62 protein-coding genes and 3 pseudogenes are annotated in these 54,556 nt (G+C 43.8%); 43 read left to right on the plus strand and 22 right to left on the minus strand.

Going from position 1 to position 54,556, the window contains the following annotated elements:
• Nucleotides 1-128 precede the first annotated feature (128 nt).
• The 3 genes and pseudogenes from CRENPOLYSF2_RS04840 to CRENPOLYSF2_RS04850 all read right to left on the minus strand — a co-directional run.
• Entirely contained in the window at nucleotides 129-746 is a 618-nt protein-coding gene (locus CRENPOLYSF2_RS04840; RefSeq protein WP_087142819.1) for a Uma2 family endonuclease, read from the minus strand.
• Between the two features lie 39 nt (nucleotides 747-785).
• Nucleotides 786-2,036, minus strand: a complete 1,251-nt coding sequence (gene moeA / locus CRENPOLYSF2_RS04845) for a molybdopterin molybdotransferase MoeA (RefSeq protein ID WP_087142820.1) — start codon at nucleotides 2,034-2,036, stop codon at nucleotides 786-788.
• Nucleotides 2,037-2,124: 88 nt separating this feature from the next.
• Nucleotides 2,125-2,385 (minus strand): annotated as a pseudogene (locus CRENPOLYSF2_RS04850) (SPFH domain-containing protein); the annotation flags it as partial.
• Nucleotides 2,386-2,548: 163 nt separating this feature from the next.
• Between CRENPOLYSF2_RS04850 and CRENPOLYSF2_RS18775 the strand changes: the two are divergent.
• Complete coding sequence (locus CRENPOLYSF2_RS18775; protein WP_176371041.1) at nucleotides 2,549-2,950, plus strand: hypothetical protein; 402 nt, start codon at nucleotides 2,549-2,551, stop codon at nucleotides 2,948-2,950.
• Nucleotides 2,951-3,234: 284 nt separating this feature from the next.
• On the opposite strand, the gene CRENPOLYSF2_RS04860 is transcribed toward CRENPOLYSF2_RS18775, so the two are convergent.
• Genes CRENPOLYSF2_RS04860 through gshB form a run of 7 tightly spaced genes read right to left on the minus strand, consistent with a single transcriptional unit; the run spans nucleotide 3,235 to nucleotide 8,891 of the window.
• Nucleotides 3,235-4,518: a dihydroorotase gene (locus tag CRENPOLYSF2_RS04860; RefSeq protein WP_087142821.1), complete on the minus strand. Its 1,284-nt coding sequence runs from the start codon at nucleotides 4,516-4,518 to the stop codon at nucleotides 3,235-3,237.
• A complete protein-coding gene (locus tag CRENPOLYSF2_RS04865; protein ID WP_087142822.1) occupies nucleotides 4,515-5,480 on the minus strand; it encodes an aspartate carbamoyltransferase catalytic subunit in 966 nt (321 codons plus the stop codon). The genes CRENPOLYSF2_RS04860 and CRENPOLYSF2_RS04865 overlap by 4 nt, the downstream gene beginning before the upstream one ends.
• Nucleotides 5,477-5,998, minus strand: a complete 522-nt coding sequence (gene pyrR / locus CRENPOLYSF2_RS04870; protein ID WP_087142823.1) for a bifunctional pyr operon transcriptional regulator/uracil phosphoribosyltransferase PyrR — start codon at nucleotides 5,996-5,998, stop codon at nucleotides 5,477-5,479. The genes CRENPOLYSF2_RS04865 and pyrR overlap by 4 nt, the downstream gene beginning before the upstream one ends.
• On the minus strand, nucleotides 5,973-6,449 hold the full coding sequence (ruvX, locus tag CRENPOLYSF2_RS04875) for a Holliday junction resolvase RuvX (RefSeq protein ID WP_087142824.1): 477 nt from the start codon (nucleotides 6,447-6,449) through the stop codon (nucleotides 5,973-5,975). Before ruvX ends, pyrR begins: the two co-directional genes overlap by 26 nt.
• The gene (locus CRENPOLYSF2_RS04880; protein ID WP_087142874.1) at nucleotides 6,442-7,011 is read right to left on the minus strand and encodes a YqgE/AlgH family protein; all 570 of its coding nucleotides are present in this window, start codon (nucleotides 7,009-7,011) and stop codon (nucleotides 6,442-6,444) included. The genes ruvX and CRENPOLYSF2_RS04880 overlap by 8 nt, the downstream gene beginning before the upstream one ends.
• A 33-nt stretch (nucleotides 7,012-7,044) precedes the next feature.
• Nucleotides 7,045-7,941 (minus strand): TonB family protein, encoded by an 897-nt coding sequence (locus CRENPOLYSF2_RS04885; RefSeq protein WP_087142825.1) that lies wholly within the window; start codon nucleotides 7,939-7,941, stop codon nucleotides 7,045-7,047.
• A gap of 2 nt (nucleotides 7,942-7,943) precedes the next feature.
• Nucleotides 7,944-8,891 (minus strand): glutathione synthase, encoded by a 948-nt coding sequence (gshB, locus tag CRENPOLYSF2_RS04890; RefSeq protein ID WP_087142826.1) that lies wholly within the window; start codon nucleotides 8,889-8,891, stop codon nucleotides 7,944-7,946.
• A gap of 125 nt (nucleotides 8,892-9,016) precedes the next feature.
• Here gshB and rpmB point away from each other — a divergent pair, with 125 nt between their 5' ends.
• Complete coding sequence (rpmB, locus tag CRENPOLYSF2_RS04895; RefSeq protein ID WP_087142827.1) at nucleotides 9,017-9,253, plus strand: 50S ribosomal protein L28; 237 nt, start codon at nucleotides 9,017-9,019, stop codon at nucleotides 9,251-9,253.
• 18 nt (nucleotides 9,254-9,271) lie between these two features.
• A complete protein-coding gene (gene rpmG, locus CRENPOLYSF2_RS04900) occupies nucleotides 9,272-9,427 on the plus strand; it encodes a 50S ribosomal protein L33 (protein WP_087142828.1) in 156 nt (51 codons plus the stop codon).
• Between the two features lie 57 nt (nucleotides 9,428-9,484).
• On the opposite strand, the gene CRENPOLYSF2_RS04905 is transcribed toward rpmG, so the two are convergent.
• Nucleotides 9,485-10,849, minus strand: coding sequence for a cyclic nucleotide-binding domain-containing protein (locus CRENPOLYSF2_RS04905; RefSeq protein ID WP_087142829.1), 1,365 nt, complete (start codon nucleotides 10,847-10,849; stop codon nucleotides 9,485-9,487).
• Between the two features lie 146 nt (nucleotides 10,850-10,995).
• Between CRENPOLYSF2_RS04905 and CRENPOLYSF2_RS04910 the strand changes: the two genes are divergently transcribed.
• From CRENPOLYSF2_RS04910 to pepN, 7 genes are all read left to right on the plus strand, one after another.
• Nucleotides 10,996-12,354 (plus strand): Do family serine endopeptidase, encoded by a 1,359-nt coding sequence (locus CRENPOLYSF2_RS04910; RefSeq protein WP_087142830.1) that lies wholly within the window; start codon nucleotides 10,996-10,998, stop codon nucleotides 12,352-12,354.
• Nucleotides 12,355-12,416: 62 nt separating this feature from the next.
• Nucleotides 12,417-14,036, plus strand: a complete 1,620-nt coding sequence (locus tag CRENPOLYSF2_RS04915; RefSeq protein ID WP_087142831.1) for a CotH kinase family protein — start codon at nucleotides 12,417-12,419, stop codon at nucleotides 14,034-14,036.
• Nucleotides 14,037-14,284: 248 nt separating this feature from the next.
• Entirely contained in the window at nucleotides 14,285-14,857 is a 573-nt protein-coding gene (locus CRENPOLYSF2_RS04920; RefSeq protein WP_087142875.1) for a 3'-5' exonuclease, read from the plus strand.
• 169 nt (nucleotides 14,858-15,026) lie between these two features.
• Entirely contained in the window at nucleotides 15,027-15,764 is a 738-nt protein-coding gene (locus CRENPOLYSF2_RS04925) for a hypothetical protein (protein ID WP_087142832.1), read from the plus strand.
• A 67-nt stretch (nucleotides 15,765-15,831) separates the two neighbouring features.
• Complete coding sequence (gene moaB, locus CRENPOLYSF2_RS04930; RefSeq protein ID WP_087142833.1) at nucleotides 15,832-16,350, plus strand: molybdenum cofactor biosynthesis protein B; 519 nt, start codon at nucleotides 15,832-15,834, stop codon at nucleotides 16,348-16,350.
• Nucleotide 16,351: 1 nt separating this feature from the next.
• Nucleotides 16,352-16,759, plus strand: coding sequence for a DUF423 domain-containing protein (locus CRENPOLYSF2_RS04935; protein WP_087142834.1), 408 nt, complete (start codon nucleotides 16,352-16,354; stop codon nucleotides 16,757-16,759).
• On the plus strand, nucleotides 16,746-19,406 hold the full coding sequence (gene pepN, locus CRENPOLYSF2_RS04940) for an aminopeptidase N (RefSeq protein ID WP_087142835.1): 2,661 nt from the start codon (nucleotides 16,746-16,748) through the stop codon (nucleotides 19,404-19,406). The genes CRENPOLYSF2_RS04935 and pepN overlap by 14 nt, the downstream gene beginning before the upstream one ends.
• A gap of 64 nt (nucleotides 19,407-19,470) precedes the next feature.
• Here pepN and CRENPOLYSF2_RS04945 read toward each other — a convergent pair whose 3' ends face one another.
• On the minus strand, nucleotides 19,471-22,944 hold the full coding sequence (locus CRENPOLYSF2_RS04945; protein ID WP_245807903.1) for a mechanosensitive ion channel domain-containing protein: 3,474 nt from the start codon (nucleotides 22,942-22,944) through the stop codon (nucleotides 19,471-19,473).
• A gap of 501 nt (nucleotides 22,945-23,445) precedes the next feature.
• Here CRENPOLYSF2_RS04945 and CRENPOLYSF2_RS04950 point away from each other — a divergent pair.
• Both CRENPOLYSF2_RS04950 and CRENPOLYSF2_RS04955 read left to right on the plus strand, forming a co-directional pair.
• Nucleotides 23,446-24,624: a BaiN/RdsA family NAD(P)/FAD-dependent oxidoreductase gene (locus CRENPOLYSF2_RS04950; RefSeq protein WP_087142836.1), complete on the plus strand. Its 1,179-nt coding sequence runs from the start codon at nucleotides 23,446-23,448 to the stop codon at nucleotides 24,622-24,624.
• Between the two features lie 112 nt (nucleotides 24,625-24,736).
• A complete protein-coding gene (locus CRENPOLYSF2_RS04955) occupies nucleotides 24,737-24,958 on the plus strand; it encodes a DUF2442 domain-containing protein (RefSeq protein ID WP_087142837.1) in 222 nt (73 codons plus the stop codon).
• A gap of 255 nt (nucleotides 24,959-25,213) precedes the next feature.
• Here the strand turns inward: CRENPOLYSF2_RS04955 and CRENPOLYSF2_RS04960 are convergent, their stop codons facing one another.
• Nucleotides 25,214-26,386, minus strand: a complete 1,173-nt coding sequence (locus tag CRENPOLYSF2_RS04960) for a hypothetical protein (protein ID WP_087142838.1) — start codon at nucleotides 26,384-26,386, stop codon at nucleotides 25,214-25,216.
• 465 nt (nucleotides 26,387-26,851) lie between these two features.
• Nucleotides 26,852-27,526, minus strand: a complete 675-nt coding sequence (locus tag CRENPOLYSF2_RS04965; RefSeq protein WP_087142839.1) for a glycine-rich domain-containing protein — start codon at nucleotides 27,524-27,526, stop codon at nucleotides 26,852-26,854.
• Nucleotides 27,527-27,776: 250 nt separating this feature from the next.
• Here CRENPOLYSF2_RS04965 and CRENPOLYSF2_RS04970 point away from each other — a divergent pair, with 250 nt between their 5' ends.
• The 5 genes from CRENPOLYSF2_RS04970 (at nucleotide 27,777) to CRENPOLYSF2_RS04990 (ending at nucleotide 31,119) form a co-directional block, all read left to right on the plus strand.
• Complete coding sequence (locus CRENPOLYSF2_RS04970; RefSeq protein ID WP_087142840.1) at nucleotides 27,777-29,096, plus strand: sensor histidine kinase; 1,320 nt, start codon at nucleotides 27,777-27,779, stop codon at nucleotides 29,094-29,096.
• 33 nt (nucleotides 29,097-29,129) lie between these two features.
• Nucleotides 29,130-30,068 carry a LytS/YhcK type 5TM receptor domain-containing protein gene (locus CRENPOLYSF2_RS04975; RefSeq protein ID WP_087142841.1) on the plus strand — a complete coding sequence of 313 codons (939 nt, stop codon included), beginning with the start codon at nucleotides 29,130-29,132 and terminating at the stop codon, nucleotides 30,066-30,068.
• The gene (locus tag CRENPOLYSF2_RS04980) at nucleotides 30,065-30,319 is read left to right on the plus strand and encodes an ATP-binding protein (RefSeq protein WP_245807904.1); all 255 of its coding nucleotides are present in this window, start codon (nucleotides 30,065-30,067) and stop codon (nucleotides 30,317-30,319) included. Before CRENPOLYSF2_RS04975 ends, CRENPOLYSF2_RS04980 begins: the two co-directional genes overlap by 4 nt.
• Nucleotides 30,313-30,657: a LytR/AlgR family response regulator transcription factor gene (locus CRENPOLYSF2_RS04985; RefSeq protein ID WP_087142843.1), complete on the plus strand. Its 345-nt coding sequence runs from the start codon at nucleotides 30,313-30,315 to the stop codon at nucleotides 30,655-30,657. The genes CRENPOLYSF2_RS04980 and CRENPOLYSF2_RS04985 overlap by 7 nt, the downstream gene beginning before the upstream one ends.
• Nucleotides 30,658-30,732: 75 nt before the next feature.
• A complete protein-coding gene (locus tag CRENPOLYSF2_RS04990; protein ID WP_087142844.1) occupies nucleotides 30,733-31,119 on the plus strand; it encodes a LytTR family DNA-binding domain-containing protein in 387 nt (128 codons plus the stop codon).
• Here CRENPOLYSF2_RS04990 and CRENPOLYSF2_RS04995 read toward each other — a convergent pair.
• Nucleotides 31,116-31,838: a glutathione S-transferase gene (locus CRENPOLYSF2_RS04995; protein WP_245807905.1), complete on the minus strand. Its 723-nt coding sequence runs from the start codon at nucleotides 31,836-31,838 to the stop codon at nucleotides 31,116-31,118. The two genes, CRENPOLYSF2_RS04990 and CRENPOLYSF2_RS04995, sit on opposite strands and share 4 nt — an antisense overlap.
• Nucleotides 31,839-31,883: 45 nt before the next feature.
• On the opposite strand from CRENPOLYSF2_RS04995, the gene CRENPOLYSF2_RS05000 reads away from it, so the two are divergent.
• Nucleotides 31,884-32,267, plus strand: a complete 384-nt coding sequence (locus CRENPOLYSF2_RS05000) for a YajD family HNH nuclease (RefSeq protein WP_087142845.1) — start codon at nucleotides 31,884-31,886, stop codon at nucleotides 32,265-32,267.
• A gap of 13 nt (nucleotides 32,268-32,280) precedes the next feature.
• Here CRENPOLYSF2_RS05000 and rnhA read toward each other — a convergent pair whose 3' ends face one another.
• Together rnhA and CRENPOLYSF2_RS05010 are read right to left on the minus strand one after the other, a co-directional pair.
• The gene (gene rnhA, locus CRENPOLYSF2_RS05005; protein WP_087142846.1) at nucleotides 32,281-32,727 is read right to left on the minus strand and encodes a ribonuclease HI; all 447 of its coding nucleotides are present in this window, start codon (nucleotides 32,725-32,727) and stop codon (nucleotides 32,281-32,283) included.
• Nucleotides 32,720-33,433, minus strand: a complete 714-nt coding sequence (locus CRENPOLYSF2_RS05010; RefSeq protein WP_087142847.1) for a class I SAM-dependent methyltransferase — start codon at nucleotides 33,431-33,433, stop codon at nucleotides 32,720-32,722. Before CRENPOLYSF2_RS05010 ends, rnhA begins: the two co-directional genes overlap by 8 nt.
• 101 nt (nucleotides 33,434-33,534) lie before the next feature.
• On the opposite strand from CRENPOLYSF2_RS05010, the gene CRENPOLYSF2_RS05015 reads away from it, so the two are divergent.
• Nucleotides 33,535-35,442 carry a LysM peptidoglycan-binding domain-containing protein gene (locus CRENPOLYSF2_RS05015; protein ID WP_087142848.1) on the plus strand — a complete coding sequence of 636 codons (1,908 nt, stop codon included), beginning with the start codon at nucleotides 33,535-33,537 and terminating at the stop codon, nucleotides 35,440-35,442.
• Nucleotides 35,443-35,719: 277 nt separating this feature from the next.
• Here the strand turns inward: CRENPOLYSF2_RS05015 and soxZ are convergent, their stop codons facing one another.
• From soxZ to hemJ, 5 genes are all read right to left on the minus strand, one after another.
• Nucleotides 35,720-36,031 carry a thiosulfate oxidation carrier complex protein SoxZ gene (soxZ, locus tag CRENPOLYSF2_RS05020; RefSeq protein WP_087142849.1) on the minus strand — a complete coding sequence of 104 codons (312 nt, stop codon included), beginning with the start codon at nucleotides 36,029-36,031 and terminating at the stop codon, nucleotides 35,720-35,722.
• A gap of 1 nt (nucleotide 36,032) precedes the next feature.
• Entirely contained in the window at nucleotides 36,033-36,500 is a 468-nt protein-coding gene (locus CRENPOLYSF2_RS05025; protein WP_087142850.1) for a thiosulfate oxidation carrier protein SoxY, read from the minus strand.
• Nucleotides 36,501-36,605: 105 nt separating this feature from the next.
• Complete coding sequence (gene thiE / locus CRENPOLYSF2_RS05030) at nucleotides 36,606-37,226, minus strand: thiamine phosphate synthase (protein ID WP_087142851.1); 621 nt, start codon at nucleotides 37,224-37,226, stop codon at nucleotides 36,606-36,608.
• Nucleotides 37,223-38,020, minus strand: a complete 798-nt coding sequence (gene thiD, locus CRENPOLYSF2_RS05035) for a bifunctional hydroxymethylpyrimidine kinase/phosphomethylpyrimidine kinase (RefSeq protein ID WP_087142852.1) — start codon at nucleotides 38,018-38,020, stop codon at nucleotides 37,223-37,225. The genes thiE and thiD overlap by 4 nt, the downstream gene beginning before the upstream one ends.
• Before the next feature lie 30 nt (nucleotides 38,021-38,050).
• Nucleotides 38,051-38,476, minus strand: coding sequence for a protoporphyrinogen oxidase HemJ (gene hemJ / locus CRENPOLYSF2_RS05040; protein ID WP_087142853.1), 426 nt, complete (start codon nucleotides 38,474-38,476; stop codon nucleotides 38,051-38,053).
• A gap of 144 nt (nucleotides 38,477-38,620) precedes the next feature.
• Between hemJ and serA the strand changes: the two genes are divergently transcribed.
• From serA to CRENPOLYSF2_RS05160, 24 genes and pseudogenes are all read left to right on the plus strand, one after another.
• Nucleotides 38,621-40,204, plus strand: coding sequence for a phosphoglycerate dehydrogenase (gene serA, locus CRENPOLYSF2_RS05045; protein ID WP_087142854.1), 1,584 nt, complete (start codon nucleotides 38,621-38,623; stop codon nucleotides 40,202-40,204).
• Nucleotides 40,201-40,839, plus strand: a complete 639-nt coding sequence (locus tag CRENPOLYSF2_RS05050) for an HAD-IB family phosphatase (protein ID WP_087142855.1) — start codon at nucleotides 40,201-40,203, stop codon at nucleotides 40,837-40,839. The genes serA and CRENPOLYSF2_RS05050 overlap by 4 nt, the downstream gene beginning before the upstream one ends.
• A gap of 128 nt (nucleotides 40,840-40,967) precedes the next feature.
• Nucleotides 40,968-41,207 carry a hypothetical protein gene (locus CRENPOLYSF2_RS05055; RefSeq protein ID WP_087142856.1) on the plus strand — a complete coding sequence of 80 codons (240 nt, stop codon included), beginning with the start codon at nucleotides 40,968-40,970 and terminating at the stop codon, nucleotides 41,205-41,207.
• A gap of 93 nt (nucleotides 41,208-41,300) precedes the next feature.
• Nucleotides 41,301-42,050, plus strand: coding sequence for a YebC/PmpR family DNA-binding transcriptional regulator (locus CRENPOLYSF2_RS05060; RefSeq protein WP_087142857.1), 750 nt, complete (start codon nucleotides 41,301-41,303; stop codon nucleotides 42,048-42,050).
• 29 nt (nucleotides 42,051-42,079) lie between these two features.
• Complete coding sequence (locus tag CRENPOLYSF2_RS05065) at nucleotides 42,080-42,289, plus strand: type II toxin-antitoxin system HicB family antitoxin (protein ID WP_087142858.1); 210 nt, start codon at nucleotides 42,080-42,082, stop codon at nucleotides 42,287-42,289.
• A gap of 91 nt (nucleotides 42,290-42,380) precedes the next feature.
• Nucleotides 42,381-42,518 (plus strand): annotated as a pseudogene (locus CRENPOLYSF2_RS19480) (type II toxin-antitoxin system HicA family toxin); the annotation flags it as partial.
• Between the two features lie 36 nt (nucleotides 42,519-42,554).
• Entirely contained in the window at nucleotides 42,555-42,845 is a 291-nt protein-coding gene (locus CRENPOLYSF2_RS05075; protein WP_087142859.1) for a DUF2442 domain-containing protein, read from the plus strand.
• 104 nt (nucleotides 42,846-42,949) lie between these two features.
• Nucleotides 42,950-43,639, plus strand: a complete 690-nt coding sequence (locus CRENPOLYSF2_RS05080; protein WP_087142860.1) for a phospholipase D family protein — start codon at nucleotides 42,950-42,952, stop codon at nucleotides 43,637-43,639.
• Nucleotides 43,640-43,656: 17 nt separating this feature from the next.
• Nucleotides 43,657-43,902: a DUF433 domain-containing protein gene (locus CRENPOLYSF2_RS05085; protein ID WP_419185543.1), complete on the plus strand. Its 246-nt coding sequence runs from the start codon at nucleotides 43,657-43,659 to the stop codon at nucleotides 43,900-43,902.
• A 52-nt stretch (nucleotides 43,903-43,954) separates the two neighbouring features.
• A complete protein-coding gene (locus CRENPOLYSF2_RS05090) occupies nucleotides 43,955-44,593 on the plus strand; it encodes a calcium-binding protein (protein WP_087142861.1) in 639 nt (212 codons plus the stop codon).
• Between the two features lie 10 nt (nucleotides 44,594-44,603).
• A complete protein-coding gene (locus CRENPOLYSF2_RS05095) occupies nucleotides 44,604-45,209 on the plus strand; it encodes a Uma2 family endonuclease (protein WP_245807906.1) in 606 nt (201 codons plus the stop codon).
• A 16-nt stretch (nucleotides 45,210-45,225) separates the two neighbouring features.
• The gene (locus CRENPOLYSF2_RS05100; RefSeq protein ID WP_087142863.1) at nucleotides 45,226-45,915 is read left to right on the plus strand and encodes a hypothetical protein; all 690 of its coding nucleotides are present in this window, start codon (nucleotides 45,226-45,228) and stop codon (nucleotides 45,913-45,915) included.
• Nucleotides 45,916-45,959: 44 nt separating this feature from the next.
• A complete protein-coding gene (gene ruvC, locus CRENPOLYSF2_RS05105) occupies nucleotides 45,960-46,457 on the plus strand; it encodes a crossover junction endodeoxyribonuclease RuvC (protein WP_087142864.1) in 498 nt (165 codons plus the stop codon).
• Complete coding sequence (gene ruvA / locus CRENPOLYSF2_RS05110; RefSeq protein ID WP_087142865.1) at nucleotides 46,454-47,041, plus strand: Holliday junction branch migration protein RuvA; 588 nt, start codon at nucleotides 46,454-46,456, stop codon at nucleotides 47,039-47,041. Before ruvC ends, ruvA begins: the two co-directional genes overlap by 4 nt.
• The gene (ruvB, locus tag CRENPOLYSF2_RS05115; RefSeq protein WP_217884071.1) at nucleotides 47,041-48,075 is read left to right on the plus strand and encodes a Holliday junction branch migration DNA helicase RuvB; all 1,035 of its coding nucleotides are present in this window, start codon (nucleotides 47,041-47,043) and stop codon (nucleotides 48,073-48,075) included. Before ruvA ends, ruvB begins: the two co-directional genes overlap by 1 nt.
• 32 nt (nucleotides 48,076-48,107) lie before the next feature.
• Entirely contained in the window at nucleotides 48,108-48,356 is a 249-nt protein-coding gene (locus CRENPOLYSF2_RS05120; RefSeq protein ID WP_087142867.1) for a DUF4160 domain-containing protein, read from the plus strand.
• Nucleotides 48,357-48,358: 2 nt separating this feature from the next.
• Nucleotides 48,359-48,607, plus strand: coding sequence for a DUF2442 domain-containing protein (locus CRENPOLYSF2_RS05125; protein WP_087142868.1), 249 nt, complete (start codon nucleotides 48,359-48,361; stop codon nucleotides 48,605-48,607).
• 252 nt (nucleotides 48,608-48,859) lie between these two features.
• Nucleotides 48,860-50,905, plus strand: a complete 2,046-nt coding sequence (locus CRENPOLYSF2_RS05130; RefSeq protein ID WP_087142869.1) for a hypothetical protein — start codon at nucleotides 48,860-48,862, stop codon at nucleotides 50,903-50,905.
• Between the two features lie 215 nt (nucleotides 50,906-51,120).
• Nucleotides 51,121-51,705, plus strand: coding sequence for a Uma2 family endonuclease (locus tag CRENPOLYSF2_RS05135; RefSeq protein WP_087142870.1), 585 nt, complete (start codon nucleotides 51,121-51,123; stop codon nucleotides 51,703-51,705).
• A 2-nt stretch (nucleotides 51,706-51,707) separates the two neighbouring features.
• Nucleotides 51,708-52,376 carry an MliC family protein gene (locus tag CRENPOLYSF2_RS05140; protein ID WP_217884069.1) on the plus strand — a complete coding sequence of 223 codons (669 nt, stop codon included), beginning with the start codon at nucleotides 51,708-51,710 and terminating at the stop codon, nucleotides 52,374-52,376.
• On the plus strand, nucleotides 52,377-52,781 hold the full coding sequence (ybgC, locus tag CRENPOLYSF2_RS05145) for a tol-pal system-associated acyl-CoA thioesterase (protein WP_176371043.1): 405 nt from the start codon (nucleotides 52,377-52,379) through the stop codon (nucleotides 52,779-52,781).
• Complete coding sequence (tolQ, locus tag CRENPOLYSF2_RS05150; protein WP_087142872.1) at nucleotides 52,771-53,448, plus strand: protein TolQ; 678 nt, start codon at nucleotides 52,771-52,773, stop codon at nucleotides 53,446-53,448. Before ybgC ends, tolQ begins: the two co-directional genes overlap by 11 nt.
• A gap of 26 nt (nucleotides 53,449-53,474) precedes the next feature.
• Nucleotides 53,475-53,873 (plus strand): protein TolR, encoded by a 399-nt coding sequence (gene tolR / locus CRENPOLYSF2_RS05155; protein WP_245807907.1) that lies wholly within the window; start codon nucleotides 53,475-53,477, stop codon nucleotides 53,871-53,873.
• A gap of 65 nt (nucleotides 53,874-53,938) precedes the next feature.
• A pseudogene (locus CRENPOLYSF2_RS05160) lies at nucleotides 53,939-54,556 on the plus strand (hypothetical protein); the annotation flags it as partial.

A 54,556-nucleotide genomic window follows, 5' to 3' on the forward strand; every position in this document is an offset into this window, starting at 1 on the left:
CTGAGCTTGTCGAAGTGTGCCGTTCATGCTTCGACAAGCTCAGCACGAACGGTGGCTGTAACTGTCTTAAGTTGAAAACGCTGTAAGTAGGTGTGTCACCTAAAATATTATCCAATCAATTTAAGTAGTTACTCATCCATTTCATCCATCTCAAACACTTCCCGTAAATCAATCTGACAATCAGGAAATAACTGCGGCGTGGCAATATCTTCACCGGAATACATGTTCAGTAATTGGTATTTTTCGCTTTGCTCATCGAGAAAAAATTGATGCACAGCCCTTTCACCTGGGTACACCAGCCAATATTCTTTTACGCCACTTTCTTGATAGAGCTGATATTTAATCTGCATTTCCTTTTTGGAATTACCTTTGGACAAAATTTCTATCACCCAATCCGGCGACCCCAAACAGCCTTTGGTATCAATTTTGGTTTTATCGCAGATAACGCATAAATCAGGTTGCACTACCGAATAAATGTCCCGATTGGCAACGATGGATTTTTTACGGTCGTATAAGCGCACATCAAAGGGTGCAGCGTACGCTTGACACTGTTTTTGTTTAAAAAAAACAAACAAAGCCCCACCTAAACGCCAAGAAATACCTTGATGCTCTGAATTAGGCGCAGGACTCATCGCCATAATTTTGCCTTTAATTAGCTCAACCGCATCGGTAAACTGCCATGTTAAATAATCGGCATAAGTGTAGCTGCCATTTAAATCTAATTCTGTTAGATCAGTTGTCGCCATACGTCACCTCGTTTACAGTGTTTATCCATTAAATCCATATCACTCGCCCAGTAGCAAACTGAACGGTTCAACGATAACCTTGTCACCCAATTTTACGCCGGTGCATGCTGACGGCAACACAATATAACAATTCGCCTTACTGAGTGTACTGAGTATATTAGAACCCTGTGCCCCAGACGACACCACAAAAAAATCACCGTTATCATCTTGTGTTAAAATACCGCGTTGGAATTCTTGCCGCCCCGCTGCTTTTTTAAGCAAACTTGTGCAGGTAGCCGTAATTCTAAGCGCCTTACTGGGCGATTCGCCCGCTAATTGCCGCAGTGCTGGCGCAACAATTTGTTGAAACGTCGCCATCACCGATACCGGATTGCCTGGCAAACCAAAAAAATAACGCGTGCCAATTTTGCCAAACGCCAACGGTTTACCCGGTTTAATAGCAATTTTCCAAAAGTTCATTTCGCCGCAACGTTCTAAAATTTCTTTCACATAATCCGCTTCGCCCACCGATGCACCGCCCGTGGTAATGACCACATCAAAATTTTTTGCGGCGGCCACAAGACTGTCTTCCAGTAACTGTTTGTCATCAGGAATAATACCCAAATCGGTAGCGGAAATATTGACATCCGCCAATAAACCTTGCAGTGTGTAACGGTTGCTGTCGTAAATTTTACCGGTGCTTAACGGTTGGTCTAATGTTACCAACTCATCACCGGTAGAAAAAAACGCGACTGTCAACGTCCGTTTAACAAGCACTTGTGCCACCCCTGCTGAAGCTAATAAGCTGATGTCAGATACGGTCAGTTTTTTAGGGGGGGCAATTAAACAACTGCCTTGTTGCACGTCTTCGCCAACATGCCGTACATTGTCATGAATGGCAGACTCTTCTGGAAACACAATGCGGTTGCCATCAATTTGTACATTTTCTTGCATGATGACGGAATCGGTTTCCGGCGGCAACACTGCACCGGTAAAAATGCGCACGCATTGGCCGATTTGCAGTTGTCCCACAAAAGGTTTGCCCGCCCACGATGTACCCACGCATTCCAAAAAGAAGGTGCCTTGTTCGGGCTTATCATTACTTGCAAACGCATAGCCATCCATTGCCGAATTTCTGTCGAATGGCAGGTTGATTGGAGAGTAAATCGGCTCTGCGAGAATACGTCCCAAGGCTGTGTTTAATGGGACAGTTTCTGATTGTGTAATAGGCTGTATCGCTAGCCGTATTTTTTCTAAGGCTTCGTTAATGGTTAGTAAGGGTTTGGATTTTGGGGTGCAAGCATCAATCATAGTGTGTAACTGCCTCAGATTGACTAACAACAGCGCCACTATTCGCATCAATAATGCTAGTGAGCACATTTTGTCGGGGGGCGGGGCTCAGTGAACCCATAACCGTACGAATGTTAGTCATGATTAAATTTAAAATAGCAATATCGAGTGTTCTGACTTCATACGCGGCTTTAGGTGCACCTATCACCTGATAAAACACCACACCATCAACTGTTGCCATCGCGTTATCTTTGGTAATAATTTCCTGTGATGGTACACTCATCACCTGTTTCATCATGATCATTTTGGCACCAATACGATCAATGACGGGCATAATGATATTTAACCCAGGGGTTAAGTCGTAAGAAAAAATACGCTGATACCACTCATAACCCACCCCTTGTTAACGCATTATTATTGCAATAGCTTCGTCATAAAATTTGATGTCTGTGCTTTACAAATACACTTTTAACTTTAAAGTGTCTCTTTATAATAATTGAAAATTTTAATACAGTATAAGAGGTAAATATTCAATGCTAACGACTGCTGCTCTCAACTTAGGCTTACTCACCATACTTTTTTTTATTATTGGTATGATTAAGCCACAATGGTCATTGTTCTTTATGGATAAGCCTAGCAGATTTATAGTTCTAATGGTGACTACCGTATTAACGATGGTTGCCTTTACCATGTTTGGCGAAGGTCATCGACAAGGTGGCACACCGAATCAATGGACTAAAGTGCCAGTGGCTGATGCCGCTAAAGTGGAAGCGAAACCTTTAGCGACAGTACCTGTTCCTGTGCCAGAAATACAAGCCACTGTACCGACAATAGCACCACAAATCGCTGCGCCTACATCGGTGACACCTGCGCCAATTACTGTAACTGCGCCCGCTGTTGCACCTGCCACACCTGAAGTACCCGCAAAAAAATAAGGTAGAAAAGTATCCGCTTTAAAATGTAAGGTGGGCAACACTTTTCTGCCCACTGTACATGCTTGCCGCATAAAATTTAAAGTACAAATATGGGCTAACTTTAAACGGGACAATTGCAACTGTAGGGTGGGCAATGCTTTTCTGCCCACATAGGATTTTACCGCGTTTGGCTGGTGGGCAAAACAGCCTGCCCACCCCACGTATTGTCCTGTGTCCCGCCTTAAGTTGATAGCCCAAATATGCTTGTGTTATCGGGTGTTTTTATCGCCCAGGTAGCGCAGCAATTAGCTTAGGCGATAGATAAATTTGCCGGCTTGTAAAGTATGCGTTACGCGGCCTTTAAAAGTTAAACCCCAAAAAGGCGTATTGGTTCCCATACTGCGCCAATTGGTGTTATTAACTTGCCAGCTTAAATTCGGATCAAACACACATATATCCGCAGCAAAGCCTACCGTTAATGCCCCGCTGTTCAAGCCAAGAATTGCCGCAGGATGCGTGCTAAGCGCCGCTATACCTTGCGATAAACTTAAGGTTTGTTGATTTATCAGCCTAAGCATAAGCGGTAGCAAGGTTTCTAAAGACGACATGCCAGGTTCTGTTTCAGGAAACGCACCGAGTTTGGCATCAATGTCGTGTGGTTGGTGGTCGGAGCAGATACTGTTTAGCGTGCCACTGGCCAAACTTTGTCTTAAGTAGTTTTTATCGGTTTCAGTACGCAGCGGTGGTAACACATGGTAAGCGCTGTCAAAAGCGGCCATATCATTTTCGGTGAGATGAAGTTGGTGAATGGCGACATCGGCAGTGATATTTAAACCGTATTTTTTGGCTTGATGTATTTTAATAACCGAGCGTTTGCAACTGAGTTGACCAAAGTGTACACGGCAACCGGTCAGTTCAACCAATTCTAAACACTGGGCGACGGCAATAGTTTCAGCGGCTTCTGGAATGCTGGGTAAGCCATAACGGGTAGAGATTGCCCCCTCGTGTACACAACCATTATTGCCCAGCCAAAAATCATTAGGCCGAAACATCACTAATAAATTGTGACTGGCAGCGTATTCCATTGCGCGGCGTAATACCAGCAAATTTTTTACTGGCTGATTGGCATTGCCCACCGCAATACAACCGGCTTGTTTAAGTGCCAGCATAGAGCTTAATTCGGTACCTTCCAGTTTTTGTGTTAAGGCGGCAATGGGGTAAACTTGCGGGTAATCGGCTTTTTCCGCTAAATCTTTAATTAATTCGGCTACAGCAGGCGTATCAATTACCGGAATAGTATCAGGATGTACGCACATCGTCGTGATACCAGCACTGGCGGCGGCTTGGGTTTCACTGGCAATCGTTGCTTTGCGGCTTTGGCCGGGCTCACGCAAACGGGTACTGAGATCAATAAAGCCAGGGCACACGATATGATCGTGGGCATCGATTATTTCATCAGCGCTAAAGCCATCAGGTGGTTGATCGAGTGCGGCAATTTTACCGTCAACAACATACACACAACCGACACGGTCTATGCCATTGGCAGGATCAATGATTCTGCCGTGTTTAATATGAATGCTGGGCTTCATTCACTGGCTCCTTGTTTTTGCATGGCCATGGCCATAATAGCCATACGAATGGCAATACCGTTACTGACTTGTCTTAAAATAACCGATTGTGGGCCATCGGCAACTTTAGAATCAATCTCTACACCACGGTTAATGGGCCCTGGGTGCATGACAATCGCATCCGGTTTGGCGATGGCCAGTTTGTCTTCGGTTAAACCAAAGCATTTAAAATATTCGTTTTCACTGGGTAACAGCGCCGATGCCATGCGTTCTTTTTGCAGACGTAGCATAATGATGACATCTATATCTTTTAAACCTTCGGTTAGATTATGGCACACCGTTACGCCTAAGGTTTCTACATGCGCGGGTAACAGGGTTTTGGGAGCAATTACCCGCACCTCCGCCACACCTACCGCATTAAGCGCCTGAATTTCGGATCGCGCTACTCTGGAATGCAAAATATCGCCAATAATGGCGACGCGTAACTTAGAAAAATCTTTTTTATATTGCCGGATGGTGAATAAATCTAGCATGGCTTGCGTTGGGTGGGCGTGTTGGCCATCACCGGCATTAATAACGCTGATGTGTGGCGCAGTGTGTTGGGCAATAAAATGCGCTGCACCACTGATGCTATGGCGCACCACAAACATATCGACAAACATGGCTTCCAGATTGCGGATGGTATCGAGCAGGCTTTCGCCTTTGGCGGTTGATGAGGTGGCAATACTGATGCTGATAACATCGGCAGATAAGCGTTTAGCGGCCAGTTCAAACGTGGTGCGGGTGCGGGTGCTGTTTTCAAAAAATAAATTGACGATAGTTTTACCACGTAATAACGGCACTTTTTTAATTTGCTGATCGGACATGCCGACAAAGGATTCAGCGGTATCGAGAATTTCGGTCAGCAAACCTTTGTCCAGTCCATCTATGGTTAGAAAATGCTTGAGCTTGCCTTCCGAATTCAGTTGTAGATTATTTGTCATGAGACCGCCACAGCAACAGTTTCAACATGAATGGCCAGCGGCTGCGGGCCTGTTAATTTAATACGTTGCCCTGTATCAAGGTTAATGGTTGCGCCTACGCAATCCGGTGCTAGCGGTATTTGTCGGCCATTGCGCTCGATTAACACCGCTAACAAAACTTGGTTAGGGCGGCCGTAATCAAATATTTCGTTAAGTGCAGCACGGATAGTGCGGCCTGTATAGAACACATCATCGACTAAGATAATGTCACGACCGTCGAGATTAGGTGGTAACTGGCTGGGTTTAACATTGGGATGCACGCCGATTTGTGAAAAATCATCGCGGTAAAAGGCAATATCCAGCAAGCCTAGCGGTTCTTTAATGGCAAGAGCCCGGTGCATGGCTTCGGCTACCCAGACACCGCCGCTGTGAATGCCAATCATTAAGGGATTACTCAATTGCCGTGTGCTGATGGCGGCGGCGATATTGGTTTGAAGAGCGGCCAATAATTCGTTAATTTTTAAAGGTGTGTGGGTCATTTTTTGTACAGTTGTTTAGCCAGGTTTGTAAAATAAGGTGGGCGGCCAACTGATCTTCTACTTCCCAAAGTTTAGTGGCGCTGAGCTTAACGTCATCAAACAGCAACTGCTTAGATTCAAACGTCGATAGCGTTTCATCTTGTTGATAGACCGGCAGTTGGAAGCGTCCTTCCAGTTGACGGCAGAATTTTAACATACGTGGGGTAATGGCGTTATCCGAGCCATCATATTGTTTGGAAATACCCACCACTAAACCTATGGGTTGCCATTCTTTAATCAATTGACTGATAGCGTGCCAGTCAGGATTTTGATTAATGGCGCGGAGGGTGTGTAAAGGACTGGCCATATAGGTGGTAGTTTGACCCACTGCAACACCTATTTTTTTATTACCAAAATCAAAGCCCAGATAGGTATCAGACTGTTTGGGCTGTAGTGGGTCGCGCTTAACCATGCCCAGCAGGTGCAGTAAGTTGGGTAATATTAATACCAATTTGCTCGGCCGCCGCACTCCAGCGCATATTGATGGAGGTATCAAATAATACCTGTTTGCCAAACGGGGTATTGAGCCAGGTATTATCAAGCATTTCTTTTTCTAATTGCCCTTCAGACCAACCGGCATAGCCCAGTGCGACTAAATATTGTTCAGGGCCTTCACCCGCTGCAATCGCTTCAATAACATCACGCGAGGTTGTTAGCGAAATAGCATCAGACACTGCCATCGTCATATCCCATTTGCCGCTGTTAGTGTTGGTGTGTAACACAAAGCCGCGCTGTTGCTGCACGGGGCCGCCGGTAAAAACAGGCATATTGGCAGCAGTTTCTGATGTTACTGAAATATTCATTTGCTTGAATATTTCGCCGAGCTTCATATTTGCCAAACGATTAATGACGATGCCTAATGCACCGTCCTCATTATGTTGGCACATATAGGTGACAGTATGAAAAAAAATAGGATCGGTCAGCGCGGGCATCGCGATAATGAATTGGTTATTTAGGTAAGTTGCGTTATGCATATCGATTGAATGTGCCATTAATGTTCAGTGAGATTATGGGGTTGTCATACCAGATTCGTCAGAAAACTTCCATTTGCGGGTAATGACCAAAACGCGCAACTCTTTGAGTAACGCGCTGGGTAAGGGGGCAAACGGGGCGCTCATTTTGACAATATTTTTAGCCGCTTCGTCCAATGCAGCATTGCCTGAGGATTTGCGGATACGGATACTTTTGATGCTGCCGTCGGCTTGAATACCCACGTCCATAGTTAGACTATTAGAGCCTTTTTTTGTCGCAACAGTAGGAAAATTAAGATTGCCGGTGCGCTCAACTTTACTTTCCCAATCTTTGATATATTGCGCAGCTATAAATTTATGGGTACTGACTTGCGCTAACGTTTTCGCTTTAGTATTGTCGCTGCCTTCTGGATGATAGCTGATTTCTGAGCCTAATTGTGCAATTTGCTGACGCAATGTTTCGGCATCAATATGCGGTTTTTCTTCAACTTTATGGGTCGCTACTGGTTTAGTTTGGGTGATTATTTTTTTTTCGGATTTCTTTTTTATAAGCGCTTTAGGTGCGGCTTGTTGTTTTATTTCGTGTGCTTCTTTGTCTTCTGAGTGAATTTTTTTCAGCGGTTTTTCATGTGGTTCTGTTTTTTCCGCGTGACTTTGCATTTTTTGCATCGGCGGCTTGGCTTTTCTGACTTTACTGCCTGCGCCTTCCTGATTGTCAGGGGCTAAAAATTTTGCTTGCTTGGGCGGTTTTTTAGTGGGTGCTTGCGTTAAAGTTACATCTATAGAGGAGCGGCTGATTTTATCTACATGCGGTGTGGTGAATTTAACTGTTGTGCCCACAATAATATGCACGACGACCGCGACAAATAACGCCAGTATCAGCGAGTCACTGTTGGAATAGTTCGGACGATCAAAGCTAATATTGTTTGACATAGTTACTGTAAGGTTTTCTCTATATGATCCATTAATAAGGCGCAGATATTAATACCAAATTGTCGATCCAGCTCTTGTACACAGGTAGGGCTGGTGACATTAATTTCTGTCAATTTATTGCCGATAATATCCAAACCAACAAACACTAAGCCTTTTGCACGTAAGGTGGGGCCTACTTGTTCAGCAATCCATCGGTCTTGCTCGGTAATGGCTTGTCCGACAGCGCTACCGCCGGCCGCTAAATTACCACGACTTTCACCTTGTGCTGGAATACGCGCCAGACAATAAGGTATCGGTTCGCCGTTAATCAGTAATAAACGTTTATCACCGGCTTTGATTTCGGGCAAATATTTTTGTGCCATCACGTAGCGACTACCATGTTGTGTCATGGTTTCTAAAATAACACTTAAATTGGCATCGTGCTGATGTATATAAAAAATAGACGCACCGCCCATGCCATCCAGGGGTTTTAAAATAATTTCGCCATGCTCTGCAAGTAATGCTCTAATTCTAGCAGAATTTCGTGTTACCAAGGTTTCTGGGCAACAGTGCGGAAACCAGGCGGTAAATAGTTTTTCGTTAGCATCGCGTAAAGATTGCGGTTTGTTAACAACGTAAGTGCCAAGGCTCTCGGCAAGTTCTAATAAATAGGTGGCATACAGGAATTCTTGATCAAATGGCGGGTCTTTACGCATTAAAATAACCTGTAAGCTATTCAATGCAATGTCTTGCTCGGCGATAAATTCATACCATTGGCTGGCGTTGCGTTGTACTTTTAGCGTGCGCGATCTTGCATAGGCGATGCCATTACGTAAAAAAAGATCATTTAATTCCATATAATGCAGCTCAAAGCCGCGTGCTTGTGCCTCTAATAGCATGGCAAAGCTGGTGTCTTTGTTAATATTAATCCGCTCAATCGGATCCATGACTATGCCAAGTTTAATCTGCATCAGTGTCTCGCTTGTGTGATTTTGGGGTAACATTGGCGCATATTATAGTTTGTTATTTACCTTGAGGTGTTTTTTTGGTATAAAGGTGGGATAACTTTTGAATTAGACACGCCAAGAGGATAATCATGTCTAGAGTATGTCAAGTAACGGGTAAACGCCCAGTTACCGGTAACAACGTATCACACGCAAACAATAGAACCAAAAGACGTTTTTTGCCTAATCTGCAACACCACAGATTTTGGGTAGAAAGTGAAAACCGCTGGGTTCGTCTTAGAATTTCTGCTAAGGCTATGCGTATTATTGACAAAAAAGGTATAGACGCTGTGTTGGCGGATGTACGTAAAAGCGGCATAAAAGCCTAACTTTAAGGAGATAAACCCATGCGCGATAAAATTAAATTGATCTCTACTGAAGGTACTGGCCATTTTTATACCACTACCAAAAATAAAAAAACCATGCCCGAAAAGATGGAGATCAAAAAATTTGATCCTTTCGTCCGTAGACATGTTATCTACAAAGAAGCAAAAATCAAATAAATACCGCATAAGCCAAGTGCAGTATCACACTGTACTTGGTTTTTGTACAACACAGGTTTACTGTGTTTTTGTTCCCTTGAATTTATTCAATACCTGCGTTAATTTTTCTACTTGTTTAAACAGTATACGATATTGTTTTTCAGCCGCTTCCTTATCCGCTTTCATATGTGCTAAATGTTGATTTAATTCGGCATAATTTTTTTTCAACAGTATGTTTTCGGTGGTTAGCGCATCTATTCGAGCATCCAAGTCGTTGTTTGAATGGCCATAAGCAGATTCTGTATAAACGTACTGCGGCTTCCAGTCAGTATCGTCTTGCTGTTGTTGCGTTGAAAAATCACTCACATAACTAAAGAAAGTGACTGCATTTTCGAGTGTTACCACAATATCCCCGATGCTAACTTTTAAAATTAACGCACGGTATTTATGCTTGATTAAGAAAAAAGCCGCTGCTTCATTAGTGGTCGTGTCATTGCCAACAATAATTATCGAATTTTCTACGCTGAGTTTTTTATAACGCGCTTTTAAAGCAGGAAACGGGATATTAATGCTACCGGTAATATGACGATCGCCATACTCATGCAAGGTTCTTATATCAAGTATGATCGCGCCGGATAGCAATAGTTGTTGCATTTCAAGACAATCAACCCACTGTAACGAGGGTTCTTTAATTAAGCTAATAAATTGCTGTCTGGGTAAGCGCAATAAACTGACTTGAGTGAGCGCGGTAATGGTTTCGGTTCTGGGTGCGTTAAAAATCAAGGCATCTTCACCCAAAGTATTACCTTTACCAATTTGAGCCAACTTAATTTCTGCGGCTTCTGGTGCAGGCTTATGCGTGAGCAAGCATGTGCCATTTTTTATAACATAATAATACGCATCGGTAGTGCCTTGTTTTAGAATGATTTCACCTTTATTGAAATTGACAGATTCTAGTCCCAGCGTTATTTTTTGCAAAATAACCGGACTCATATTTTGAAATATATGAGATTTCAATAAAGGTGTCATCCAGTCATCCGTGTCACTTTGCGACTCTTCAAAAACGACATAACCGGTATCTTCCTGATAAACCAACGTCGGTGGATTATTGATAGTTTCAGCATCTAATCGCAAAAAGCGCACCGTGCCTTTAGCGAGCGCATCAATTTTTCTAGGAATTTGATGCGCTAAAGCAAAACGTGCTGAATCGTTGTCGATATTAAGGGTATCTACCACCAAGCCTTGAGCTTGCAAAATTACTGTGCCTTTAATCAGGTAAATTAATCGCTTATCGGTATCGCCTTTTTTAAATAAAAAATCATTATGGATTTCTTCGATCACCATATTAGCGGCCAAAGCTTTTAAGGGTACGCTCGGCAAGCTTACTAATGGTATAAGATTGCGGACAACTAAACCGTCCGCAGAAGATAAGTCTACAGCCATAAAAAACTCTCAAAATAACAATACAGTGGAATAATAGTTTATTCTTGGTTTTTTGTTTAAAAAACCAGATTCGAGTACGCTTGAAATAAACCATTTGGTGCTTATATTGTCTTAGTAATCGTGATTAATTATTTTTTGGGCAAACTATGAAAAGTCATTTAATAAAAAAACGCTTTTTTTTGATACTTCTGCCGATTAGTCTGTTTTTGGGTACCGGTGTATTTGCGGCAGGGCTACCATCAACAGTAGACGGACAGCCGCTACCCACCTTAGCACCCATGTTAGAGCGTTGTATGCCAGCGGTGGTTAATATTTCGACATCCACCGATGCGGCTAAAGAAAATCCGCTCATGCAAGATCCCTATTTTCGGCAATTTTTTAATGCACCTAATCAGTCGAGACAGCAAAAAAACAGTTTGGGTTCGGGGGTTATTATCGACAGCGCCCAAGGTTTAGTGTTAACCAATAACCACGTTATCCATAAAGCCGACAAAATTATGGTGACACTCACCGACGGTCGTCAGCTAAGCGCACGTTTGGTAGGCACTGATCCTGATGCGGATGTCGCGGTTATTCAAATTCCAGCGGAAAATTTAACCCAATTAGCGATTGCTGATTCCAGCCAATCCAAAGTCGGTGATTTTGTTGTCGCTATTGGCAATCCGTTTGGCTTAGGGCAAACCGTCACTTCGGGTATTGTTAGCGCTTTAGGCCGTTCTGGTTTAGGTATTGAGGGTTATGAGGATTTTATTCAAACCGATGCCTCGATCAATCCAGGTAATTCAGGCGGCGCTCTGGTGAATTTGCGCGGTGAATTTATTGGTATGAATACCGCAATTTTAGCGCCTAGCGGTGGTAATGTGGGTATCGGCTTTGCTATTCCTGCCAATATGGTGATGACGATTAAAGAATCTCTGGTTAAAAATGGCGAAGTGCGCCGTGGGCTATTGGGTGTTCACACACAAGATTTAACACCGGAACTGGTTAAGGCTTTTAATTTGGAAAACAAACAAGGCGCGGCGATTAGCCGTATTGAAAGTAATTCACCAGCCGAAAAAGCCGGTTTGCAACTCGGTGATATTATTGTAACTGCCAATGGTAAAGCCGTTAAAAGCAGCCATGACATTCGCAATATTATCGGTTTACTGCAAGTAGGTGATACGGTAGGTATTGATTTTTATCGTGGTAATGAAAAGAAACAAACGACCGCTACCATTGGTAAACAGGTGCGTCCACAGCTAGCTGGCGGTAAGTTACATCCGGCTTTGCAAGGTACGGTGTTGGGTGTAACCGATAAAGATCAAGTTGAAGGTGTTTTACTTGAAAAAATAGACGCGGCATCTCGGCCTTGGAAAGCCGGTTTACGGCCAGGCGATGTGATTGTGTCAGCCAATCAATACCGTGTGCATAATTTTGATGAATTAAAGCAAGTCGCCGATCCTAATAATGGCTTGTTAATTAATCTTCAGCGTGGCCAAGAAGCGTTTTTTGTTGTTTTACAGTAGAAATACAGCTGAGTAGGTGCAGCACAGCTATATAATGTGTTTTCGCAACTGAGGTAATTATTATGAAAAGCAAAAGCAGAGAGTCGTTAACAGTTGATAAGCTGTGTTGCATATTATTAGCCAGTTATGCAGGCTTTGCCAGTGCCGCGAACACCATAATAACGCCTGTTACGCAACAGAAATCAGCCGCATCGGTAACGTGGTTAGAGCAGGATTTAAAAATTAATGGTATTGGCGTAGGTGTTGAAGTAGCGCAAAAACTATTGTTCGTTTCATTGGGGAAAGGCTTTAATAAACCCGCTAATTATACGCTTACGCTAAGCTATAAACAGGCGGCGGGTTATAAGTTTGCTATCAATGGTAAGCTCCTTAATACGGGGGCTGGTATTGCATTGAAAGCTATTAAGTACGGTGCAAAAATCCCCATACAGCGTTATAAAAATGGTGTTTTACTGGATACCTATAACGTGCTGTTTACTAATCTTCCAGTCATTCAGCTGACGGCGGCAAAGATTATTGATGTGTCTAAGTTGCCAGGAACTTTTCGTTTATTGAGCGGGCAGTTTAAGCAAGATACCGGTATTCGCAACATGGGGATTGAATTTCGAGGCAGTGAAGTTTCGCAAACCTTGCCGAAAAAATCATTGGATGTGGAAATCGCCAAAGCAACCAACTGGACTAAAGGTGATGACGTTACCTTATTGGATTTGAACAAAGACAGTGACTGGATTCTGGATTGTGTTCATGATGCAGACAGCACGTTTCATCGCAATTTAGTCAGTCATGATATTTTTCGTGCTATCCGTCCTGGCGCTTACAAGGATGAACTGGGTGTTGCTCATGGTCAGGCATCTTTGCGTGGCCATTTAACAGAGGTAATTAAGAACGGGATTTATGATGGCGTTTATGTGTTAAATGAAAAGCCAGGGCGTAAAATGTACGATCTGAAAAAAATTAGCGTCCCCGTTGATGGTAGTGGTGTAGCGCAGTGGAAAAAGGTTAATTTCAAAGATCCAGAAAACGGCAGCGTACTGTATAAAGCCAATATTGATGAGGACACACTTTTTTTTGAATCCGGTACGGTTAAAAATAATTTTGTGCAGGTGTATCCTAAACCAAAAGATGTGCAAAGATTTGAGCCATTAGTTGATTTTGTTGATTTCGTGGCCAAGTCTACTGATAAAGCCTTTGTTGCAGGTATTGCTAAGCGTATTGATCTTGACAGCGTGGTTGATTGGTGGGCGCTGGTTTTAGTGTCGCATGCTGAGGATAATGTCAGGCATAATTTTAATATGGCTAAAAGCGGATCGGGTAAATTTTATATGTTGTCCTGGGATCATGATGGTTCTTTTGGCGTTAATTGGTTTGACTTTGAGCCGGATACCAATAATCTTATCAGACGATTAACCCACATTCCCGCTACCGGTTTTAACAAAAAATTAAAAGCGCGGTGGAACAAATTACGCAGCACCGAGTTCCGTCAAGCTAAAATGGTGAGTCGTTTTAGCGTGTATATTGATGAATCAAATCAAGCCGGTGCTAAGGCCAGAAATACCGCGCGTTGGCACTGGCCTGTAAATGAAACCGATGTTGCTATGGGCACAGCAAAATACATTAACAGTTATTTGACTGGTTGGTTGCCGCAAGCGGATAAGATTGTACGGGATTTACCTGAAAAATAAGGTGATGTTTGGCCTTGGATAAATGCCGCATTAATAATGTTGATTATTTTTGGCTACCCGCTTAAGGCGGGACACAATAATAAAAGTCGTTCGTGGTGAGCTTGTCGAACCATGAACCACAAGCCCTTCGACAAGCTCAGGGCGAACGGATGTCCCACCTTAAGCGGGTAGCCTTATTTTTTAAATTGACAGTAACACACCGTGTTAGCGATGGTGTTTTGAAAATTACAAAATTTTATGGAAATACAATGTATCTATTTTTTGATACCGAAACAACCGGCGTGCCACGTAACTACAAAGCACCGGTAACTGATGTAAACAATTGGCCAAGATTGGTGCAAATTGCCTGGGTAGTTGCCGATGAACACGGTAATGAAATGGCCAGCGTTGAATATATTATCAAACCTGACGGTTTTACTATCCCTAAAGAGGCGGAAAAAATTCATGGCATTAGCACCGAGCAGGCGCTTGCAAAGGGTGTTGATCTTATTCTGGTTCTTAGCGAAGCTGCTGCTGCCATTGCTCAGGCATCGCTGGTCATTGCGCATAATATTGCCTTTGATGAAAAAATCTTAGGTGCTGAATTTTTGCGTGCGGGTCAAGACAATGTGCTGAATTCAAAACAACGCTTATGTACCATGCAAGCGTCAACAAACTACTGCAAAATATCGGGGCCTTACGGTTATAAATGGCCGACACTGGAAGAGCTGCACAAAAAGCTTTTTAAAACATCGGTGGTGGGCGCACATCACGCACGGGTTGATGTGCAGGCGTGCGCTCGGTGTTATTTTGAACTCAAGCATCGCCAAGTTATTAATTAAATTACATTTTTTATCGTATGTCGCCACTTAAGCTTGGGCACGGTGTCATGTTACTGGGTAGGTTGGAGTGATGATAGGAACCCCAGCATTAAGATGTACCGTATCGTTGGGGTTCGTTACCTGACCTCAACCTACAAAACTATTTTATTTTTTTGATTAAGGACTTATTGTGCCCATTGGTTTATTGATTATCGGCTTACAAATTTTTTTTGCTGTTCATGCGGTAAAAACCGGTAAAGATTCGATTTGGTTGTGGTTAATTATCCTTGCGCCCGGCATAGGTTGTGCCATTTATTTTTTTACCCAATATGGTCCAGAAGCCGCCAATAGCCGTGCGGCTGGAAAAGTAAAAAAAGGCTTGATGCACACCGTTGACCCGCAGCGCGAATTACGCCGCTGCAAGGACATGCTGGAAATGTCTAACTCTGTCACTAACAAAGTAGCCTTAGCTGATCAATATATCCTAGAAAATATGTACGACGAGGCTATCGATTTACTGAATAATTCTCTGGTAGGGCCGCATAAATCCGATGCTGGCATCATGGAACGCTTGGCGCGAGCGCAGTTTGCCAAAGGCTACGCCGATAAAACCGTCGCTACCTTAGATGCGCTAAAAGCCGCTAACCCTGATTACAAATCTACCGATAGCCACTTGCTGTACGCCCGTGCGCTGGAAGCGCAAAACAAAAACGCTGCCGCCATTGTGGAATATGAGGTGTTACGCATCTCTTACCCCGGCGAAGAAGCGCGCGTACGCTACGGGCAATTACTGCAACGCATCGGTAAAACTACGGAAGCATCCGTTTTGTTCCAAGAATCTTTAGACAGAGCCAAACGCGCTCCAAAGCACTATAAAGCCAAAGAAAAAGAATGGTTGAATATTGCCGAGCATGGTAGTAACCGATAAAAAAGCGCTAGGTGTTGATGAAATGTGAGAATATCCGTACAAACAACTACCTTTTTATAAATCCCTCATGACAGAAAAAGCCTTTATCCCCCTCACTATCGCCGTGCTGGTAGTTTCCGACACCCGTACCGATGCCGATGATGTGTCCGGCAAAACTTTGGTGGAACGTATTACCGAGGCCGGACACCGTGTCAGTGAAAAAAAAATCGTCCCTGATAATATGTATCGCATTCGCGCCACGGTTTCCAACTGGATTGCTGATGAGACTATCAATGTCATTATCAGCACCGGCGGCACGGGGGTCACCGGGCGAGATGGCACACCCGAAGCCATTACCCCGTTGCTGGATAAAATCTTGGATGGCTTTGGTGAAACCTTTAGAATGCTGTCATACCAAGACATTAAAACCTCTACCATCCAATCTCGCGCCATTGCTGGGGTAGCCAACGCCACGTATGTGTTTTGCCTGCCAGGTTCTTCCAGCGCCTGTCGCACGGCCTGGGATCAGCTTATTAAAGACCAATTGGATTACCGAACCCGTCCCTGTAATTTAGTGCAGTTAATGCCACGGCTCCTGGAGAAATGACATGAAATCTACTTTGTTAGGTTTAGGTGCGTTATGCGCATTTTTTGCGGTGGCTATGGGTGCGTTTGGCGCACATGCGCTTAAAGGCGTGTTAAGCCCAGAAATGCTGGCGGTTTACCACACGGCAGTCGATTACCAAATGTGGCATGCACTAGGGCTGATTGCCATTGCCCAATTACGTGTTCACGCACCGGATTCCGCGTTATTAATCTGGGCGGGTGTGTTAATGTTTTTAGGCATCGTGTTATTTTCCGGCAGTTTATACGGATTGTCTTTGCGTGAGCTAAAATGGCTGGGTATGATTACCCCCATAGGCGGCGTGTGCTTCTTAATCGCCTGGCTACTGATTGCTCTCTTTACTATAAAAAAACCCTCTACAGGCAGGTATAACACTAATGCGCGACGCTGATCCCAAAACCATCTACCTTAAAGACTATAGCGTACCGGAGTATTTAATTGATAACGTAGCACTGGGTTTTAACCTGGATGAGGAAAATACCACGGTTACGGCACGGATGACGTTAATCCGTAACCCTGCCAGTCTGGCTGTTGGCACGGCGTTGGTGTTATTGGGCGAAAATCTGCGCTTACACCGCGTGGTACTCAACGACGCTAACGAACTTGGCGAGCAGGATTACCAGCAAACTGACGACGCGTTGATTATCCACAACGTACCGCAGCAGCACAGTTTTGTACTGACGATTGAAAACAGCATTAACCCCAAAGCCAACACCGCGCTGGAAGGTCTGTACCTGTCTAATGGCATGTTATGTACTCAATGCGAAGCCGAAGGCTTTCGGAAAATCACCTACTTTTTAGACCGCCCCGATGTGATGACGCGTTTTACCACTACGCTGGAAGGTGATAAAGACCGCTATCCGGTGCTGCTGTCCAATGGCAATAAAATCGCCTACGGTGAGCTGCCCGATAACCGCCATTGGGTAACCTGGGAAGATCCGTTCCGCAAACCGTGCTACTTGTTTGCCTTAGTAGCAGGGCAATTGGCGTGTTTAGAAGACCGCTTTACCACCTGCTCTGGGCGCTCTGTCAGTTTGCACATTTTTGCTGAACCGTATGATTTGGACAAATGCGGCCACGCCATGCAGTCGCTGAAAAACGCCATGTTGTGGGATGAACAAGTTTATGGCCGCGAATACGACCTGGATTTGTATATGATCGTGGCGGTCAGCCACTTTAATATGGGGGCAATGGAAAACAAGGGACTGAATGTATTTAATACCAAGTTTGTGTTGGCACGCCCTGATACCGCTACCGATTTTGATTATGAACACATTGAAGGCGTGATTGGTCACGAATATTTCCATAACTGGACCGGCAACCGCGTCACCTGCCGTGACTGGTTTCAGCTGAGTTTAAAAGAAGGTTTTACGGTATTCCGCGATCAGGAGTTTACCGGTGATAAAACCTCCAAAGCCGTTAAGCGTATCGAAGATGTCAATATGTTGCGTACGCGCCAGTTTTCCGAAGATGCAGGGCCTATGGCGCACCCCATCCGCCCCGATGCCTATATTGAAATCAATAACTTTTATACCTTAACCGTGTATGAAAAAGGCGCGGAAGTGGTACGTATGCTGCACACGCTACTCGGTGCAGACGGTTTTCGCAAAGGCAGCGACTTGTATTTTGAGCGCCACGATGGCCAAGCGGTTACTTGCGATGATTTTGTTAATGCAATGGAGGCGGCAAACAGCGTTGACCTTAGCCAGTTCCGTCGCTGGTATGAACAAGCCGGTACGCCAGTAGTAACCGTACAGCAAACTTACGATGCCAACGCACACACATTAACATTAACTTTGTCACAAAACTGTCCGCCCACACCGGGGCAACACCATAAAGCGCCGTTATTGATTCCGGTAGCGATGGGATTAATGAACGCCGATGGCTCTGTTGCGCCGTGTCAATTGCAAGGCCAACAGGCTGACCAGGCGTGTATTTTGCAACTGACACAGGCACAGCAAACATTCACTTTTGTCGGATTAACCCAGCAACCGGTACTGTCGGTATTGCGCGGTTTTTCTGCGCCGGTTAAAGTGCTGATGGAACGTAGTTTAGATGAACTGGCGTTTTTACTCAGCCATGACAGCGATACCTTTAACCGTTGGGAAGCAGGACAGCAACTGGCCAGTCGGATTATTTTCGGTTTGGTGGGCGATGTGCAAAACGGCCTTGCACTACAATTAAATCCGATTATGCTTGATGCTTTTGAAAAAGTCTTGCAATATCCGTGGCCGGATTTATCGTATTTTTCGTTGTTATTAAGTTTGCCATCGGAAAATTATCTGGCCGAACAAATGACAATTGTTGATGTAGAAGCCATACACACCGCCAGAGAGTTTGTGGTGCGCAGCTTGGCAGAACATTTTCAAGCGGTATTACGTGGCTTGTATCAACGTTATCACCTTGACGAATCGGGTCAGTTTGATAGCGGTGCCATTGGCCGCAGACGTATTAAAAACATTTGTTTGGGCTATTTAAGCCGTTTAAACGCCGTGGACATTCAACAATGGGCGTTACAGCAATTTAACAGCGCCAAAAACATGACCGATCAAATCGCCGCTTTGTCGGACATTGTTAATAACCCGCATGCCGATAAGCAAATCTGTTTAGCGCGTTTTTATCAGCAATGGCAGGCCGAAGCGTTGGTGATTGATAAATGGTTTACCTTGCAAGCCACCAGCAAAATGCCCGATGCCTTCCAGACTGTTTTGGCATTAATGAATCACCCTGCGTTTGATTTATCCAATCCTAACCGGGTGCGTTCGTTGATTGGCGCGTTTAGCCAGGCCAATGCTGTGCATTTTCATGCTGCTAATGGCCAGGGTTACGCATTTTTAGGCGATCAAATTATTGCGCTTAATACCCTTAACCCACAGGTTGCATCACGCATGGTGGGGGCTTTAACATCTTGGGCTAAGTATGATGTTAACAGACAAGCTCTAATGAAAGCGCAGTTGGAAAGAATTATCAACACCGCTAATATTTCTAAGGATGTGTATGAAGTAGCCAGCAAGAGTTTGAGTCCGCTATCTGCCTAATTATACTGGTAGACACGGGCTGGTTGAGCGGCAGTTTTGCCGCTCTTACCTAAACCTGTCTACGTCAGCCTTCAAAATCTTTCACAAATGAACGAATATGTACATCTTGCTGCGGGTACGGAATACTGATGTTATTTTCCCGCAGGGCTTTTTCCAGGCGCATGTGTAAGTCATGCGTGGCTGCCAAACGACTGGCTAATTCCCCTACATAAATACGAATGGAAAAATTTAACGAACTTTCACCAAAGCCGGTAAAAATAACGCTGGGGCTAGGTTCTTTGAGTATTAATGCGGTTTCTTGAGTCGTTTTTAATAATACACTGTGCGCCAATTCCACATCAGAGCCATAAGCAATGCTGATAGGAATGACTATGCGCGTGGTGGCATCGGTTAACGTCCAATTGGTTAGCTGGCTGGTTATAAAAGTCTTATTGGGCACAATCAATTCTTTTTGATCAAAATCAATCAACGTAGTCGCACGCATTTGTATGCGACTGACTTTGCCGCTGACTGCGCCGATGGTAACGGTGTCACCCACCCGAATGGGACGTTCAAACAATAAAATAATCCCTGATACCAAATTGGCAAAAATTTCCTGTAAACCAAAACCTAAGCCGACACTCAAGGCTGCCACCAGCCATTGTACCTGCGACCAACTGCCGCCTAATTCATTGGCGACAGAAATAAAACCAATGGAAATTAGTACATATTTGGCTAATTGATTGATGGCATAACGGCCACCGGCTTCTACTGATAAACGCCTAAACACCAAAATTTCCATAACACCGGAAAAATTCCGTACCGACACCACAGTAATAAAAAAATACAAACCCGCTATTAACAGGTTGGTTAGGGTAATCGCTTGATAGCTTTCTTGGTTGTCTTTTTTAATCACATGCTGCCATAGCTCGATATTATCGAGAAATGAAAATGCCGGTAAAATATTTTTCCAAATCAGCCAACCACCTGCCAATAAGCTGAAGCTGATGATAACGTGAACAATTTTTATGGTTTGAGCATTAATTTTAGGAATATCCAGTTGTTGTTCATCAATAGGTAAAACAGGGTCATCACCGGCGGTGCCAGCGTGTGGCGCTCTGTCTTGCAGGGCGGCGATTTTACGGCGTTGGCGGGCATTTTTTAATGCCAGTTGTCGATTAATCAATGTTAACCAACGAATTACCAATTCGTGAGACAACACTAAAAAGAAAATTAACCGGAGACTAATAATGAGTTTTTGTTGTAATTCCAACGCGCTCAAATAATAACCTGTCACTGCAAAACCGATGATAATCAGCGGTATTAAAAACGCTGCGCCATACCAGACATAGCGCAAGCGTGCTATCCAGCCTTCTTTTTCGTTTTCTATATAGTAGAGTAATAAACCTTTAGTGGGATGCAGTAAGCGCGTTAAAAAAATCATCATTGCCGATACAACAACCAGCAACGCCAAGCGGCCTAAACTGTCACTGTAGGTGGCTACTTTGGCAATGCCGGTGGCATTAATAATAAACACGCCGGGCACCATCACCCATTGCAGCCAAGCTAACTGTTTGCGTAATAAGCTTGCTGTATGTACATGCCATTGAAAATGTTTACGCGCAATGCCGTAAGGCGAAAAAATAAGATAAAAGAATTTAATAAAAAACAACGGTAATGCAACCGCTTTTAAACCTTCGCCGATGGCGCGATTAAATTCCACAATCGGTAAGGTACTGCTAATAATAGATCCTAAATAGTGTGCAAAAACAGGCCACGGTAAGGCGACTACCAGTGTGTAAGCCAGCGCTTTTGTGGTGTTATTAAAGTTGTCGGTATAAATGCGCTCTTCTTTATTGGTGATTATTATCAGTTGGTGTTTTGCCCATTTACGAGACTTGTGCAGCATGACGACACTGAGTGCGATAATAAAACACAAAAACAGATGATTCAGTGCATGGTTTGCCGTGTGTGTAATTAATGTTGTCCACTGTCGGGGCGATAAAAACCACTGACCCGTTTCATAAAGACCGACAATAAAACGCAGATTCATGGTTTCAGAGCTGGGTACCCACAGCAAGCGTTTATCTAAATACCGCGCAAATTGATCCGCTTGAATGACCATTTGCCGATGAGAAAAATCAAAATCACCCAAGGTGCGTAAATAAGTTGAATAAGCGGTGGCTAATTTATTTAATAAATCTTTTTGGTTATTTAACAGCTCGCGCAGTTCAGCTTGAATCATCATGCGCTGGTTTTTTGATAAGCTTTGACTGACGCTTTGCACCATGACGCTTTTCAGTTCAGCATCCACATCGGCCAGTTGTTTAAGCCGATCTTCAATTTTAAATTGTTCCAGGCTGGTTAATGCGGTTTCGTTTTGGATGGCATCGGATTGCAGTGAAAACTCATCTTGCGACGTGAGGTTGCGGCGTTGTTCACGTAAAATTTTACCCAGTGTTGGGCTTAAACCCGCCAAGCTGATTTTTTTTTCTGCACTTTTAAAATCACTGGCAATTTCTTGGGTTTTAGCATCAATTCTATTTTTTTGCTCGGTATATTGTTCGATTTTTACACTGATCGCTTGCAAATCTCGACTGTGCTGAATATTTTGCCGGGTGCTGGCCTGAATCAAACTGTGTTTGCCTTCGGTGGCTTTTTCCGCTTGCGTTAAGGCATTTTGCACATTTTTGGCGGCTTGTTGTCGGCGCTCAGTTAAGTGCATGTCCAAGGTCTCAACGACAGGACTTAAGATTTTTTTCTGGCTGTTAAGCACTTGCAATTTAACCCGCAGTAATTCAATTCTGGCCGGATTACTGAGCGCTTCCGCCTCCAGCATTTTTAAATCCGCCTGCTTGGCAGCGCTCAACGTGTTTAAATACGTTTGCTCCGCTTCTGTTTCTTGTTTGGATTCTTGATTATGGCGCGGTGCCAGCAATTTTTTAGCCGTATCGTCAAAATCTTGTTGCGCTAGCGTGGTTTCTTCACGAATCTGTTGTGGTCGTGCTTGCTGTAACGTGATTTCATTGTCGAGTTGTTTAATTTGTTCATCAAGACTGCTGATTTTACTTTTTTCAATGAGCAGTCTTTGCTCCAATTCATCCAAGGGTATTTTGTCAAAATCATCATGGGTAATTTTTCCTGATTTTGCTTGTAATTGCTCTAGGTCTTTTTGGCTTTTTTTGATGGTTTCCGGTGCGTTTTTTTGCGTATCTTGGTAATGTGCGGTGCGGGTTTTGTAATCTTCTAACGCATCTATATTATCTTCGGCGATATGGTAAAAATTAATGATTTTAGTTTTTATCGCTTCATCAAATCCTTGCCGTTTATTGATAGCATCAATCTTAGCGGTTAAGCTTTCTTTACTGATGGCAGCGTAATTATCGGTGCTTTTGTCGGTGTCATTATCTGCCCAAACAGACGGGGTAAGCATCGTTAATAACAGTAGCAATAGGCTGTGCGTAAAAAGACGGATAGAGGGTAAATCAATAAATTTCATGCGGTTGTATTTGGTAAAAGAAAAGGAATTGGCTGGGTTAAGTGTTTGTTGAGTATTCATGATAAAAACGCACCATAAGCAGGCGTTTTGCCGATATTCCGCACCCCTAAATAAAAATTCAGCATTTAAATAACATATTGATATTTAATGAATTTTAGTATTTTTTTGGATTTTAGACTTTCGAATTAAAACAAGAAAAATTCATCTCTCGTTTGTTTTTTGTTAAATATAAGCTGATATAAATGACTTTGAAAATACGCCAAAAATTCGACAAATTTATAACATACTGAAATTATTAAATTAAATTTAATCATAAAATTATGAATAGGGGTGCGGAATGTCGGGTTTTGTATTTACCAGAGGCTTATTGAGTCGTCGTAACGGGGATGATTTTTGTGTGCTATTTTTGTGATTTAAGTGGATAAAATGCGATTCAATCCGGTGCGTGTGTTATTGAAAGAGCTGTTGTTATTTAGTCTACCACTGAATTCTTAAATTAAATTAAACGTAAAGCTACAACACGGATTATTGTATAGTGGCCGTTTTTTATAAGGGCTGCGTGTGGCAGAAATAGACGTTATCATTATTGGCGCGGGTGCGTCGGGTTTAATGTGTGCAATTGAAGCCGGCAAACGCGGTCGTAAGGTTTTGGTGTTAGATCACGCCAATAAAGCTGGTAAAAAAATTCTGATGTCGGGAGGAGGGCGCTGCAATTTTACTAACTACAGCATTGAGCCGGATAATTTTATTTCCAACAACCCGCATTTTTGCAAATCGGCTTTAACCCGTTACACGCAATGGGATTTTATAGCGTTAATTGAACGCTATCACATTGCGTTTCATGAACGCGAGCATGGTCAGTTATTTTGCAACGACAGTGCCAAAGACATTCTCACCATGCTGTTAGCCGAATGCCATAACGCAGGTGTGGAGATTCGTTTAAATACTGATATTTCCAATATCCAGCGTGGTGGCGATTCATTTACTTTAACCAGCAATCAAGGTCATTTTGTTTGTGCATCTTTAGTGATTGCCACTGGCGGCTTGTCGATACCTAAAATGGGTGCTACGCCGTTCGGTTATAAAATTGCTGAGCAATTTGGCATTAACGTTCTGCCAACACGCGCGGGGTTAGTGCCGTTTACTTTGCAACCGGATGATAAGGACACTTTTTCGCCGTTATCGGGTATTGCCATAGCGTGCGTGGTGAGTAACACACGGCAAAGTTTTCGTGAAAATATTTTGTTTACCCACCGTGGATTAAGTGGCCCTGCTATTTTGCAACTGTCATCTTACTGGCACGCGGGTGAAGCGATTACGGTTGATTTATTGCCCGATGAAAATGTGGCGCAAACGTTAAAAACCAAGCGTCAACAAAAGGCCAAACACACGCTAAAAACCATTTTAGAAACTTATTTACCCAAACGGCTGCTTGCTTGTTTGTTCACAGAAGAATTGCTCGCCTTGTCTTTACAGGATTGTTCCGATAAACACCTTGCTTTAGTCGCCACGCGATTGCATCAATGGACGATTAAGCCCAATGGTACGGAGGGTTATCGTACCGCTGAGGTAACGCTGGGCGGTGTGGATTGTGATGAAATTTCGTCTAAAACGATGGCCAGTAAAACGATGCCGAATCTTTATTTTGTCGGCGAAGTGTTGGATGTTACTGGCTGGTTAGGGGGCTATAATTTTCAGTGGGCGTGGTCATCGGCGTGGTGTGCGGGGCAGTATGTTTAGTGACGATGTCACATTAACGTTGTGTTAAGGTGTTGGCCTTGATAAGAAATGAATTAATTGAAATGTGGGATAGTCAGAAATTTCACCCTCTGCCACTTTTGGAGTAAAGCAAATGAAACTTAAACAATTTCAACACCTCGATGCGTATTTTTTTTTACTAACCTTTGAAAATGACGATATCAAAGAAGCCGATTTAGCAGCTTTAATTGGCCATTATGTCGCGTTAAATGAGCTAAGCACGGCGCGAATAGATTCAGAATGGGGTTGTCTGGAGTTTAATGATGGCAACGTTGATATAGCCCCCAAAACCTTATATCAGTTTGCAATGGGGTAACTATTTAAAAAACGTTGCATAATGCCAAAATGCAATATTTCACGGACTTACAGCGTTTTCAACTTAGGACAGTTACAGCTACCGTTCGTGCTGAGCTTGTCGAAGCACGAACGGCACACTTCGACAAGCTCAGTGCGAACGGTTACGCTGTAACTATTGAACTGTGAAAACGCTGTAAATCACGGGTAGAGATGGTTTACCAACTTAATGCGGGACAAGTATTAAGCTGGTAGCCTAAATTGGTAGCTAAGATAATTAAGGTAAATAAGCATCACGACCAAAATCACGATTCACTTGAGCAACACGATCAAGTAACAATTTTAGATTTCTTTTGAGTAATGCAACATACTCCGCATCGCGGCCATCATACAATCCCAGATCAACGACAAATTTTTTGGCATCGGTATAACCCAGAAATCCTCGTGAGGGTTGCGCTAAAAAACGATATAGCGTTCGTAGCTGGGCGATGGTATTGCGATCATAGCGGCTAAACCACTGTATGTTACGTATTACTTCGTCGGCATTTTGCTTTAAATGCGCGCCACCATTATCTGTAGAATAGAAATGAGCCGTGCCTAAATCGTCTTTTGCCAACACGACATTTTCACCGCTGTAGCGATCCCATTGCTGGAAAACAACGTCTAATGTCATGATAATAGAGTATTCGCGTGCCAATTGCAGAACATCGCCTTCATAACCTTCTAGCAGTTGTAGTTTTTGGCCGGACACCGGCTGAACATTTTCTGCTTGCAAAGCCATAATAATGGGATTGTTGATTTGCGGAATACTATTGTCAGGGTTGGATATATCAATGATTTCATCATAAGCTATGTTGGAATCTAGTTTCTTAGCTTTGATTGCCCCTTTCAGCGGTTCATCCACCGATAAATCTTGTAAAATTCGGTCTTTGTTTCTAAGACGATTTTCGCCGGTAATGTCAGTGGTTTCTATCAAAAACTGAAACGCTTGTTTTGCGCGTGGCCCTAAAGAATAACGTACAGCAGGGCGAAAAATATGATCGTAACCCAAAATAGCCGCTAAATTAAAATAAGCAATCTCACTGTAAGGATTGCCTGATTCATTATTTGACATATATGAGCCATAGGCTTTAAATCCATCTGCTTTGCTTGGATCGACTTTTTTAGCCTTCATATAAATAGACGTGCTTCCTGAAAGTTCATCCAGGATAAAATCAGGGCTATCAAGATCGACACCACGCCAATTAGTCATCCACTTGGTTGTTTCTTTGGCTAATGGCTTTTGTAAAGCTTGTAATTTTTCAAGAATGGGAAAATTGGTCACTGTATCAGCTTGAGCTTTATTAATAACAGCTGTACCTAAAGTGACAGTGCCGGCAATAGTTAAGATAATGGTAAATTTTGTAAAAACGTTGTACGTACTAAAAGCATCCCGTTTATCTATAAACATTTTCCTACCTCGTTGATTAGTTGTATTTTTTGTTTTTTGGTAATAGAGATAATGTATTCAACAACGACTAAGGAACGTGCATGAAATAACTTGAGCAAGGTCATGCTTCGACAGGTTCAGCACGAACGGGAGTGAAGTTTAAGCTGTTCAACTTATTTCATGTACGTTCCTAAGCACTTAATAATTGATTAATTGACAAATAATCAAAGTCAACCTAATGACCCAGCAGGATAATCGGGAAATTTAACAATTATTACAGCCAGTTGACAATATAAGGGCTGGCTTATATTCGCTGCACAACAGCCACCAAGCTACCAAAGTAGTGTAAAAAAAACCAATAATGCGCACAATAGGTATAAATACCTATTACTCGGTTAATTTTGATAGATCGGGCATGCCTGTTCCTTCTTCGATGTTTATTTTCTTGCCAGTGTTTGTGGCAGGGGTGATACAGTGAGAACTATTTTAACCACCACCTCCGCCGCACCCACCCCCGCATCCGCTACCACATCCGCCGCCATCACCACTTTCTCCTCCATTACCACCTCCATCACCACCTCCGCATCCGCCACACCCAATATGGCTGACACAAAACTCACCGTTACTGGCGGTTAAAGCATGGCAGTTAAGGCTATAAATAAAGCCGCCAACAATAGCGAGCTGTGCGTCTATAGCGAAAATTCTTGGTAAACGTTTCGGTTTTTGGGGCTCGATAGCTTCTTTGCTACATGCCAATCGCCAAGCTCGTTTGATACCTGCTTGTGCTGATGTTGGCGATTGCATGGCTTCAGCCGGTGTATGGTGTAAAAATCGCCCTAATGCGTTTTCGCAAAATAATTCATAGCTCTGTGTAAATAAAATAAATTCATGCCAGGCATCATCAACCACTTGCGATGGCATGGCGACCATTGTGCTGCCTGATTGTTGGCAGAGATAAAAGAAATCCCTTAGTCCATCAAGCACATATTCGAGTTGCTTATCAGTGAGTAGCGGATGCTTGTTTTTGAGTTTTTCTTTAATGGCCGGATGGAACTGATAATTGTTAAGGTAGGCGAGTTGGGCTTTCTGTTGGCGAGACGAATGGATAGCTAAATAAACAATTGATAAGCATATTACGGCGAATATGATAAAGATGGCCATTGTGATAATCCTCTCAAAACATAAACAATGAAAATACAAATCGACTGGTTTGGCATTTCAGCGCTTGATTTTATGTTTACCAATCCAGTTTCTCGTTGCTAATTATCGACAGAAAAAACTATCTCGCTATAGCCTTGTGGCCAACTACCGGATTTTCGCCGTCAATTACCGGATTATCGTGCTGAAACACCAAGATAAATCTCCGCCACTTTGCTAAGATAATCTCCGGTGCTAACCACAGGGCAAAACAATGGATTTATGGAATGAGGTAATCTTTCTGCATTGGTTAAACAATGCCTTAGAATTATTACAACGGGTATGTGTAGTGATGATGGCGGCTTGTGTATCCATGCGCGTTAGTTTTTTAAGAAGAGCGTTACGCAACATAAATACCTGTTGGCAGTACCAGTTATGTACGGCAGTGTTTTTTGGAATATTGGCTATTTTCGGCAATCACAATGGTTTGATAGTCGATGTACGCCAAGATGGCGCTATTATTGATTGGACATCCAGCTTCGCACCGTTAGAACAATGGTATGCCATTATCGGTTTTCGTGACCTTTTGGTCTTGGCGGCAGGTTTGTTTGGTGGGCCGTGGGTTGGCTTAGGCGCGGGATTGTTAGCTGGCGGGGAGCGCTATCATCTGGGAGGTTTTGCCGGTACGGTTAGTGCAATAGCAACGGTGTTACAGGGCTTGGGCGCGGGTTTGTCTCGGCAGTTTTGGCCAAAATGGACGACGACGATTAAAGGCATACTCGTTGTATCTATACTGGGTACGTGTTTGCAAAAATTAATGCTATTCAGCTTTATTCAGCCACACACAGATGCCGTGGCATTAGTAAGAGAAACTTTGATTCCAGTGTTAGTTGCCAACAGCTTAGGCTGTTTGCTGTTTTTTATGGTGATAAAAGAGTTAAGTAGCGACCGTTTAAAACTAGAAGCGCAGCAAGCTGAGTTACGTGCTTTACACGCGCAAATCGAGCCGCATTTTCTTAATAATACGCTCAATGCTATCCAGTCACTTATTGGTATCGACCCGAAAAAAGCGGTTGAATACGTAGCAAAATTGGCGCGTTTTATGGATAACACCCGACAAAATGCCAGTGCTAATGCTATTCCATTAGCAGAAGAGTTAGAGCAATTGAAATCTTATCTGGATTTTCAAAGCTTACGTTTTCCTGATAAATTTTGTTTTTATCAAGCAGTGCCTGACAGCTTGATGGCATATTATATTGCGCCACGCAGCTTGCAAACCTTGGTCGAAAATGCTTTAACACACGCCAGGCGCGGTAAAAAAGGCCTATTAAATATTTCCGTAACCGGTGTGGATAAGGGGACGTTCATGCAATTATCTATACTTGATAATGGCTACGGTATTCTCCCAGAACGCTTAGAGCAACTCGGTAGGCAACCGGTAAAATCTGAATGCGGCGGAGGCAGCGCTTTGTATCAGATTAATGAAAGTCTCAGTCTGACTTTTGAAGGACGCGCAACATTAATTATTAAAAGTCAGTTGGGTAGGGGCACTGAAGTGATTTTAAAATTGCCTAAACTCAGTAAGCCGTGGTGAGCGCATGGCGTGGCATCTGACGGCAGTAAAACAATGAGTTTTTTGAATGAGGATGTGTTGTTTCATGGTCTGAGTATGACTATTGACTTGATACCACGGGTTTGTGTCGCCGTGATAGCCGCTTATGTGTCTATGCGAGTAAAGGTACTAAGGCAAGCGCTAAACAATAAACAATTGCACTGGCGACACCAAATAGTTGCTGCGGTTTTTTTTGGTTTACTGGCCATTATTGGTACTCACAGCGGTATAAAAGTTGATATTCATCAAGCTGAGGCACTTGTGGATCGCAGTTTAGGCGTGTTTTTTGTCTTACAACCTTCGCAAGCTATTATTGGCTTTCGTGATCTTATGGTGTTTACGGCGGGTTTGTTTGGTGGCGTTTGGATAGGCTTGGGTGCAGGATTATTGGCGGGTTTGGAGCGTTATTCTATTGTTGGTGATTTTCGAATTGCCGGTCTTGGCACAATTATTCTGGGTTTGGGCGCTGGTTTGTCACGACAGTTTTGGCCACGCTGGACTACTAGCGTTACGGGTATTTTAAGTGTCAGTTTAGTGGGCACGCTATTGTTAGCCTCTATGTTATTCGTTTTTATACACCCGCATGATTATGCTATTGCCATCGTCCGAGAAATGATTATTTCGGAATCACTGGTAAACAGCTTGGGCTGCTTGCTATTTATGGTGGTCATGAAAGATTTAGAAAGTGATCAATTAAAAATTGAAGCACAACAAGCTGAGCTAAGGGCGTTACAGGCACAAATCGAGCCGCATTTCCTCAATAACACGTTTAATGCTATTCAGGCATTAATTAGTATTGATCCTCATATAGCCTCCGAGTACGTGGTTAAGCTGGCGCGATTTATGGATCAAACCCGACAAAATGCCGGTGTTAATGCCATCACTTTGGCGCAAGAATTAGCACAGCTGCGATTTTATCTGGATTTCCAAAGGGCGTATTGGATATTACTTTGACGGGTGCGGATAATGGCGCGACGTTGCAATTATCGGTACACGATAATGGCGGCGGTATCTCGCCAGAGCGCTTGGAGCAACTGGGTAAACACGTCGTAAAATCTGATCGAGGCGGTGGCAGTGCGCTGTATCAGATGCGTGAAAGCCTCAATTTGGCGTTTGATGGGCGTGCAACTCTGGACATTCGCAGCCAGTTAAGCATAGAAACGGAAGTGATTTTAACTTTACCTAAACGGAGTAAAGCATGGTAAATACATGGCGAGTAGTTTTGGTGGATGACGAGCCGTTAGCACGGCTGGGCTTACGGCATTGTCTTACGTCAAGACATCTTGATTTTGAGATTGTCGGCGAAGCAGAAGGTATGCAGCAGGCCAGGCAGCTTATTCAACAAGACGACAGAATAGACGGGGTGTTTCTTGATATTAATATTGAAACCGAAAGTGAACGTGCCGGTTTGGATTTTAGTTTTGCGTTAAATAATCTTCCCAATCCACCGTGGGTGGTGTTTGTAACCGGCTATGAAAAGCACGCAGTAGAAGCCATCAATAACATTAAACCGGTGGGCTATCTGCTTAAACCGTTGGAATAAGCCAAGGTAGATACACTGCTGGCTTGGATACGCAAAAATCGTCCCGTAAAAAACCCGATAAAAAGTTCTGTTGCTATGCGAATAGAAGTCCGGCATAAAGTGAGGAGAAAAGCTGACGATGGCAGTATTGAATCATTAAATTTAATTAAATTTTTAGCCGCAGAAGAGATCCTGTTTGTTTGTTCCAATGCCGGTGCAGGCGCTATAGAAGTGCATCTGCTTAATGGTGAGGTACTGAAAGATGTTAATATTACACTGAAAAGCTGGTTAAATTATACTTTGCCGCGTTTTATGCAAATCAGCAAGAGTGCCATCGTCAATTTAAAATATGTTTCCGGTTATCGGCTTGATGTCGAAAGAGAAAGCAGTTATTTGCTTCAGTTTAAAAAAAATAGGACGGAATTGACTATTGGAGGCAGTTTTTTTGGGGAATTTAAAGAAGCCATAAAAAAGTGCAATTAACCGCCAGGTTTCCACACCGCATGTTTGTTCATCACCGAAGCAAACAACGTCGATAGTGAAATCTCCTGTAGCCAGCGCTTGAGCTGTCGGTAGTGTGATGTTGTAAACCATACATTATCCACCGCTGCAAACTGCCGGATAAATGGAAAAATAGCCGCATCCAATAAAGAAAAATGTTGACCTGCCAAATAGGGATTGTTGCTCAGCCTAGCGTCCAATTCAGCCAGAAAAACTTCTGCATGCTGGCGATAATAGCCTTCTGAAAACTCAGGATAACGGTTGGCGTATTTGTAGCGATCCAGATAATACTTAAATTCGCCATCGTTCCAGTGCAGTAAAGTGTTTGATTGCGCATCAACAAACAGCCAGTTATCAGGATCATGTTGCGCTAAAGCCCAGCGCATAATATCCAGACTTTCTGCCACTACCGTAGCATCTGACAACAGTAATACCGGCACGGTAGCTTTGGGAGAAATGAACAACAGGTGTTCAGGCTTGTGTTTTAAATCAATTTCTCTTATTTCAACCTTAACGCCTGCATAAGCAATCGCTAAGCGGGCTCTAATGGCATACGGGCAGCGCCGGAAGCTGTATAAAATAGGAGATGAGTGCGTCATAAAATAAGGATATAAGACGGTTTTAAAAAAATACAAACTAATCCACGCGGGTCTGGATTTAAAAACATGACAGATTGGCGATTTCGCAATTTCCGTAGCCATATTTTTTCTGTTAAACTCAAACTTTTTTACAGCCGATTTGTGTGTATGACCCTTAAAAAAACGCCATTGAATAAAGACAAGTTAGATCAGATTGTCACCGATGCCAGACGCAATCAAGAATTGCGCGAGCAGTCTTACCGTGGGCAAGCGCTTAAGCTATACCCGTGGGTGTGTGGGCGCTGTGCGCGTGAGTTCGATCATAAAACCTTGACTGAACTGACCGTGCATCACAAAGACCATAATCATGATAATAATGCCCTCGATGGCAGTAATTGGGAGTTATTGTGTTTGTATTGCCATGATAACGAGCATTCAAAATATGAAGAGATGCGTTTTGATGTTGGCAAAAAAAAATCCGCATCAGCCACAAATAATACTTCGCACAGCCCGTTTGCCAATTTGAAATCGCTGTTGGATAACAAAAAATAAATACGTGTTGATGTTAACGGTGTTTGTGTAAGTTATCAATGCCGCAGTTAGCCAGTGTGTCGGCTCTTTCGTTGCCTTGGTTGCCTGAATGTCCTTTAACCCATTGCCATTGAATGGTGTGGCGTTGGCAGGCGCTATCTAATCTGCGCCACAAGTCTTCATTTTTAACAGGTGCTTTAGAGGCGGTTTTCCAGCCGCGTTTTTTCCAATTAGGCAGCCATTCGGTCAGACCTTGCAAAACGTATTTGGAATCGATGTTCAGTGTTACCAAGCAGGGTTTTGTCAATACTTCCAGTGCCTGAATTGCGGCCATTAATTCCATGCGATTATTGGTGGTATTAAGGTCGCCACCATATATTTCTTTAACATGGGTTTTGTAGCTTAAAATAGCCCCCCAACCGCCCATGCCAGGGTTGCCGCGACATGCGCCGTCGGTATAAATAGTGACGCGATCAGTCATGTTTTCCATCGTGTCGACATAATACAGTGCTGCCCATTACTAAGCGGAAATTGCGATTTTTTACTGGGGTCATAGGAATAATACCGTATCTGCGTTTAACGGCTTTAACGGCATAGGCAGTTGCTAAAAAAGACAAGGAAGCATTGATATTTTGGCTGTAGGTTGATTTGACTGAGTTTAAATTAAATTGTGCCAGCGAGATAACGTCAAAATCCAATAATTTTAGCCAATCTAAAATACGTGCGCGACTAATAAAATGTCCGCGCCATGAATCAGCCATTTTCCTATCCCAAATATATTGGTAGCGAACCCATATACTTAACGGATTAAAGTTTAATATAACCACAATACCTTCGGGTTTTAAAATGCGTTCTATTTCGCGCATGGTTTGAAATCGAGACATATCAAATTCTAATAAATGCGGCACAATAATCATATCGACACTGTCGCTTTGTAAAGGCAGATGGTGTGCTTTAGCACGAATTTTGCGAACGCCTTCATAGCCAAGTCCCCGCGTATCGACAACAGTATAGTTAGTGTATAAACTACAATCAATAAATTCGTTTTCCCAGCCCAGTCCACCTATCTGTAAAATAATTTGTTTGCAGCTCACCGTAATTGAGCGTTGCAAGTAGTCAATTTCGAGTTGCTTTTGTAGCTTGCCTCTGGGTGTCTGATACCAAGCAAATAGAAAATTGCGTTTCATTAATTATTCTCAGCAATACATAGGTTAATGATTTTTGATAAAACAAGGACTATACTATTAAGAATGTTTTTTCTTAAATTTCATTTCGTAAGGGTTAGTTGATGTACTCCAATTCTAACAGGTCGGCGAGCTTTTTATTGGTTTTGGCCTCTTTAATCGCCGTTGGGTGTTCGGAAACCCCTGATGAACCTATCGCCATTGAGGGCGCGCCACCGGTTGCCTATACGCCGGATTTTAAATATAAACCGTTAAAAAAACCATATAACAGCAGTTTCTCTAAGAGCAAGCATAAAGTCTATTCGGGCGATAGCGCTACTGTGTGGGGGCGCATGTTGTCAATGTATGCCTTACCTGAGGTTAACAGCGAGCGCGTAGACAAGCAATTAAATTGGTATTTGGATCATCCTGATTACATTGCGCGTATTCAAGAACGCGCCGCACCGTATATGCATCTTATTCTTGATGAATTAGAAGCAAAAAATCTTCCGGGCGAATTGGCTTTGTTGCCCGTGGTTGAAAGTGCTTTTATTCCTGAAGCTTATTCCCGCAGTGATGCGTCTGGTCTTTGGCAGTTTATACCCTCAACAGGGCGATTTTTTGGTTTAAAACAAAACGCATGGTATGACGGTCGGCGTGATATATATGCTTCTACAAAGGCGGCAACCAGTTTTTTGCAAGATTTGGGCGAAACCTTTGGCGGTGATTGGTGCTTAGCCTTGGCTTCTTACAATTTTGGCAAAGGTAATATTGGCAAGGCGATTGAAAAAAATGAATATAACGGTAGGCCGACTGATTATTGGTCGTTAGATTTACCACAAGAAACTGAAGATTACGTGCCGCGTTTATTAGCCATCGCCAAATTATTTGCTAATGCTGACAAATACAATGTGCATTTGCAAAATATTCCTAATAAAGCCTATTGTGCGCTGGTTAATATCGGATCGCAGTTAGATTTGGATGTCGCAGCGGAAATGGCAGAAATGCCTTTGCAGAGTTTTTTAAAGTTGAATCCAGGTTTTAAAAAGGACAGTACTGCACCCGAAGGTCCGCATCATTTATTGGTTCCTGTTACCAAATTACAAAAATTTAAAGAAAATCTGGCGGAACTGCCCTACGATGAGCGTGTGGATCAACGCCAGCGTGACGAAGAAATGCTGGCCGAAAGACAGCGCCGCGCAGAGCAGCAGCGAGCAGACAGAGAACGTCGGGAAGATCTACAGCAAGCGCAAAGAGAGCGGCTTGAAGATCAGCGCGACGAGCAAAGACAGCATCATGAAGAACAGCTAGCACTCAGACAAAAAGAATACGCAGAAGCAGAGCGTAAAAGACGCGATGAAAAATTATTAGCACAAAGTCGGCGCGATAAGCAAGAACAAGATCGACATGAACATGAGACGCTAGCGCAGCATCAACACGACGAATACGCATCATTTACTGGGCGTTATAAAGTGAGATCAGGCGAAACGTTAAATTCTATTGCCAGTCGAAATCATACGACGGTTAAGGCTTTGCGGCAGGCTAACCACTTGGCGGCCAGTTCGGTTAATTACGGTACTGTGTTACGTATTCCAAGCTCAAAAAATGCTGAAGCTATTGCCGAAATTAAAGCGGTTACTAAAGAAGCCAAAAATAGCAGTAAGCCGGAAAATTCGCGGTTTTATACGGTACAAAAAGGTGATACTTTTTGGAATGTGTCACAACGCTTTTCACTAAGCCCTAAAACCTTGGCAGAGTGGAATGGTATGTCAACAAAGGGGGCTTTACGTTCAGGTCAGCGACTGGTTATTAAGGGCAGCAGTCACAGTCAATCACCACAACAATTAGCTTCATCTTCATCGACACGCCTGATTCGTTATACCGTTAAAAAAGGTGATACATTAACGCAGATTTGCAAAAAATTTGGTGTTTCTGCGGGCGATTTACGAAAATCTAATTCAGATTTAGGTAAAGGACTGCGCTCAGGGCTTAAGCTTAAGATTGTGACCGACAGCAGTGATCCGACGATATAAGTTCTGCTGAATAAGGTTAGCAACACCGATTAAAAAACAGATTACTGTTATTGTCCCATTAACGCAGCGACTAGGGGTTGGCAGTGTGCCAGTTTTTGCTCGCCAGGGTTCAAGATGATGGTTAATTCTTGCTATCTGCTTAATACCTACAGCGTTTTCAACTTAGGACAGTTACAGCCACCGTTCGTGCTGAGCTTGTCGAAGCACGAACGGCACACTTCGACAAGCTCAGTGCGAACGGTTACGCTGTAACTATTGAACTGTGAAAACGCTGTAATTAAACGACAGTGTGTTTTTCAGTATCACTGTTGTCCAGGTTGTCTTTCCAGGTCAGTGTGATGGTATCCCCTTCAGTGCCGCCATTTAGCATGAAAATAAAGAAAGGATCTTTGGAGATACTTGTTCCCATATAAGACGTGATAATAATCTGGTCATTACGTGTTATTGTCAGTGTATTAATGTAGTGTTCAGGAATAAGCTCATTGGTTTTTTTGTCATGATTGAGGCCATTTTCCATAGGGTGAGTGATCAGGGTTCTTAGTTCGGTTTTTCCATTAACGCGCTTACTGCGTATCTTAATGCTAGACATGTTAGGCTCCGCAACCGCTTTCGCTGACGGTTACTTTTTGCTTGGCCGCATAAAATATTTTATTGGACTCTAACAACACAAAAACAAAAGACGTTCGCATCAGCTTTAGTCGCGTAGACACAAAAGGCTCTAGTGCTGGTGATAATTCGAAAGTTGCAACTAAGGGCACAGTATTTTGTTCGACGAGAATTGAAATGCTTTTGATGTCTTTTAAATCAGTTTCTACCGTAATGGGTACGGGAATTTTATTATCGGCTGATGAGGAAATTTTGATGTGAATTTTGTCGCTATCAAGCACAGGTTTACCCTTGAGTACACCCTGTAAAATTAAATCCATTGGTAGGGCTTCAAAATTAATGGCCTCGGCAAATGCCAATCGTAAATTTAGCAAGCCTGCGGCAGATAACATAGAATAACCGCTTAGCGCGGTTGCTTTTTTAATAAACTCTCTACGTGTATTTGTTATCATATCGACTCAAATTTTTGATGAAATATAGGGTAATTGCTTAAAAAACAACGGGTAACGCTAGGGTTCCAATGAGGGTCAGATTTTACAGGATATTGGCTTCAAAGGTTAAATATCCTTGAATACGGCTTGGTATTGGCGTGCTGCTTGTTCTGGTTGAGCAGAAAATAATCCACCGATAACCGCCAGCAAATCAGCCCCTGCGTTTATTAATGGCACTGCATTTTCTGGCAAAATACCGCCAATGGCAACGATGGGCACAGTCAGCACAAGCTTGGCTTGTTGCAAGGTTTCAAGCCTTGCAGGTGCTGCTAATGGTTTGGATGACGAGGGGAAAAACCGCCCAAACGCCACATAGGTCGCGCCTTGCGCCTGCATAGTAAGGGCTCGCTCCACCGAGTTATAGCACGATACGCCAATAATCGCATCCGCCCCCAAATGATGTCTGGCCAGTAAAATATCATCATCGTCTTTGCCCAGATGCACGCCATCAGCACCCAAACGTGCAGCCAATGCTATATCATCATTAATAATGAAAGGTATGCCGTAGTGGTGGCAGACTTTAAGTAGTTCGCCGCCTAAATAAATTTTGTCTTCTGAGCTTTTATCACGGTATTGCACAACCACCGCACCGCCTTTTATAGCGGCAGTGACTTCATCTATAACGGTTTCAGGTGATTTATTGTCGGTTTGGGTAATGGCATATAGCCCGCGTTCGGGAAACTTCATGTGGTTTCTTCCAGCCAGAAAAACCGGTTAGGGATGTGTTGGCCGTTGCCTGGCTGAAAGCCGTCACTTAAAGAATTCCAGGTATATTCCTGCGCCTCTTCAATAGCAGGCAGCGGCGCTAAGCCTTGCGCGATAAGCGAGGCAATGCTGGAAGCCAACGTACAGCCGGAGCCGTGATAACTATCCGGCAATCTATCCCAATGGTAGGTTTCCCATAAGCGGTTGTCATGGAACAGCAGATTGCTGACCACGGCGGTGTCTTCGTGGGTGCCGGTAATGAGTACGAATTTGCAGCCGAGTTCCAATAATTTCAGGCCGCATTCGGTTAAATCCGTTAAGCCGGTTAATTGTCGGGCTTCTTTGCTGTTAGGGGTTAATACGGTGGTGTGTGGTAACAATAAATCTATTATTGCTTTGATAAGTTCATCGTTGGATAAACGAGTGCCGCCACCCGCTGCGAGTATGGGATCTAAAACCACCGGAATAGCTGGATGTTGTTGCAAAATCGTGGCAATGGCGGTTGTGGTGTCGTGATGGCCTATTAAACCAATTTTAAACACATCGACGGACAAATCATCCAACAAAGTTTTTGATTGGCTAATAATGTTTTCCGGTTGTTGCGGCAGCAGTTTTTTGACGTTGTGGGTGTCTTGTTCGGTTAATGAGGTAATCACGCCGACCGAATGGCAATGGTGGCTGACCACGGTTTCAATATCTGCCTGAATACCTGCGCCACCACTGGGATCGTGGCCAGAAAAAGAAAAAACAACAGGACGAGCGCGATGTTGGGACATGAGGAATCCGTGTTAAAAATAGGGCGGTTTTTAGAAAGGCTTAACCACAGCCAGAATGATGATCGCCACCAGAAACAATACCGGCACTTCGTTCATCCACCGAAAGTAAACATGGCTGTGCGCGTTGCGGTTGTGTTTGAAAGCAACCAGCCACACGCCGCACATACTATGGTAAATCACCAGCAAACCCAGTAAAGCCAGTTTGGCATGTAACCAACCGCTGTGGCCATAAATCGTCCAGGCATAATCACTTAACATCCAGATACCAAACACAAAAGTCAGGATCATGCCCGGTGTCATAATACCGAAAAACAGTTTGCGTTCCATCACCTTAAAACGCTCATGGCTGATACTGTCATCACTCATGGCATGGTATACAAATAGGCGTGGCAGGTAAAACAGCCCTGCAAACCAGGTGACCATAAAGATTAAATGCAGGGCTTTGAGCCAAAGCATAGTTAACTCCTCTGTGGGTTTTTTCTAACGTTGTCAATACGAGCCGCTGTCATTGCCTTAAGATAGCCATATTGTTAATGTTGCGATTATAGCAAAGCTGGTAAACTATGGGTTTTTTAGCATACAGTCTCGGTAAACATTCCTGTGAAAAAGATCCTTATTTCCGACAAGCTGGCAGAAGCCGGTATCAATTATTTAAACGAACAAACGGGTATTCAAATCCATATCGAAACCGGTCTGGATGAAGACGGCCTGTGTGCCATTATTGGTGATTACGATGGCTTGTTAATCCGCAGCGATACCCAAGTAACCCCTAAGGTATTGCACGCTGCCACACGCCTGAAGCTGATTGGCCGTGCCGGTATTGGTGTGGATAACGTTGATATTCCATTGGCCACAGAGCTGGGTATTATCATTATGAATACCCCTGATGCCAATGCTACCACGACTGCCGAATTGGCGATTGCGCATTTGATGTCCTTAAGCCGTCATTTGCCCAAAGCCGACCGTTCGGTACGCGCCGGTAAATGGGAGCGCTCTAAATTAATGGGATCAGAAGTATCGCACAAAACCCTGGCTATCTTGGGTTTTGGCACGATTGGTCGTATTGCTTCACAACGCGGCTTGGGTTTACGCATGAACGTGATCGCTTATGACCCGTTTGTCGCACCGGAAATTTTTGCCGATTACGGCGTGGAATCGGTGAGTTTGGATGAATTGGTCAGCCGTGCCGATTATTTAACCTTACATTGCCCGTTGATCGAAAAAACCCGTAATGTCATCGGCGCACCGCAATTGGCGATGATGAAAAAAACCGCCATGATTATCAACTGCGCCAGAGGCGGCTTGATTGATGAAACTGCGCTGCATGATGCCTTAAAAGAAGGTCGTCTTGCCGGTGCAGCGTTAGACGTATATGAAAATGAACCGCCTGCCGGATCGCCATTGCTGGAGCTGGATAATATCGTATTCACACCACATTTGGGTGCATCTACGGCTGAAGCGCAAGTGGCGGTGAGTGTGGAAATTGCCCGTCAAGCCGTCACGTTCTTTAAGACTGGCGAAGCGGTCAATGCCTTGAATTTACCGCGTGTGTCTGCCGAAGAGCTGAAAAAATCCTACGAATTTATGAACCTGGCCACTATGCTGGGTAAAATTTTGGCCGGATTGGCAACACAACCGATCACTAAAATGGAAATGGCCACCTTTGGCAAAGCCGCAGAGGTAGCGGTCAGGCCGATTTCAGTGTCTGCGTTGGTGGGTGTGTTAAGCGGCCAGGTGGCAACGCCGGTTAACCGTGTGAATGCCGAAAACTTCGCCAAGCGCCAAGGTATTGCCCTGGTCGAATCGGTTTCTGAAAAGTCCGAAGATTACGTGTCGTTGATTAAGGTGACTGGCCATTGTGCGGATCAAAGTATTACGTTGTCCGGCGCTTTATTGGGTGGCCGCCAGCCGCGTCTGGTGTGCATTAATCATTTTGATATTGAAGTGGTGCCTGAAGGTACGTTGATCGTAACCCGTCATGATGACAAACCGGGCGTTATTTCTGCGATTAGTTCGGTGCTGGGCAATGCCGGTATCAATATTACCCGTATGCAGGTTAGTACGGTGGATGACAAGATTCAGGCGATGGCGGTTATCAGCGTGTCAGCACCGATTACTGAAGCGTTGCTGGAGCAAATCCGCCAAGTGCCTGTCGTTAAACACGTCACTCAAATCACTTTATGAGCTTTGATGTCATCTGCTTTGACTGCGACAGTACGCTCAGCAAAATAGAAGGCATTGATGAACTGGCGCGGCGCGTCGGCATGGCAGAAGCAATGTCCAAGCTGACCGATTTGGCGATGAACGGCACAGTGCCGTTGCAGGATGTGTATGGTCGGCGTTTGTCGGCCATACAGCCGGATAGCGCCAGTATTGACTGGGTGGCGCAGCTGTATATCAGCGAGATTGTTGACGGCGTTAAAGAGCTGTTCAACATTTTGTTGGCGCAAGGCAAAACCGTACATATCATTAGCGGCGGCTTGCGGCAAGCGATACTGCCGTTGGCGGTTTTTTTAGGCTTGCAGGAAGGCCATGTTCATGCCGTTGATGTGTATTTTAATGACGATGGCAGTTATCGTGGCTTTGATGAGGCTTCACCGTTGGCGCGTGCCGGCGGTAAGGCGGAAGTGGTCGGTGGCCTGAAAGGTAATGGCTCTATCGTGATGGTTGGCGATGGCAAGACCGATATGGAAGCTAAGTTAGCTGGGGCTTATGTGGTGGGTTTTGGTGGCGTGGCGGATCGGGCGATTGTGCGTGAACAGGCGGATGTTTATACGGTGGAGTCCAGTTTGATGGCGGTTTTGCCGTATATTTCATGATTAACGGTAGGGTGGGTACAGGCTTTTTGTGCCCACGCGGAATCATACGGTAACAAAAGGTGGGCAAAAAAACTTGCCCACCCTACAATTCTGCCCGCTATCGAAGTAGCCATTGAGGAGTCGCAGCAATGAACGAAAAAAACCGTTATGTGAAAATTGTGGAATGGTCAGATGAGGACCAATGTTTTGTTGGTAGTTGTCCCGGGCTATTTTATGGGGGTTGTCATGGCGATGATGAAAAGCAGGTTTTTGTTGCGCTGTGTGAGCTGGTTGATGAAACTATTTCGCTCTTTCTACAAAACAGCAAGCCGTTGCCGCCAACAATTTCAGGCAAAGATTACGCCAACAAAATGCTGAATGTTGCTTAAAGGGCAATGTGGTGATAAATAAGTTGGGCATTGAACCTGCCCAGCCTACACGTCTAACCTTTAGATTGAATTTGTATTTTGTAGAGAAGAAACATGGCAGGACACAGTAAATGGGCTAATATCAAGCACCGCAAAGCGGGGCAAGATGCCAAACGCGGCAAGGTTTTTACTAAAATATTACGGGAAATCACCGTAGCGGTAAAAACCAGTGGGCCGGAGGCTGTAAGTAACCCCACATTACGCACGGCGATTGATAAGGCCTTGGGTGCAAACATGCGCCGCGATACGATTGATACGGCGATTAAGAAAGCATCGGGCGCATTGGAAGGTGTCAATTATGAGACCATTCGTTATGAAGGTTATGGCCCTGGTGGCGTGGCGGTGATAGTCGATTGTTTGACCGACAACCGTAACCGCACGGTGGCCGAGGTGCGCCATGCGTTTACCAAGGCGGGCGGCAATTTGGGCACGGATGGCTCGGTGGCGTATCTGTTTACCAAGATTGGCGTACTGAGTTACGCGCCCGGTGTGAATGAAGATGCGCTGATGGAAGCGGCTTTGGAATGTGGTGCGGAAGACGTTACCACGCATGATGACAGCTCTATTGATGTAATGACGACACCGGAAAGTTATCTGGTTGTTAAAGAGGCATTGGTAGCGGCGGGTTTTGCGCCGGATAATGCTGAAGTCACCATGCAAGCGGCGACGATGGCAGCGCTTGAAGCCGAAGATGCAGAGAAAATGATGAAATTGATTGACCGCCTGGAAGATTTGGATGACGTGCAGAATGTGTATTCCAATGCGGATATCAGTGATGAGATTATGGAAAGGTTGGATTCGTAGTTTATCTGAATGTTATGTAGGTGAGTTATATGAGAAGTTACACAGCAATTGTTGAAAAATGTTATGACACGGGGCTTTATGTGGGTTTTATCCCTGGATTTCCAGGGGCGCATACGCAAGCGAAAACGTTGGACGAATTGAATAACAATCTTCGTGAAGTCGTGGAAATGTTGCTTGAGGATGGCGAACCAGTGCTTGAAGCCGAATTTGTGGGTACACAGAATGTACTTGTGGCTTAGACATGGGAAGTTTGCCCGTTCTTAAGCCTCGTGAAGTTGTTGCATTACTTATGGTATTAGGGTTTAGTAAAGTACGACAAAGAGGTCGCATAAACAGTTTCGTCACCTTGATGGTAGGTTTACAACAGTGGCATTTCATGCTGGATGTGATGTGTCACCGGTTATGCTTCGACAAATTGCAAAAGATATTGGGTTGACTGTTGAAGAACTTCTTAATATGCGAACCTAGCAGCAATTAGCGTGTACTATTTTGGCGTTTATAGTGATGTCATTTCTGCATGTAACTAAAGCCCAATATTTAGAAGATTATAAAGTAGCTGTATCGTTTAACGATGGCCGAACAGGTGTTGCAGATTTGTCTGCTGCCTTAAAGGGTGATGTTTTCGAGCCATTAAAAGAGATTTCGGTGTTTTCTCAGTTACGTGTAGATGGCGAATTAGAAACCATCGTTTGGCCAAACGGGGTTGATCTTGCGCCGGAATATATTTATTTCCAGGCTTTCAGGGATAATTCTGATTTGCAGGGGCTGTTTAGGCAATGGAGTTATATTGTTTAACACGGATATGATTGATGAGATTATGGGAAGTGTGGGGTAGTCTACACTTGGAATAAGGTGTTCGATGCCTAAATACTTTTTAACCCTTAATTTGACACAGCAATATGGCAAAATTTCTAAATACCAGCGCAACTAATTATTTTCTTGAAGAATTAATTAAAGATGCTAAAGATAGGTTGATTCTAATCAGTCCATTTTTAAAGCTAAATGACCGAATGAAGGAGCTTTTAGCGGATAAAAATCGGTTGAAGATTGATGTACGCATTGTTTACGGTAAAAGCGAGCTTCAACCTGAAGAAATCAACTGGTTGAAAGAACTGACCTATATTCGCACCAGCTTCTGCAAAAATTTGCACGCAAAATGCTATTTGAATGAAGACCTGTGCATTATTACAAGCCTTAATTTGTATGAATTTAGCCAAGTTAACAATAACGAAATGGGGGTTCTCATTCGTCGTGCAGACGATACAGAACTTTACAAAGATGGCTACGAAGAAGCGCAACGCATTATTCGTATAAGTGATGAAGTCCGTATTTCTTTGGAGCGTGTCGTAATCGAACCTTCCAATGACCACAAATTAGAACCTGATGAAAGATTGGGTAAACTTACAACGTCTAAACTCGCTATTAAACTTGGGGTTAATACTACTCAATTGATGAAAAACTTTGTTGCTTCTGGTGTGCTCGAAATCAAGGAGGACAAGCATTATTTATCAACCAAAGGCAAAGAGATTGGTGGCGAATTTCGTATGGGCTCATATGGAACATATTTTCTATGGCCCGAAAATTTTTGACTCTGAGTTTTGGTTAATTGGGTAAGACTACTATAAACACTAATTATCACTCCATTATTATTATTGAACCCGATAAACGCAGCGGTAAGGCGTGTATTAGGGGGTTACGAATTACCGTTGATGATATTCTTGACTGTTTTGCGGCCGGTATGACGGAGCAAGACGTTTTGAATGATTATGATTATTTAACCCAAGATGATATACGGGCGTGTTTTGCCCATGCCGCGGACAGGGAGCGGCATACCAGGGTTATTAGTGGATGAAGTTATTGTTTGATGAAAACCTGTCAGCTAATTGTTAAAAAATGGAGAAGCCATGTTGCAAAAAAAGCAACCTTTCAAAATAGGCGATTCAGTTAAAGTCAAGCCGAATACCCTTGACCCAGACTATGATGAAGATATAAGCGGTTGGGTAGGTAGGATTGCAGAAATTGAAGATGAAACCATTTTGATTGAATGGGATAGCCTGACATTAACCAATATGACAGCTAAGACTATTCGTCAATGCGACGAAGATGATTTGGATTGGTCGGTGATGAGTTTATATCCACCGGATATAGAGTTGACTGATGCGCGTGATACGCCTGCTGAAGTTGAAAGCGTGTTGAAAAAACTAATAAATACCTACCGGTGGGACTATTTGGGTGAAGAAGGTTCAAGGGTTAAAGACGTATTACAGGATGTCGATTCAGACGATGAATGGGCAGCATTTGAAGCCTGGGAAAAACATTTTCGGAAAGTGTTGAAATTTCCGTTTGAGGCCGAGGTTATGGAGCAGCAGAAAGGTCCTGTGCGCCAAGGTGATGTGGTTAAAGTATTAGAAATTACCGAGATAATGGAACCGTATGGTGTGCTTGTGCAATGTTCCCACAAACGTGGTGGCTATGTATTACCGTTGTGCGATTTGGAAGTTACCAAAGAATCTTCATCGAATTACCAGCCTGTGAAAGACTAGGCTGTATGGTTTGCCAACCGATAAAATCACCATGAACTTTAGCCCTACCCATCACGCCATAAGCGAACAAGACTACCTACAAGGCGAATTACTCGCAGAAACCAGGCATGAGCTTATGGATGGTCAAGCTTATGCAATGCTGGAATCCAGTGAAGACCATAATTTGATATCGCTTAATGTGGCGAGTGAGTTAAGGAATCAATTGAAAGGCACGCTATGCAGAACTTTTATGGTAGATATGAAAGTTAAAGCAGGACATGATTTTTTTTATCCCGATGTGATGGTGGTTAGCCAGCAAGATAACGGCAGTAACTATTACAAAACCGCACCGGTTATCATTGTCGAAGTGTTATCCAAATCCACGCGCCGATTTGACAAAACCAACAAACGTTTACAGTACCAACAAATCCCTAGCCTGGAAGACTATGTTCTGATTGAACAGGATAGCGCGGAAATAGAAGTTTTTAGCAAGCAAAATCATTGGCAATCAGCCTATTACTACTTAGGTGATGAAATTACCTTTGCCGCAATAGGCGTAACAATGCGCGTTGAAGATATTTATTATCAAGTTAATAATGCAGATGTGTTGGAGTTTTTATGGGACAAAAATGCCTAATCGAGCAAGTTAAATTATGAAATATAACAAAAAACCTAAAAAAAACTCCCAGCGTCCTATTAAAATGCAGAGTGGCGAAGAGCTGCATTTCAGTGAATATGAAATCTCTTTTGACCCTGTAGATACCAAAACTGAAAAAATGCCGATACAGGTTAAAAATCAAATACAGGGCATTTATGATTTGATTACCAGCGACCCTAAACTGGCGATAGAAAAGCTGTTGGTACTGAAAGAACAATATCCGCAAGTGCCTATGCTGTACAACCACTTATCTGCGGCCTATGCACAGTTGGGTAATCGAAAGATTTCTCGGGAAATAATTAACGAAAACTACCGTACCAATCCTGACTACTTATTTGCAAAATTGGGTTATGCCCAGTTGTGTCTTGGTAACGGAGAATACGAAAAAATACCCGTTATTTTCAATAACAAGTTTGACCTTAAAATGCTTTATCCTGATAGAAACAAATTTCATGTTACTGAATTTACAGGTTTTACAGCAGTAATGTGTGCATATTACAGCTGTATGGGTAAAAAGGACACGGCACAGCTTTTATATAAGACATTAATCGAAGTGGATCCTGAAGCAAGAATGATTGGTTTTGCTGAGAAATTTTTGAATCCTTCGCTGCCTAGACGGGTTATGAATTGGTTGGCTCAACGAGCCCATAAAATCGAGTCGCGTGCAGAGCAGAGAAAAAAATAAGTAATGTGGATAAACTGGCCAGTGGCCACTAACAATAGGAAACCATGCGCATACTAGGGATAGACCCAGGCTCCAGATTAACCGGATACGGCGTGATAGAACAGACAGGGAACCGTTATAAATACATCGCCAGCGGCTGTATCCGCATCGAAGCGGAGTATTTCCCCGACAGGCTCAAGCAAATTTTTGACGGTGTGGCACAGCTTGTCCAAACCTACCGCCCTGAACAAATGGCCATAGAACAGGTTTTTATGCACAAAAATGCCGATTCCGCCCTAAAATTAGGCCAGGCGCGTGGCGCGGCGATCTGTGCGGTACAACTCACCAACGTGCCGGTGTTCGAATACGCCGCACGGCAAATCAAGCAGGCACTGGTCGGCAAGGGCAGTGCAGACAAGCTACAGGTACAGCACATGGTAAAAATTCTGTTAAATATTCAGGGCGACATACAAATCGATGCCAGCGATGCGTTGGGTATTTCTCTGTGCCACGCGCATTACCAGCAAACAGCCGTGCGCTTGCAGCAAGGTGTTAAGACATGATCGGTTTCTTGCGCGGTAAACTGGTACACAAAGCGCCGCCGTGGTTGCAACTGGATGTGGGCGGTGTCGGCTACGAAATTGAAGCGCCGATGACCACGTTTTACAATCTCCCCGTTATTGGCGAAGAAATTAAACTGCACACCCATCTGGTGGTGCGGGAAGACGCGCATATCTTGTTCGGCTTTCATACTGAGGCCGATCGCACTATGTTCCGAACGTTGATTAAAGTCAATGGCGTAGGGCCAAAGCTGGCGCTGACCATTTTATCCGGCCAAAGCGCTGACGAGTTTTATCGCTGCATTAATAATGGCGACATCCAGGCTTTGGTCAAATTACCCGGTGTAGGCAAAAAAACCGCCGAACGCCTAATGGTGGAATTGCGCGATAAAATGCCTGATTCCATCCCCATCAGCAGCCAAAGTACCGTGCCACTGCAAGCCAATCCAGGCCAGGAAGCCATCAGCGCCTTGTGTTCATTAGGTTATAAACCTGCCGATGCCGCTAAAATGGTGCAAGCCATCAATAGTGAAGGTAAAAGCTGTGAAGATATTATCCGCCAAGCCTTGCAAGGCGCTAAACGATGATTGAAGCCGACAGAATCGTCACTGCCAACAGCCGCGCCGATGAAGAGCGTCAGGACAGGGCTATTCGTCCTAAACGTCTGACGGAATATGTTGGCCAGCAAGAATTGCGAAATCAGATGGAGATTTTTATTCAGGCGGCAGTGGCGCGAAAGGAAGCATTAGATCATGTTCTGATATTTGGTCCACCTGGATTAGGCAAAACTACTTTAGCCAATATTATCGCCGCCGAAATGGGAGTGAATTTTCGGCAAACCTCAGGTCCCGTACTGGAAAAAGCCGGTGATCTGGCGGCATTGCTCACCAACCTAGATGCCCACGATATTTTATTTATCGATGAAATCCATCGCTTAAGTCCCGTGGTGGAAGAAATTTTGTATCCGGCCATGGAAGATTACCAGCTGGATTTGATGATTGGCGAAGGCCCTGCCGCACGTTCGATTAAGCTGGATTTACCGCCGTTTACTTTGGTCGGCGCAACGACGCGAGCAGGGCTATTGACCTCGCCGTTACGTGACCGTTTTGGTATTGTGCAGCGATTAGAGTTTTACACGGTAGAAGAATTAGGCCAGATTGTCACCCGTTCAGCGGGCGTTTTGGGAATTACGATAGAATCACACGGTGCGTTTGAAATTGCCCGCCGTTCGCGGGGCACGCCGCGTATTGCTAATCGATTACTGCGGCGGGTGCGGGATTTTGCCGAAGTCAAAGGCAATGGCGTGATTACGGGCGATATATCGGAGCAGGCGCTGGATATGTTGCGCGTTGATAGCAACGGCTTTGATGCGCTGGACAGGAAGTTACTGATGGCGATGATTGATAATTTTGGCGGTGGGCCTGTGGGTTTGGATACCTTGGCGGCGGCTATCAGTGAAGAGCGCGGTACGATTGAGGATGTATTGGAGCCGTATTTGTTGCAACAGGGTTTTATTATGCGTACACCGCGTGGTCGGGTGGTGACCAGTCATGCCTATGTGCATTTTGGTTTGCAGCCGCCTAAGGCTTTGGCGGTGTCTATTGATTTGTTTGATCTCTAACGTTAATTTTTAATTTAGTAAGCGACAATACCATGCCTGAAATAGCTAGATTTTATGGAATAATTATCAAATTATTTTTCGGTGACCATCCACCACCGCATTTTCATGCGATTTATGGTGAGCATATGGGCTTGTTTAATCTTGATACCCTAGAAATGATTGAAGGTGACTTGCCAAATCGAGCCAGTAAGCTTGTTATAGAATGGGCATCTTTGTATCAGAAAGAACTCAAAGAAATGTGGGACAAGCAACAATTCCATAAACTGCCCCCTTTATCTTAGCAATGACTTGTCCAAAAATCATATCCGTAAAAGCAATAGATGCCTATACGTTAGCCGTAGAATTTGATAATCAACAAAAGCGACAATATGATGTGAAGCCTTTGCTAGATACCGTTATGTTTTCACCTTTAAAAAATGTGGCTTTATTTAGATCAGTACAGGTAGATACAGGCGGCTACGCTATTGTATGGAACGAAAATATTGATATTAGTGAATATGAATTGTGGCAACATGGGCAAATTATTCAGTGATACCTCTGGTGCATTTTGATTTACAACCGTCTAAAACTTTAGCGGTGTCTGTCGATTTATTTGATCTATAATTGTAAAAGCAGCGCTTTGCTACCGAGCTATGAAAACGAAATGAATATTTGTAGGGTTCTATGCTTGTTCGCCTTGTTAGTCGTTACATTTGGCTGTCAAAAATCCAAGTCTTTAAGTCCGAAAACTGCTATTTTAAAACCCACTGTTTCAAATGAAACTTTGAATGAGATAGCTCAAACAATGCACCCGCAATCTAAAGTGCATGTGGCAACAGCTCAACTTAACAGATCTTTGTACCCTGTTAAAGACAAGGAAGATAGAGGCACACTAGGACTGGGGCGTGATAATTGCTTTTATATAGAGCTGGACAATGGCGAGAAGGTTTTGCCAGTTTTAACGACAACTTACAGTTCGCCAGAAAGCCTGTCATTCTGGTATAAAAAGGCAGTGGGCAAAAAAATAGTAGGTATTGCCATCGATAGTGCCATTGATTTAACGCCCGTGGAAGATAACGGTTGGCTAACATTACCGCCGGGTTATCAGTGCGATAAATTACGGGTACAACCCTATTGGAATTTGGAGTTGTATGCCAAATCTGCTGAATCTTTTAGTGGAGAGGAGCGTATTTCCATCATTGATCCACAGGTAACTAGCCTCCCTAAAAGTAACGCCAAGATTGCCTATATTGGTGGCTATAGCTACCCTGCTGTATTTGATTTTGTAGATGACCCTTTTGCTGAAGGCGAGTTATTTATTAAAAAAGACTGTCTTTATATCCGTTTTACCGACGGACATGTTGCTTTACCTGTATTTACGACGCAACGCACCTATTGGCAAGATAACAAAAAGGCTCTGCGAGCCTCTGGAAAAGACTGGTTTGTAGGGCAACGCTATTTTTTTCAAATGTATTCAGATCATGGTAGCGGTGGGAATGACTTGACTTCTCATCTCGTTACGGCTGATCGTGAAATGATAATTCCCCCGCATTATTCCGGTTGTAATCTAACACTGGTGCATACTGTTAAAGCCCTTTATCAACCTGACGACTATGCACAGGAAAAAGCTGCGTATATCGCTAAGGTGAAAGCGATAGAAAAAGCCGCACGGGATGAAAAAGTGGCAGGTAGAAATCCTGCTATGCCAGTACCTGTTGTTTCAAAGGATGTTTTGAATGAACTAAAACAGCTCACGCAGCCCCAGTCTAAAGTGCATGTTGCCTCATTAATTATTGGGGGAGGTGGTGTTTTGGTTCATCCAGTGGGTGGAAAAGATGCCTGTGTTCATCTGCAAGAGTGCGAGATTGGTAGATTGCGATTGGGTAGCGATAATTGCTATTACCTTGTATTGGACAGTGGCGATAAGGTGTTGCCGATTCTGCTTTGGGGATACGACACGCCACAAAAGCTGGCAGAAAAATACAACAGCTGGTTAGGAAAAAAAATGAAGGGTTATTACGGCAATCATGATCTGGATTTAATGTCAACGGACTACAATCCGTCAAACATAGGTTGGGTAACACCGCCGCCGCATCAGCAATGCGATATATCCAAAGTGCATCAATACCTTAGTTTTAATTTGTACAATGATGGCTCACCGGTCGATGAGACAGTTAACGAGCCAACCCGTGTCATTGATGAGATGCCTCCCGGTCATTTTGAGCATGATAAAAAATGGCCTTATATTGCTGTTTATAATACGGGGCTTATGCAAAGTGATGGCGGGGGTGATGGGTTCTTAGTAGATAGGCACTTTGAAGAAGGCCAGTTGTTTACTGAAAAAGACTGCCTGTATATTCGTTTTAAAAATGGCAAAGTGGCATTGCCATTATTTAGCACACAGCGTACATTTTGGAATGATGCGAAAAATACCCTAAGAGCGTCTGGAAAAGATTGGCAACTAGGGAAATCTTATTTTTTTGGGATTTCGGCCGATGAGAGTGCTTATGATTATAATCACGATCACGACAGTATCATTGTCGAGCCGCATTTAAGCTGTAATAGCAAGAGAACACATGATGTGTATAATATTTATCAAGTTTATGAATATAAACAAAAAGTAGCAGCTTTTGAGGTACTGAGAAAAGCAAGAGAAGCTGCCTATAGCGCAGAACTGGATGCCTCCATAAAATCCGGCTCTGATGATGTAGTACGAGAAGCGGTACATGCGGCATTTGACGAAAAAATAAAAGCCCTAGAAGCAGAGTATGCGGCAAAAGTAAGAGTCATAGAAGCTGCATCCGAATTAGAACGCAAAGTAGAAGGGCAAGTAGGAAATCATAGCAACTAAGTTTGGAAAGTTTCGGTGCATTTTGGTTTACAACTGTCTAAGACATTAGCCATGGTTGTCGATTTATTTGATCTATAATTGTAAAAAATATGGCGGCCTCGGCTAAAAATCTTGGCGGTAAATTGCTGGCTAACACGGTAAAATCATGTTAAAAATCATTACTGCTGGCTTAGCGGCTAGTTATTGTTGAAACCTATCAACCCAAAATAACAGCCATGAACGCTAACTTTGCTAACAAACCGATAAGCGAACAAGACTACCTACGGGGCGAACTGCTCGCAGATACCAAACATGAACTGATTGATGGTCAGGTTTACGCTATGGCAGGTGCCAGTGAAAACCATAACTTGCTGTCTATTAATGCAGTGAGTGAGTTCCGAAGTCAGCTGAGAGGTATGCCTTGCAGATCTTATATGGCTGATATGAAAGTCAAGGTAGGTCGAGATTTTTACTACCCCGATGTCATGGTGGTCTGTCAGCAAGATAACGAAAGCCAATATTACAAAAACGCACCGGTTATTATCGTGGAAGTTTTATCCAAATCAACCCGCCGTTTCGACCAAACCAACAAACGTTTGCGCTACCAGCAAATTCCCAGTTTGGAAGAGTATGTACTTATTGAACAGGACAAAGGTGAGGTTGTGGTTTTTAGCAGGCAAAACTATTGGCAATCGGCGTATTATTATTTGGGCGATGACATCACGTTTATTTCTTTAGGCGTGACAGTACGGGTTGAAGATATTTATTATCAGGTCGATAACGAAGATGTGTTGGAATTTTTACAGAGGAAAAGTGCTTAATTATGGCTAAATCTACTTTTATGTCGCATTACCGTTTGCTAAACAGACGGACTATTGTTATTGCTACGAGTTTATTGCTTGGCATCAGCCAGTTTGGCTATGCGGCAACCAAGGCTGCTAAATTGAAAGTGACCGGCGGCCAGACCGTGAGTTATTTCTGTGATAACGGCAAAAAGCTGGCTGCACGCTATTACAACTTGTCGGATAACAGCTTAAGTTTTGTAAAACTTACGCTAAATGGCAAGATCTACACTTTACCTCAAGTGGTGTCTGCCAGTGGTGTGCGTTACACCGATGAACATACGGTGGAATGGTGGTCTAAAGGTGATAATGCTCTGCTGGATGAGGACGTTGCCGATGATAAATCCAAAGTGGCCGAGTGTGCTGAATCTACCGTGAAGAAAGCCGACGTAGCGCTAAAAGCACCACCAAAAGCCAAAGAAGCGGTAGTTGAATCGGTGAAAAAAGCCGAAGTCGTCGCAAAGCCGCAGCCGGAAGCCAAAGCAGTAACAGCTGGAGAGCCGAGAAAAGTTGAAGCTAAAGCCGAAGTCGTCGAGAAAGCTAAAGAAGCAGCCAAGCAAGAAGCTGCCGATCAAGCAAGACGGGAAGCCAGAAAAGCCGAAGTGGCTGCACAAATAAAGAAAGAAGCCAGCACAGCCAAAGAGAAATAACTGAGTATGTTCGTTTGGCCAATTCGCGTCTACTATGAAGACACCGATGCGGGTGGTGTGGTGTACCACACCAATTACATCAAGTTTTTTGAGCGGGCGAGAACCGAGATGCTAAGAAGCATGGGTTTTGAGCAAGATGAACTGGTCACCAATGCCGGTGTTATTTTTGCGGTACGTTCGGTGCAGGTGGATTACTTAAGTCCTGCACGCTTCAATGAATACTTATCGGTGCAATCTAGCGTGACTGAGATTAAAAAAGTCAGCCTGAGTTTTGCACAAACTATTACACGCGGTTCTGTTGAATGTTGCACAGCAAACATTCGCATTGCCTGTTTGGATGCACACAGTTTGCGTCCTAAAGCGATTCCTGAAAACCTATTAGAGCAGTTAAAAAATGAATACTGATTTATCCTTTCTACATCTGATTAAAGAAGCCAGTCTTGTTGTGCAATTTGTGATGCTATTGCTCATGGTGGTTTCCATCGCTTCTTGGACGTTCATCTTTTTAAAACGCAAAGAATTGGCGCGTGCGGTAGAAATTACCGATGAATTTGAAACCCAGTTTTGGTCAGGCGATTCGTTAGTTGAGCTGTTTAAAAAACTATCGGCCAAAGATTTTGCCCCAGAGGGCATTGAAAAGATATTTCTGGCCGGTTATAAAGAATTTTCCCGTATGCGTCAGGCCGGTAATGTGGAGCCTGTGGTACAAGTGGAAAGTGCCCAGCGCACCATGCGCATTGAATTGTCCCGCGAGCTGGATAGGTTGGATGAACATCTGGCGTTTTTAGCGACTGTGGGTTCGACCAGTCCGTACGTCGGTTTGTTTGGTACGGTGTGGGGGATTATGAATTCGTTTATGTCTTTGGGTAGCGTAAAACAGGCGACCTTAGCTTTGGTAGCGCCCGGTATTGCCGAAGCCTTGATTGCTACAGCGATTGGCTTGTTTGCCGCGATCCCTGCGGTTGTTGCCTATAACCGCTTTTCTACCCGTTTGGACAGATTAACAGGCCGTTATGAATTGTTCGTGGAAGAATTTGTTGTTTTGCTACAAAGACAGGCGCATAGCAAATGAGCAGACGAGCTAAGCGCAGAAAACCCATGGCCGAAATCAATGTAGTACCCTACATTGACGTAACTTTGGTGTTATTGATTATTTTTATGATTACCACGCCGATGCTGCAAACCGGTGTTGAAGTGGAATTGCCACGGGCACAAGCGGCATCGGTGGATTCGGGCGAAGGCGAGCCGCCGTTAGTGGTATCGATTAAAAAGAGCGGTGAGTTTTATATTAGCGTGGGTGGCAATACCGACGAATTAATACCACAAGAGGAGATTGATACGCGTGTCGCGGCGGTGTTGGCGGAAAAACCCACGGTGCAAGTGTTAATTAATGCCGACAAAAGCATAGACTACGGTACGGTGGTAACGGTGATGGCATCGTTGAAAAATGCCGGTGTGGCCAATGTTGGATTAATGACTAAATCTGACGACCAATAGCGCAGATGGACAGTCGAAAGAAGCTAATACGGGCCTTTATTCTGGCCTTTGCACTGCATATTTTTGTGTTGGGCCTATTTGCATTAAGCACGTTGTTTAAAACCAAAGTGGTTAAGGATAAGCCCAAGCCGGAGATTATTCACGCCACTTTTGTTGATCTTACCAAATTGCCCAAAGAGATTAAACCGGAGCCGATTGAGAAAGTTAAATCTATCAAGGCACAATCGCAAACTGAATTTAATCAAAAACAAGCGCTTAAGGAATTTATAGAGCCGCAAAATACGCCAGAGCAAGCGCAGGCAGCGGCGCGTGCCTTGGTTGAGAAATCTGAAAAAGCCAGAGCGCAAGCTAAACAACACGCCAAGCAAGCTGAAGCTAAGCAAGAAGCAGCCGATCGCGCTAAAGCCGAAGCTAAAAAAATCGAAGCCGCTGAACGTGCTAAAGAAATAGCTAAACAGGAAGCGGCTGATCATGCTAAAGCCGAGGCCAGAAAAGCGGAAGCTGCTGAAAGAGCCAAAGAAGACGCTAAGCAAGAAGCGGCGGATCGTGCTAAAGCAGAAGCCAGAAAAGCCGAAGCCGTTGAAAAGGCCAAAATAGAATCGAAACAGCAAGCTGCTGAACGTGCTAAAGAAATAGCTAAACAGGAAGCGGCTGATCGTGCCAAAGCCGAGGCCAGAAAAGCG

Origin of the sequence: Crenothrix polyspora (assembly GCF_900163755.1) — a bacterium.
Classification (GTDB): Bacteria; Pseudomonadota; Gammaproteobacteria; order Methylococcales; family Methylomonadaceae; genus Crenothrix; species Crenothrix polyspora.

What these genes read in the sequence shown, in the direction of transcription:
- rpmB (WP_087142827.1), top strand. Translation starts at nt 9,017, where the DNA reads ATGTCTAGAGTATGTCAAGTAACGGGTAAACGCCCAGTTACCGGTAAC.
- CRENPOLYSF2_RS04965 (WP_087142839.1), bottom strand. Translation starts at nt 27,526, where the DNA reads ATGGCCATCTTTATCATATTCGCCGTAATATGCTTATCAATTGTTTAT.
- CRENPOLYSF2_RS05140 (WP_217884069.1), top strand. Translation starts at nt 51,708, where the DNA reads ATGGCTAAATCTACTTTTATGTCGCATTACCGTTTGCTAAACAGACGG.
- CRENPOLYSF2_RS05125 (WP_087142868.1), top strand. Translation starts at nt 48,359, where the DNA reads ATGACTTGTCCAAAAATCATATCCGTAAAAGCAATAGATGCCTATACG.
- ruvC (WP_087142864.1), top strand. Translation starts at nt 45,960, where the DNA reads ATGCGCATACTAGGGATAGACCCAGGCTCCAGATTAACCGGATACGGC.
- CRENPOLYSF2_RS04905 (WP_087142829.1), bottom strand. Translation starts at nt 10,849, where the DNA reads ATGGCTGTAGACTTATCTTCTGCGGACGGTTTAGTTGTCCGCAATCTT.
- CRENPOLYSF2_RS05050 (WP_087142855.1), top strand. Translation starts at nt 40,201, where the DNA reads ATGAGCTTTGATGTCATCTGCTTTGACTGCGACAGTACGCTCAGCAAA.
- CRENPOLYSF2_RS04880 (WP_087142874.1), bottom strand. Translation starts at nt 7,011, where the DNA reads ATGCATAACGCAACTTACCTAAATAACCAATTCATTATCGCGATGCCC.
- CRENPOLYSF2_RS04920 (WP_087142875.1), top strand. Translation starts at nt 14,285, where the DNA reads ATGTATCTATTTTTTGATACCGAAACAACCGGCGTGCCACGTAACTAC.
- CRENPOLYSF2_RS05135 (WP_087142870.1), top strand. Translation starts at nt 51,121, where the DNA reads ATGAACGCTAACTTTGCTAACAAACCGATAAGCGAACAAGACTACCTA.
- CRENPOLYSF2_RS05100 (WP_087142863.1), top strand. Translation starts at nt 45,226, where the DNA reads ATGAAATATAACAAAAAACCTAAAAAAAACTCCCAGCGTCCTATTAAA.
- CRENPOLYSF2_RS04865 (WP_087142822.1), bottom strand. Translation starts at nt 5,480, where the DNA reads ATGACAAATAATCTACAACTGAATTCGGAAGGCAAGCTCAAGCATTTT.
- CRENPOLYSF2_RS04970 (WP_087142840.1), top strand. Translation starts at nt 27,777, where the DNA reads ATGGATTTATGGAATGAGGTAATCTTTCTGCATTGGTTAAACAATGCC.
- CRENPOLYSF2_RS04985 (WP_087142843.1), top strand. Translation starts at nt 30,313, where the DNA reads ATGGTAAATACATGGCGAGTAGTTTTGGTGGATGACGAGCCGTTAGCA.
- moaB (WP_087142833.1), top strand. Translation starts at nt 15,832, where the DNA reads ATGACAGAAAAAGCCTTTATCCCCCTCACTATCGCCGTGCTGGTAGTT.
- CRENPOLYSF2_RS04995 (WP_245807905.1), bottom strand. Translation starts at nt 31,838, where the DNA reads ATGGCTACGGAAATTGCGAAATCGCCAATCTGTCATGTTTTTAAATCC.
- soxZ (WP_087142849.1), bottom strand. Translation starts at nt 36,031, where the DNA reads ATGTCTAGCATTAAGATACGCAGTAAGCGCGTTAATGGAAAAACCGAA.
- CRENPOLYSF2_RS18775 (WP_176371041.1), top strand. Translation starts at nt 2,549, where the DNA reads ATGCTAACGACTGCTGCTCTCAACTTAGGCTTACTCACCATACTTTTT.
- CRENPOLYSF2_RS05000 (WP_087142845.1), top strand. Translation starts at nt 31,884, where the DNA reads ATGACCCTTAAAAAAACGCCATTGAATAAAGACAAGTTAGATCAGATT.
- CRENPOLYSF2_RS05130 (WP_087142869.1), top strand. Translation starts at nt 48,860, where the DNA reads ATGCACCCGCAATCTAAAGTGCATGTGGCAACAGCTCAACTTAACAGA.
- ruvA (WP_087142865.1), top strand. Translation starts at nt 46,454, where the DNA reads ATGATCGGTTTCTTGCGCGGTAAACTGGTACACAAAGCGCCGCCGTGG.
- CRENPOLYSF2_RS04975 (WP_087142841.1), top strand. Translation starts at nt 29,130, where the DNA reads ATGAGTTTTTTGAATGAGGATGTGTTGTTTCATGGTCTGAGTATGACT.
- CRENPOLYSF2_RS04910 (WP_087142830.1), top strand. Translation starts at nt 10,996, where the DNA reads ATGAAAAGTCATTTAATAAAAAAACGCTTTTTTTTGATACTTCTGCCG.
- ruvX (WP_087142824.1), bottom strand. Translation starts at nt 6,449, where the DNA reads ATGGTTAAGCGCGACCCACTACAGCCCAAACAGTCTGATACCTATCTG.
- CRENPOLYSF2_RS04915 (WP_087142831.1), top strand. Translation starts at nt 12,417, where the DNA reads ATGAAAAGCAAAAGCAGAGAGTCGTTAACAGTTGATAAGCTGTGTTGC.
- rpmG (WP_087142828.1), top strand. Translation starts at nt 9,272, where the DNA reads ATGCGCGATAAAATTAAATTGATCTCTACTGAAGGTACTGGCCATTTT.
- CRENPOLYSF2_RS05120 (WP_087142867.1), top strand. Translation starts at nt 48,108, where the DNA reads ATGCCTGAAATAGCTAGATTTTATGGAATAATTATCAAATTATTTTTC.
- pyrR (WP_087142823.1), bottom strand. Translation starts at nt 5,998, where the DNA reads ATGACCCACACACCTTTAAAAATTAACGAATTATTGGCCGCTCTTCAA.
- CRENPOLYSF2_RS05080 (WP_087142860.1), top strand. Translation starts at nt 42,950, where the DNA reads ATGGCAAAATTTCTAAATACCAGCGCAACTAATTATTTTCTTGAAGAA.
- tolQ (WP_087142872.1), top strand. Translation starts at nt 52,771, where the DNA reads ATGAATACTGATTTATCCTTTCTACATCTGATTAAAGAAGCCAGTCTT.
- gshB (WP_087142826.1), bottom strand. Translation starts at nt 8,891, where the DNA reads ATGCAGATTAAACTTGGCATAGTCATGGATCCGATTGAGCGGATTAAT.
- rnhA (WP_087142846.1), bottom strand. Translation starts at nt 32,727, where the DNA reads ATGACTGATCGCGTCACTATTTATACCGACGGCGCATGTCGCGGCAAC.
- tolR (WP_245807907.1), top strand. Translation starts at nt 53,475, where the DNA reads ATGGCCGAAATCAATGTAGTACCCTACATTGACGTAACTTTGGTGTTA.
- CRENPOLYSF2_RS05015 (WP_087142848.1), top strand. Translation starts at nt 33,535, where the DNA reads ATGTACTCCAATTCTAACAGGTCGGCGAGCTTTTTATTGGTTTTGGCC.
- CRENPOLYSF2_RS05065 (WP_087142858.1), top strand. Translation starts at nt 42,080, where the DNA reads ATGAGAAGTTACACAGCAATTGTTGAAAAATGTTATGACACGGGGCTT.
- CRENPOLYSF2_RS04860 (WP_087142821.1), bottom strand. Translation starts at nt 4,518, where the DNA reads ATGAAGCCCAGCATTCATATTAAACACGGCAGAATCATTGATCCTGCC.
- thiE (WP_087142851.1), bottom strand. Translation starts at nt 37,226, where the DNA reads ATGAAGTTTCCCGAACGCGGGCTATATGCCATTACCCAAACCGACAAT.
- CRENPOLYSF2_RS05090 (WP_087142861.1), top strand. Translation starts at nt 43,955, where the DNA reads ATGTTGCAAAAAAAGCAACCTTTCAAAATAGGCGATTCAGTTAAAGTC.
- pepN (WP_087142835.1), top strand. Translation starts at nt 16,746, where the DNA reads ATGCGCGACGCTGATCCCAAAACCATCTACCTTAAAGACTATAGCGTA.
- CRENPOLYSF2_RS05010 (WP_087142847.1), bottom strand. Translation starts at nt 33,433, where the DNA reads ATGAAACGCAATTTTCTATTTGCTTGGTATCAGACACCCAGAGGCAAG.
- moeA (WP_087142820.1), bottom strand. Translation starts at nt 2,036, where the DNA reads ATGATTGATGCTTGCACCCCAAAATCCAAACCCTTACTAACCATTAAC.
- CRENPOLYSF2_RS05075 (WP_087142859.1), top strand. Translation starts at nt 42,555, where the DNA reads ATGTCATTTCTGCATGTAACTAAAGCCCAATATTTAGAAGATTATAAA.
- CRENPOLYSF2_RS04945 (WP_245807903.1), bottom strand. Translation starts at nt 22,944, where the DNA reads ATGAATACTCAACAAACACTTAACCCAGCCAATTCCTTTTCTTTTACC.
- CRENPOLYSF2_RS04990 (WP_087142844.1), top strand. Translation starts at nt 30,733, where the DNA reads ATGCGAATAGAAGTCCGGCATAAAGTGAGGAGAAAAGCTGACGATGGC.
- CRENPOLYSF2_RS04935 (WP_087142834.1), top strand. Translation starts at nt 16,352, where the DNA reads ATGAAATCTACTTTGTTAGGTTTAGGTGCGTTATGCGCATTTTTTGCG.
- CRENPOLYSF2_RS04840 (WP_087142819.1), bottom strand. Translation starts at nt 746, where the DNA reads ATGGCGACAACTGATCTAACAGAATTAGATTTAAATGGCAGCTACACT.
- thiD (WP_087142852.1), bottom strand. Translation starts at nt 38,020, where the DNA reads ATGTCCCAACATCGCGCTCGTCCTGTTGTTTTTTCTTTTTCTGGCCAC.
- CRENPOLYSF2_RS04885 (WP_087142825.1), bottom strand. Translation starts at nt 7,941, where the DNA reads ATGTCAAACAATATTAGCTTTGATCGTCCGAACTATTCCAACAGTGAC.
- CRENPOLYSF2_RS05055 (WP_087142856.1), top strand. Translation starts at nt 40,968, where the DNA reads ATGAACGAAAAAAACCGTTATGTGAAAATTGTGGAATGGTCAGATGAG.
- CRENPOLYSF2_RS04955 (WP_087142837.1), top strand. Translation starts at nt 24,737, where the DNA reads ATGAAACTTAAACAATTTCAACACCTCGATGCGTATTTTTTTTTACTA.
- CRENPOLYSF2_RS04960 (WP_087142838.1), bottom strand. Translation starts at nt 26,386, where the DNA reads ATGTTTATAGATAAACGGGATGCTTTTAGTACGTACAACGTTTTTACA.
- CRENPOLYSF2_RS05025 (WP_087142850.1), bottom strand. Translation starts at nt 36,500, where the DNA reads ATGATAACAAATACACGTAGAGAGTTTATTAAAAAAGCAACCGCGCTA.
- hemJ (WP_087142853.1), bottom strand. Translation starts at nt 38,476, where the DNA reads ATGCTTTGGCTCAAAGCCCTGCATTTAATCTTTATGGTCACCTGGTTT.
- CRENPOLYSF2_RS05060 (WP_087142857.1), top strand. Translation starts at nt 41,301, where the DNA reads ATGGCAGGACACAGTAAATGGGCTAATATCAAGCACCGCAAAGCGGGG.